Source organism: Blastococcus sp. SYSU D00813 (genome assembly GCF_054050735.1).
In genome coordinates this window covers 57,672-114,939 of record NZ_JBJGZX010000015.1, presented here as the reverse complement: position 1 = coordinate 114,939, position 57,268 = coordinate 57,672, and the positions used below count along the sequence as shown (strand labels likewise).

At 74.7% G+C, this 57,268-nt stretch carries 50 protein-coding genes (1 of these 50 running past the window's edge); 13 read left to right on the top strand and 37 right to left on the bottom strand.

Translation table 11 applies throughout. The annotated features are described in order from the left end of the window. Positions 1–124 precede the first annotated feature (124 nt). The gene (locus ACI8AX_RS12870) at positions 125–2,653 is read right to left on the bottom strand and encodes an ATP-dependent Clp protease ATP-binding subunit (RefSeq protein ID WP_456550216.1); all 2,529 of its coding nucleotides are present in this window, start codon (positions 2,651–2,653) and stop codon (positions 125–127) included. Between the two features lie 92 nt (positions 2,654–2,745). Here ACI8AX_RS12870 and ACI8AX_RS12865 point away from each other — a divergent pair, with 92 nt between their 5' ends. Further along, the gene (locus tag ACI8AX_RS12865; RefSeq protein WP_456550215.1) at positions 2,746–3,702 is read left to right on the top strand and encodes a COX15/CtaA family protein; all 957 of its coding nucleotides are present in this window, start codon (positions 2,746–2,748) and stop codon (positions 3,700–3,702) included. Between the two features lie 248 nt (positions 3,703–3,950). Here ACI8AX_RS12865 and ACI8AX_RS12860 read toward each other — a convergent pair whose 3' ends face one another. Next, complete coding sequence (locus ACI8AX_RS12860; RefSeq protein ID WP_456550214.1) at positions 3,951–4,865, bottom strand: heme o synthase; 915 nt, start codon at positions 4,863–4,865, stop codon at positions 3,951–3,953. Between the two features lie 340 nt (positions 4,866–5,205). Here ACI8AX_RS12860 and tkt point away from each other — a divergent pair, with 340 nt between their 5' ends. The 7 genes from tkt (at position 5,206) to ACI8AX_RS12825 (ending at position 13,345) form a co-directional block, all read left to right on the top strand. Beyond that, entirely contained in the window at positions 5,206–7,425 is a 2,220-nt protein-coding gene (gene tkt / locus ACI8AX_RS12855; protein ID WP_456550213.1) for a transketolase, read from the top strand. Positions 7,426–7,461: 36 nt separating this feature from the next. Then, positions 7,462–8,568, top strand: a complete 1,107-nt coding sequence (tal, locus tag ACI8AX_RS12850; protein WP_456550212.1) for a transaldolase — start codon at positions 7,462–7,464, stop codon at positions 8,566–8,568. Between the two features lie 112 nt (positions 8,569–8,680). Further along, positions 8,681–10,198: a glucose-6-phosphate dehydrogenase gene (gene zwf / locus ACI8AX_RS12845; RefSeq protein WP_456550211.1), complete on the top strand. Its 1,518-nt coding sequence runs from the start codon at positions 8,681–8,683 to the stop codon at positions 10,196–10,198. Positions 10,199–10,232: 34 nt separating this feature from the next. Further along, positions 10,233–11,393 (top strand): glucose-6-phosphate dehydrogenase assembly protein OpcA, encoded by a 1,161-nt coding sequence (locus ACI8AX_RS12840; protein ID WP_456550210.1) that lies wholly within the window; start codon positions 10,233–10,235, stop codon positions 11,391–11,393. Next, positions 11,390–12,229, top strand: coding sequence for a 6-phosphogluconolactonase (gene pgl / locus ACI8AX_RS12835; protein ID WP_456550209.1), 840 nt, complete (start codon positions 11,390–11,392; stop codon positions 12,227–12,229). Before ACI8AX_RS12840 ends, pgl begins: the two co-directional genes overlap by 4 nt. A gap of 44 nt (positions 12,230–12,273) precedes the next feature. After that, positions 12,274–13,122 carry a PIG-L deacetylase family protein gene (locus tag ACI8AX_RS12830; RefSeq protein WP_456550208.1) on the top strand — a complete coding sequence of 283 codons (849 nt, stop codon included), beginning with the start codon at positions 12,274–12,276 and terminating at the stop codon, positions 13,120–13,122. 46 nt (positions 13,123–13,168) lie between these two features. Further along, positions 13,169–13,345, top strand: coding sequence for a hypothetical protein (locus tag ACI8AX_RS12825; protein WP_456550207.1), 177 nt, complete (start codon positions 13,169–13,171; stop codon positions 13,343–13,345). Positions 13,346–13,398: 53 nt separating this feature from the next. Here ACI8AX_RS12825 and ACI8AX_RS12820 read toward each other — a convergent pair whose 3' ends face one another. The 21 genes from ACI8AX_RS12820 to ACI8AX_RS12720 form a co-directional block, all read right to left on the bottom strand. Next, positions 13,399–13,740 (bottom strand): RNA polymerase-binding protein RbpA, encoded by a 342-nt coding sequence (locus ACI8AX_RS12820; RefSeq protein WP_456550206.1) that lies wholly within the window; start codon positions 13,738–13,740, stop codon positions 13,399–13,401. Positions 13,741–13,871: 131 nt separating this feature from the next. Then, entirely contained in the window at positions 13,872–14,105 is a 234-nt protein-coding gene (secG, locus tag ACI8AX_RS12815) for a preprotein translocase subunit SecG (RefSeq protein ID WP_456550205.1), read from the bottom strand. Between the two features lie 64 nt (positions 14,106–14,169). Then, positions 14,170–15,969 (bottom strand): ABC transporter substrate-binding protein, encoded by a 1,800-nt coding sequence (locus ACI8AX_RS12810; protein WP_456550204.1) that lies wholly within the window; start codon positions 15,967–15,969, stop codon positions 14,170–14,172. Positions 15,970–16,000: 31 nt separating this feature from the next. After that, positions 16,001–16,846: a triose-phosphate isomerase gene (tpiA, locus tag ACI8AX_RS12805; protein WP_456550203.1), complete on the bottom strand. Its 846-nt coding sequence runs from the start codon at positions 16,844–16,846 to the stop codon at positions 16,001–16,003. Continuing rightward, entirely contained in the window at positions 16,846–18,051 is a 1,206-nt protein-coding gene (locus ACI8AX_RS12800) for a phosphoglycerate kinase (RefSeq protein WP_456550202.1), read from the bottom strand. Before ACI8AX_RS12800 ends, tpiA begins: the two co-directional genes overlap by 1 nt. A gap of 8 nt (positions 18,052–18,059) precedes the next feature. Next, positions 18,060–19,064: a type I glyceraldehyde-3-phosphate dehydrogenase gene (gene gap, locus ACI8AX_RS12795; RefSeq protein WP_456550201.1), complete on the bottom strand. Its 1,005-nt coding sequence runs from the start codon at positions 19,062–19,064 to the stop codon at positions 18,060–18,062. Between the two features lie 114 nt (positions 19,065–19,178). Next, positions 19,179–20,798 carry a histidine kinase N-terminal 7TM domain-containing diguanylate cyclase gene (locus ACI8AX_RS12790; RefSeq protein WP_456550200.1) on the bottom strand — a complete coding sequence of 540 codons (1,620 nt, stop codon included), beginning with the start codon at positions 20,796–20,798 and terminating at the stop codon, positions 19,179–19,181. Positions 20,799–20,928: 130 nt separating this feature from the next. Then, positions 20,929–21,918: a DNA-binding protein WhiA gene (gene whiA, locus ACI8AX_RS12785; protein WP_425330368.1), complete on the bottom strand. Its 990-nt coding sequence runs from the start codon at positions 21,916–21,918 to the stop codon at positions 20,929–20,931. 215 nt (positions 21,919–22,133) lie between these two features. Then, positions 22,134–23,084: a gluconeogenesis factor YvcK family protein gene (locus ACI8AX_RS12780; protein WP_456550199.1), complete on the bottom strand. Its 951-nt coding sequence runs from the start codon at positions 23,082–23,084 to the stop codon at positions 22,134–22,136. Then, the gene (gene rapZ, locus ACI8AX_RS12775; protein ID WP_456550198.1) at positions 23,084–24,031 is read right to left on the bottom strand and encodes an RNase adapter RapZ; all 948 of its coding nucleotides are present in this window, start codon (positions 24,029–24,031) and stop codon (positions 23,084–23,086) included. Before rapZ ends, ACI8AX_RS12780 begins: the two co-directional genes overlap by 1 nt. Next, positions 24,028–26,094, bottom strand: coding sequence for an excinuclease ABC subunit UvrC (gene uvrC, locus ACI8AX_RS12770; protein ID WP_456550197.1), 2,067 nt, complete (start codon positions 26,092–26,094; stop codon positions 24,028–24,030). Before uvrC ends, rapZ begins: the two co-directional genes overlap by 4 nt. 143 nt (positions 26,095–26,237) lie before the next feature. Then, a complete protein-coding gene (locus tag ACI8AX_RS12765) occupies positions 26,238–26,546 on the bottom strand; it encodes a hypothetical protein (RefSeq protein ID WP_456550196.1) in 309 nt (102 codons plus the stop codon). 94 nt (positions 26,547–26,640) lie between these two features. Next, positions 26,641–27,063, bottom strand: coding sequence for a universal stress protein (locus ACI8AX_RS12760; RefSeq protein WP_456550195.1), 423 nt, complete (start codon positions 27,061–27,063; stop codon positions 26,641–26,643). Continuing rightward, positions 27,060–28,625 (bottom strand): tripartite tricarboxylate transporter permease, encoded by a 1,566-nt coding sequence (locus tag ACI8AX_RS12755; RefSeq protein ID WP_456550194.1) that lies wholly within the window; start codon positions 28,623–28,625, stop codon positions 27,060–27,062. The genes ACI8AX_RS12760 and ACI8AX_RS12755 overlap by 4 nt, the downstream gene beginning before the upstream one ends. Continuing rightward, positions 28,625–29,167, bottom strand: coding sequence for a tripartite tricarboxylate transporter TctB family protein (locus tag ACI8AX_RS12750; protein ID WP_456550193.1), 543 nt, complete (start codon positions 29,165–29,167; stop codon positions 28,625–28,627). Before ACI8AX_RS12750 ends, ACI8AX_RS12755 begins: the two co-directional genes overlap by 1 nt. Beyond that, on the bottom strand, positions 29,164–30,186 hold the full coding sequence (locus tag ACI8AX_RS12745) for a Bug family tripartite tricarboxylate transporter substrate binding protein (RefSeq protein ID WP_456550192.1): 1,023 nt from the start codon (positions 30,184–30,186) through the stop codon (positions 29,164–29,166). The genes ACI8AX_RS12750 and ACI8AX_RS12745 overlap by 4 nt, the downstream gene beginning before the upstream one ends. A gap of 110 nt (positions 30,187–30,296) precedes the next feature. Further along, on the bottom strand, positions 30,297–30,899 hold the full coding sequence (kdpC, locus tag ACI8AX_RS12740) for a potassium-transporting ATPase subunit KdpC (protein WP_456550191.1): 603 nt from the start codon (positions 30,897–30,899) through the stop codon (positions 30,297–30,299). Next, positions 30,899–32,953 carry a potassium-transporting ATPase subunit KdpB gene (kdpB, locus tag ACI8AX_RS12735; protein WP_456550190.1) on the bottom strand — a complete coding sequence of 685 codons (2,055 nt, stop codon included), beginning with the start codon at positions 32,951–32,953 and terminating at the stop codon, positions 30,899–30,901. The genes kdpC and kdpB overlap by 1 nt, the downstream gene beginning before the upstream one ends. Beyond that, complete coding sequence (kdpA, locus tag ACI8AX_RS12730; RefSeq protein WP_456550189.1) at positions 32,950–34,611, bottom strand: potassium-transporting ATPase subunit KdpA; 1,662 nt, start codon at positions 34,609–34,611, stop codon at positions 32,950–32,952. The genes kdpB and kdpA overlap by 4 nt, the downstream gene beginning before the upstream one ends. After that, positions 34,611–34,703, bottom strand: coding sequence for a K(+)-transporting ATPase subunit F (kdpF, locus tag ACI8AX_RS12725; protein ID WP_456550188.1), 93 nt, complete (start codon positions 34,701–34,703; stop codon positions 34,611–34,613). The genes kdpA and kdpF overlap by 1 nt, the downstream gene beginning before the upstream one ends. Further along, positions 34,700–34,834 (bottom strand): hypothetical protein, encoded by a 135-nt coding sequence (locus ACI8AX_RS12720; RefSeq protein ID WP_456550187.1) that lies wholly within the window; start codon positions 34,832–34,834, stop codon positions 34,700–34,702. Before ACI8AX_RS12720 ends, kdpF begins: the two co-directional genes overlap by 4 nt. A 137-nt stretch (positions 34,835–34,971) precedes the next feature. Between ACI8AX_RS12720 and ACI8AX_RS12715 the strand changes: the two genes are divergently transcribed. Genes ACI8AX_RS12715 through ACI8AX_RS12705 form a run of 3 tightly spaced genes read left to right on the top strand, consistent with a single transcriptional unit; the run spans position 34,972 to position 38,769 of the window. Then, positions 34,972–37,491: an ATP-binding protein gene (locus tag ACI8AX_RS12715; RefSeq protein WP_456550186.1), complete on the top strand. Its 2,520-nt coding sequence runs from the start codon at positions 34,972–34,974 to the stop codon at positions 37,489–37,491. Beyond that, positions 37,488–38,162 (top strand): response regulator, encoded by a 675-nt coding sequence (locus tag ACI8AX_RS12710; protein ID WP_456550185.1) that lies wholly within the window; start codon positions 37,488–37,490, stop codon positions 38,160–38,162. The genes ACI8AX_RS12715 and ACI8AX_RS12710 overlap by 4 nt, the downstream gene beginning before the upstream one ends. Before the next feature lie 28 nt (positions 38,163–38,190). Continuing rightward, complete coding sequence (locus ACI8AX_RS12705) at positions 38,191–38,769, top strand: copper resistance CopC family protein (RefSeq protein WP_456550184.1); 579 nt, start codon at positions 38,191–38,193, stop codon at positions 38,767–38,769. 21 nt (positions 38,770–38,790) lie between these two features. Here ACI8AX_RS12705 and uvrA read toward each other — a convergent pair whose 3' ends face one another. Both uvrA and ACI8AX_RS12695 read right to left on the bottom strand, forming a co-directional pair. Continuing rightward, positions 38,791–41,682, bottom strand: a complete 2,892-nt coding sequence (uvrA, locus tag ACI8AX_RS12700) for an excinuclease ABC subunit UvrA (protein ID WP_456550183.1) — start codon at positions 41,680–41,682, stop codon at positions 38,791–38,793. Between the two features lie 74 nt (positions 41,683–41,756). Further along, on the bottom strand, positions 41,757–43,133 hold the full coding sequence (locus tag ACI8AX_RS12695; protein ID WP_456550182.1) for an amidase: 1,377 nt from the start codon (positions 43,131–43,133) through the stop codon (positions 41,757–41,759). A 94-nt stretch (positions 43,134–43,227) separates the two neighbouring features. Between ACI8AX_RS12695 and ACI8AX_RS12690 the strand changes: the two genes are divergently transcribed. Then, entirely contained in the window at positions 43,228–43,893 is a 666-nt protein-coding gene (locus tag ACI8AX_RS12690) for an MBL fold metallo-hydrolase (protein WP_456550181.1), read from the top strand. 15 nt (positions 43,894–43,908) lie between these two features. Here the strand turns inward: ACI8AX_RS12690 and ACI8AX_RS12685 are convergent, their stop codons facing one another. The 12 genes from ACI8AX_RS12685 to uvrB all read right to left on the bottom strand — a co-directional run bounded on the left by ACI8AX_RS12685 (position 43,909) and on the right by uvrB (position 55,212). Further along, positions 43,909–45,489 carry a polyamine aminopropyltransferase gene (locus tag ACI8AX_RS12685; protein ID WP_456550180.1) on the bottom strand — a complete coding sequence of 527 codons (1,581 nt, stop codon included), beginning with the start codon at positions 45,487–45,489 and terminating at the stop codon, positions 43,909–43,911. 4 nt (positions 45,490–45,493) lie between these two features. Continuing rightward, positions 45,494–45,952: a DUF350 domain-containing protein gene (locus ACI8AX_RS12680; protein ID WP_456550179.1), complete on the bottom strand. Its 459-nt coding sequence runs from the start codon at positions 45,950–45,952 to the stop codon at positions 45,494–45,496. Positions 45,953–45,992: 40 nt separating this feature from the next. Beyond that, on the bottom strand, positions 45,993–46,400 hold the full coding sequence (locus ACI8AX_RS12675) for a DUF4247 domain-containing protein (RefSeq protein WP_456550178.1): 408 nt from the start codon (positions 46,398–46,400) through the stop codon (positions 45,993–45,995). Further along, positions 46,397–46,906, bottom strand: coding sequence for a DUF2617 family protein (locus ACI8AX_RS12670; protein WP_456550177.1), 510 nt, complete (start codon positions 46,904–46,906; stop codon positions 46,397–46,399). The genes ACI8AX_RS12675 and ACI8AX_RS12670 overlap by 4 nt, the downstream gene beginning before the upstream one ends. Next, positions 46,903–47,505: a DUF4178 domain-containing protein gene (locus tag ACI8AX_RS12665; RefSeq protein ID WP_456550176.1), complete on the bottom strand. Its 603-nt coding sequence runs from the start codon at positions 47,503–47,505 to the stop codon at positions 46,903–46,905. Before ACI8AX_RS12665 ends, ACI8AX_RS12670 begins: the two co-directional genes overlap by 4 nt. A 103-nt stretch (positions 47,506–47,608) precedes the next feature. Beyond that, positions 47,609–47,896: a hypothetical protein gene (locus ACI8AX_RS12660; protein ID WP_456550175.1), complete on the bottom strand. Its 288-nt coding sequence runs from the start codon at positions 47,894–47,896 to the stop codon at positions 47,609–47,611. A 9-nt stretch (positions 47,897–47,905) separates the two neighbouring features. Next, on the bottom strand, positions 47,906–49,645 hold the full coding sequence (locus ACI8AX_RS12655; RefSeq protein ID WP_456550174.1) for a S9 family peptidase: 1,740 nt from the start codon (positions 49,643–49,645) through the stop codon (positions 47,906–47,908). Positions 49,646–49,706: 61 nt separating this feature from the next. Then, complete coding sequence (locus ACI8AX_RS12650) at positions 49,707–50,804, bottom strand: TerC family protein (RefSeq protein WP_456550173.1); 1,098 nt, start codon at positions 50,802–50,804, stop codon at positions 49,707–49,709. Between the two features lie 11 nt (positions 50,805–50,815). After that, positions 50,816–51,370 (bottom strand): hypothetical protein, encoded by a 555-nt coding sequence (locus ACI8AX_RS12645; RefSeq protein ID WP_456550172.1) that lies wholly within the window; start codon positions 51,368–51,370, stop codon positions 50,816–50,818. Continuing rightward, the gene (locus ACI8AX_RS12640) at positions 51,367–52,488 is read right to left on the bottom strand and encodes a TerC family protein (RefSeq protein WP_456550171.1); all 1,122 of its coding nucleotides are present in this window, start codon (positions 52,486–52,488) and stop codon (positions 51,367–51,369) included. The genes ACI8AX_RS12645 and ACI8AX_RS12640 overlap by 4 nt, the downstream gene beginning before the upstream one ends. Positions 52,489–52,730: 242 nt before the next feature. After that, positions 52,731–53,078, bottom strand: coding sequence for an MmcQ/YjbR family DNA-binding protein (locus ACI8AX_RS12635; protein ID WP_456550170.1), 348 nt, complete (start codon positions 53,076–53,078; stop codon positions 52,731–52,733). 13 nt (positions 53,079–53,091) lie between these two features. Further along, positions 53,092–55,212 (bottom strand): excinuclease ABC subunit UvrB, encoded by a 2,121-nt coding sequence (uvrB, locus tag ACI8AX_RS12630; RefSeq protein ID WP_456550169.1) that lies wholly within the window; start codon positions 55,210–55,212, stop codon positions 53,092–53,094. Between the two features lie 468 nt (positions 55,213–55,680). On the opposite strand from uvrB, the gene glgX reads away from it, so the two are divergent. Beyond that, on the top strand, positions 55,681–57,268 hold the 5' portion of the coding sequence (gene glgX / locus ACI8AX_RS12625; protein WP_456550168.1) for a glycogen debranching protein GlgX. The gene runs 518 nt beyond the window's last position; 1,588 of the gene's 2,106 nt are visible here — the first part of the coding sequence; its start codon is at positions 55,681–55,683; the stop codon falls past the right edge of the window.

The window sequence follows — 57,268 nt, the reverse complement described above, 5'->3', positions numbered from 1 at the left end:
GTGTGTAGTAACAACCTACGGGGAAGCACCCCCCCCGCCCGCCCCCCCCCCCCCCCCCCCCCCCCCCCCCCCCCCCCCCCCCCCCCCCCCCCCCCCCCCCCCCCCCCCCGCCGGGGTGCCGTCGTCAGGCCCGGCCGGCCTCGACCGGCTCCTCGGCCGACTCCTCGGCCGGGGAGAACTCCAGGTGCCCCTCCCCCACCGAGACGCGCACCCGCTGACCGCGCCGGACCCGCCCGTCGAGCAGCAGGCGGGACATCGGGTTGTCGACCTCGCGCTGGATGACGCGCCGCAGCGGCCGGGCGCCGAACTCGGGCTGGTGCCCGCGCTCGGCCAGCCAGTCGACGGCCTCCGGGTCGAACTCCAGCGTGATGTCCTGGGCGGCCATCCGGCGACGGGTCTCCTCCAGCAGCAGGTCGGTGATCCGGCGCAGCTGCTCGGTCTCCAGCTGCTGGAAGACGACGATCTCGTCGATCCGGTTGAGGAACTCGGGCCGGAACGACTCGCGCAGCCGGCGCATGAGCCGTTCGCGCAGCCCGGCGTCGGCGGCCGCGGCGTCCCCGGTGCCGAAGCCGAGCGGGGTGTTGCGGCCCTGGATCAGCTCGGAGCCCAGGTTGCTCGTCATGATCAGCACGGTGTTCTTGAAGTCGACGGTCCGGCCCTGGGAGTCGGTCAGCCGCCCGTCGTCCAGGACCTGGAGCAGGGTGTTGAAGACGTCGGGGTGGGCCTTCTCGACCTCGTCGAGCAGCACCACCGAGTAGGGCCGGCGCCGCACGGCCTCGGTGAGCTGGCCGGCGTCCTCGTAGCCGACGTACCCGGGCGGCGAGCCGACCAGCCGGCTGACCGTGTGCCGCTCCTGGAACTCGCTCATGTCCAGCCGGATCATCCGGTCGGAGTCGCCGAACAGCGCCTCGGCCAGCGCCCGGGCCAGCTCGGTCTTGCCGACGCCGGTGGGGCCGAGGAACAGGAAGCTGCCGATCGGGCGGTCGGGGTCGGCCAGCCCCACGCGCGAGCGGCGGACCGCCTCGGCGACGACCGCCACGGCCTCGTCCTGGCCGACCACCCGCTGGTGCAGGTGCTCCTCCAGGCCGAGCAGCCGCTGCATCTCCTCCTGGGTCAGCTGGCTGACCGGGATGCCGGTGGAGCGGGAGACCACCTCGGCGATGTCCTCGACCTCCACGCAGGGCACCCCGGCGTCGCCGCCGGCGCGGGCCTGCTCCAGCCGCTGCCGGGCCGCGGCGAGCTCGTCGCGCAGCTCGGAGGCGCGCTCGTACTGCTCCGCGGCGACCGCCTGGTCCTTCTCCCGCTCCAGGCGGGCGACCTCCTGCTCCAGGCCCTGCAGGTCGGTCGGCGGGGTCTTCACCCGGCGGCGCACGCGGGCGCCGGCCTGGTCGATGAGGTCGATCGCCTTGTCCGGCAGGTGCCGGTCGGGGACGTACCGGTCGGCCAGCTCGACGGCCGCCACCAGCGCCTCGTCGGTGAACCGCACCTGGTGGTGGGCCTCGTAGCGGTCGCGCAGCCCGCGGAGGATCTCCACGGCGTCCTCCACCGACGGCTCGGGCACGAGGATCGGCTGGAAGCGCCGCTCGAGGGCGGCGTCCTTCTCGATGTTGCGGCGGTACTCCTCGAGGGTCGTGGCGCCGATGACGTGCAGCTCGCCGCGGGCCAGCGCCGGCTTGAGCATGTTGCCCGCGCCGCCCGACCCCTCCGAGGCCCCGGCGCCGACGACGGTGTGCAGCTCGTCGATGAAGACGACGACCTCGTCGGAGTGCTCGCGGATCTCGTCGATGATCTTCTTCAGCCGCTCCTCGAAGTCGCCGCGGTAGCGGGTGCCGGCGACCAGCCCGGTCAGGTCGAGCTCGACCACGCGGCGGCCGCGCAGGGTGTCGGGGACGTCGTCGGCGGCGACCTGCGCGGCGATGCCCTCGACGATCGCGGTCTTGCCGACGCCGGCCTCGCCGATGAGCACGGGGTTGTTCTTCCGCCGGCGGGAGAGCACCTCGAGCGTCTGCTCGATCTCGTCGTCCCGGCCGATGACCGGGTCGAGCCGCCCGTCGCGCGCCATCTCGGTGAGGTCGCGGCCGAACTCGTCGAGCGTCGGGGTGCCCGACGGCGGGCGGCCGCCGCCCTGGCCCGGGGCGCCGCTCCCGCCGCCGCCCCCGCCGGTGGCGGCCTGCTGGAGCGCCTCGGGCGTGATGCCGCGGGCGCGCAGCGCCTGCCCGCCCGGGGACTCCGGGTTGACCGCCATGGCGAACAGCAGGTGCTCCGGGCCGATGTAGGTGGACCCGAGCGCGCGGGACACCTGGTGGGCGTCGAGCAGCGTGCGCTTGGCGGCCGGGGTCAGGGCGGGCGGCTCGGCGCGCGGCTCCCCGCGGGGCGGCTCGCCGTCCAGCTGGCGGCGCAGCTCGTCGGGGTCGGCGCCCGCCCGGGACAGCAGGGTGCGAGTCGGCTCGTCCCCGGTCATCGCCCAGAGCAGGTGCTGGGTGTCGAGGTCGGCGTGCCCGGTCTCCGCGGCGTGCCGGGCGGCCGCGGTGAGCAGCTGCCTGCCGTGCTGGGTGAGCAGCTGGAGGAGGTCGATCCGCCGCGGGCCACCGCCGCCCAGGTACCGGGCGAGGAACTCGTCGAAGGGGCCACCGGAGAAGTACGCGCTCGTCATGCCACTCGATCCGTGAGGGAGGTCTCGCCGCCGTCGCTGGGCGGTCCGTCGTCCTGCCCTACCCCGGCCCGGCGACCGCCTAGCATCGGGTCGTGCCGGTCCTGCCCGCCTCGTTCTCGTCCCGCACGGTCTCCCGGGTGGCCCTGGCCAACGCGGTCGCCAACGGGCTGATCGTCGTCACCGGCGGGGCGGTGCGCCTGACCGGCTCGGGGCTCGGCTGCCCGACGTGGCCGCGCTGCACCGACGAGAGCTTCGTGGCGACCTCCGAGCTCGCCGGGCACGGGGCGATCGAGTTCGGCAACCGGCTGCTGACGTTCGTGCTGGCCGCCGTCGCCGTCGCGACCGTGGTGGTGGTGTGGCGCTCCCCGCGGCGCGACCTGCGCCGGCTCGCCGTCCTCGGCTTCCTGGGCATCCCGGTGCAGGCCGCGCTGGGCGGGATCACGGTGCTGACCGGCCTCAACCCGTGGACGGTGGCGGCGCACTTCCTGCTGTCGGCCGTCCTCGTCGCGTTCATGACGGTGCTGTACCTGCGCAGCCGGGAGCCCGGGGTGGGCCAGCTGCTGGTCCGCCGCCCGTTCGCGCTGCTGGTCAACGGCATCGCCGCGGCCACCGCCGCCGTCCTGGTGCTCGGCACCGTCGTGACCGGCAGCGGGCCGCACAGCGGCGACCTGACCGAGGACGCCGACGGGGACCTCCGGGTCGGCCGGATGGGCTTCGACCCCGAGCTGGTCAGCCAGCTGCACGCCGACGTCGTCTTCCTGCTCGTCGGGCTGACCGTCGCCCTGCTGGTCGCCCTGTACGCGACCGACACCGCCGGGCGCACCCGCCGGGCCGCCCGGGACCTGCTCGTGGTGCAGGTGCTGCAGGGCGTCGTCGGCTACGTGCAGTACTTCCTGCACCTGCCCGCGGCGCTGGTGCTGCTGCACATGCTGGGCGCCGTGCTGGTCACCGCCTACACCGCCCGCCTGGTCTGGTCGGTCCGCGGCCCGGCCTCCGAGCACCCCCTCGAGGCGCAGCAGGAGCCGACCCCCGCGAGCACCGTGCACTGACGACCCGCTCGAGCGATCGAGTGGTCAGCCCCCGCACAGTGCCCGTGCAGAGAAACGTCGAGAGCCGGGACCCTCCCCCGGAGCCGGGTACGGCACGTCGAGCCGAGGGTCCGGGTGAGCCGGGCACGGCGGGCAGCTGGGGTGGACCGATCGCGGGGGCCCGGAGGGTCCCCCGATCGGGACACGGGCAGCGGCTCAACGGCCGTCGGGGACGGCCGTTGGCCGCGGTGCGGTCCGGAGGACCGCAATCAGAAGAGCACGTCGATCGCGATGGCGATCGAGATCAGCGTCATCTGCGTGATGGACACCGAGAACAGCCGCATCGGCCGGTCCGGGACGCCGGCGCGGATCCGACCGAGCCACTGGTGGGACTCGATCACGTACCAGGCGCCGAGCAGCCCGCCGCCGATCGCGAAGGCCCAGCCCAGCACCGGGGTGATCGACCCCATGAGCAGGGTCGCGCCCAGCGTGGCCCACGCCCAGGCCACGGACTGCCGGCCGACGCTCTCCGGACCGGCCACGACCGACAGCATCGGCACGCCGGCGCGGGCGTAGTCGTCGCGGAACCGGCTGGCCAGCGCCCAGAAGTGCGGCATCTGCCAGCAGAAGACGATGGCGAAGAACACGACGGCCGGCCACGCCAGCGAGCCGGTCACCGCGGCCCAGCCGATGAGCACCGGCGCGGCCCCCGGGAAGGCGCCGAAGACGGTGTTGTGCCGGGTCCGGCGCTTGAGGACCATCGTGTAGACGATCGAGTAGGCCAGGATCGCGACCGCGGCGAGCGCGGTGGCCAGCGGCGTCGTCTCGAACCACAGGATGGCCAACGACGCGGCGGCCAGGACCAGGCCGAAGACGAGCGCGGCCCGCGGGGTGACCGCCCCGGAGGGGATGGGCCGGGTGCGGGTGCGCGACATCAGCCGGTCGATGTCGCGGTCGTACCAGCAGTTGAAGGTGTTCGCGGCGCCGGCGGCGAGCATGCCGCCGACCATGGTGGCGGCGACGAGCCGCCAGGAGGGCCAGCCGTCGGCGGCGAGCATCATCGCCGGCAGCGTGGTGACCAGCAGCAGCTCGACGAGCTTGGGCTTGGTCAGCGCGACGTAGGCGCCCACCACCGAGGTGACGCTGCGGGTGGAGACCGCCGGGCGCTCGGAGACCGCGGTCACCGGAGGGCCTCCCGAGGGCACGGGGTGCGGGGCTCCACCGGCGACGGAGACAGCACGGGGTCCCTTCCGGCCGGGTGTCGAACGCACCAACTGTAGCCCGCTGCCACCCCCGCGACGGGCGCGGATGACTAGGGTCGTGCAGGTTGGTGCTGCGGGTGCAGCGGGTAGGGCGGGGTCGCGACGACGAGGTCGGCGACGGCGCGGTCGTCGGTCCGGCGTCGGGGCCGGGGGCCACCGGGTCCCCGAGTCCGCCGGTCGCCGCACCGCACACCGTCCGCCGCCCGGGCTCGGTCCCCGACCCGGAGCGACCGACCCGGCCGACCGAGGGAGCAGCGCCACGATGACAGGCGAGACCAAGAGCACAGCGGCCGAGGCCCCGGCCGAGGCCGCGACCGACAGCCCCACCGGGGACCCGCGCCAGCCGCGGCCGACCCTCCCCGAGGACTTCGGCGACCTGGACCGCCGGGCGATCGACACCGCCCGCGTCCTGGCCATGGACGCCGTCCAGAAGGTGGGCAACGGCCACCCCGGCACGGCGATGAGCATGGCGCCGACGGCCTACCTGCTGTTCCACAAGTGGCTGCGCCACGACCCGTCCGACCCGAACTGGGTGGCGCGCGACCGCTTCGTCCTGTCGATGGGCCACTCCAGCCTGACGCTGTACGTGCAGCTGTTCCTCTCCGGCTACGGCCTGGAGGTCGAGGACCTGCAGGCGCTGCGGACCTGGGGCTCCAAGACCCCTGGGCACCCCGAGGTCAACCACACCCCCGGCGTCGAGACGACCACCGGCCCGCTGGGGCAGGGCGTCGGCAACGCGGTCGGCATGGCGATGGCCGCCCGCCGCGAGCGCGGCCTGCTCGACCCCGACGCCCCCGAGGGCGAGAGCCTGTTCGACCACACCATCTGGGCCTTCTGCTCCGACGGCGACCTCGAGGAGGGCGTCAGCGCCGAGGCGTCGTCGCTGGCCGGCACGCAGCAGCTGGGCAACCTGGTCCTCGTCTACGACGACAACAGGATCTCCATCGAGGACGACACGACCGTCGCCTTCACCGAGGACGTCGGCAAGCGCTACGAGGCCTACGGCTGGCACGTGCAGCACGTCGACGACGGCGAGGACCTGGCGGCGGTCGACGCCGCGTTCGCCGCCGCGAAGGCCGAGACCTCCCGGCCGTCGATCATCGTGCTGCGGACGATCATCGCCTGGCCCGCGCCGAACAAGCAGAACACCGGCGCCGCGCACGGCTCCGCCCTCGGGGACGACGAGGTCCGCGCCACCAAGGAGGTGCTCGGCTTCGACCCCGAGCGCACCTTCCAGGTCGACGACGAGGTCCTCGCCCACGCCCGCTCCGTGGTGGACGCCGGCAAGCAGGCGCACGCCGAGTGGCAGGAGCGCTTCGACGCCTGGGAGCAGGCGAACCCCGAGCGCGCCGAGCTGCTGGCCCGCATGCGCGAGCGCCGGCTGCCCGAGGGCTTCGGCGCCGACCTGCCGACCTACCCGGCCGACGAGAAGGGCGTGGCCACCCGCAAGGCCAGCGGCAAGGCCCTGGCCGCGCTGTACCCGGAGCTGCCCGAGCTGTGGGGCGGCTCGGCCGACCTGGCCGAGAGCAACAACACCGCCGTCGAGGGCGAGCCGTCGTTCCTGCCGGCCAACCGCCAGACGAAGATGTGGTCCGGCGGCCCCTACGGGCGCACCCTGCACTTCGGCGTCCGCGAGCACGCCATGGGCGCGATCATGAACGGCATCGCGCTGCACGGTGGCACGCGCGTCTACGGCGGCACCTTCCTCACCTTCTCCGACTACATGCGCGGCGCGGTGCGGCTGGCGGCGCTCATGCAGCTGCCGGTGGTCTACGTGTGGACCCACGACTCCATCGGCCTGGGCGAGGACGGCCCGACCCACCAGCCCATCGAGCACTTCGCGGCGCTGCGGGCGATCCCGGGCCTGGACGTCGTCCGCCCGGCGGACGCCAACGAGGTCTCGGTCGCGTGGCGCACGATCCTCGAGAACAACGACCGGCCCGCGGGCCTGCTGCTGTCCCGGCAGAACCTGCCGGTGTTCGACCGGGAGCAGTTCGGGTCCGCCGAGGGCACCGCGCGCGGCGCCTACGTGCTGGCCGACGCGTCGAACGGGAACCCCGAGGTCATCCTGCTCGGCACGGGGTCCGAGGTGCAGATCGCGGTCGCCGCGCGCGAGCGGCTCGAGGCCGACGGCGTCCCGACCCGCGTGGTGTCGGTGCCCTGCGTCGAGTGGTTCGCCGACCAGGACCAGGCCTACAAGGACGAGGTCCTGCCGCCCACCGTGCGCGCCCGCGTCAGCGTCGAGGCCGGGGTGCCGATGGGCTGGCGCGAGTTCGTCGGCGACGCCGGCCGGATCGTCGGGCTGACCCACTACGGGGCCAGCGCCGCGTACGCGGTCCTCTACGAGGAGTTCGGCCTCACGCACGAGGCGGTCGTCGCGGCCGCGCGCGAGAGCATCGAGGCCGCCGCCTCGGGGAACGCCGTCCCCGCCGGGCCGGTTGCAGCGACCGGCGGGCTCCCCCACCCCACCGGCGACCGCTGAGCGGCCGCCCCACCGACACACTGGAAGGCATCCGCCATGGCACAGAACGAGAACCTCGCCGAGCTCTCCTCGGCCGGGGTCGCCGTGTGGCTCGACGACCTGTCCCGCGACCGGATCCGCAGCGGCAACCTGCAGTCGCTGGTCGACGAGCACAGCGTCGTCGGCGTCACGACCAACCCGACGATCTTCGCCGCGGCGATCAGCGGGTCGGAGTCCTACGACGACCAGCTGCACGCGCTGGCGGTGCGGCAGGTGAGCGTCGAGGAGGCGCTGCGCACGATCACCGCCGCCGACGTCCGCGACGCCTGCGACCTGCTCGCCCCGGTGGCGCAGCGGCAGCCCGGCGACGGCCGGGTCTCGCTGGAGGTCGCGCCGGGCCTCGCGCACGACATCGACGCCACCGCGGCCGAGGCCGCGCACCTGTGGTGGCTGGTCGACCGCCCGAACCTCTACATCAAGATCCCCGCGACGGTGGAGGGCCTCCCGGCCATCCGCACGTCGATCTCCCGGGGCATCAGCGTCAACGTCACCCTCATCTTCAGCCCCGAGCGCTACCGCGACGTCATGGACGCCTACCTCGGCGGCCTGGAGGACCGGCTGGCCGAGGACCCCGACGCCGACCTGTCGGGCATCGCGTCGGTCGCCTCGTTCTTCGTCTCCCGCGTGGACACCGAGATCGACAAGCGGCTCGAGAAGGCCGGCGCCGACGCCTCCCTGAAGAGCCGGGCCGGCGTCGCCAACGCGCAGCTGGCCTACCAGGCCTACGAGGAGGTCTTCTCCTCCGACCGCTGGAAGGCGCTGGAGGCCAAGGGGGCGCGCCCGCAGCGGCCGCTGTGGGCCTCCACCGGGGTCAAGAACCCCGAGCTGCCCGACACCCTCTACGTCAGCGAGCTGATCGCCCCCGGCACCGTCAACACGATGCCGGAGAAGACGCTCAAGGCCTACGCCGACCACGGCACGCCCGGCACCCCGGTGCAGAAGGCCTACGAGGACGCCGCCGCGGTCATGCAGTCCGTCCGGGACGCCGGCGTCGACCTCGACGACGTCTTCCGGGTGCTCGAGGACGAGGGCGTGAAGAAGTTCGTCGACTCCTGGGACGAGCTCACCGCCTCGGTGAAGAGCGAGCTCGAGGACAAGAAGTGAGCCCGTCCCCCCGGGACGAGGAGTAGCAGCACCAGCACCACAGCAGCCGCCCCGGCCGCCGTCCGGTCTCCCGCAGCACCGGACGGCGGCCCTGCGACCCGAGGACGGACCGATGATCGTCAACCCGCTGCGTGACCCCCGGGACCGGCGGCTGCCCCGGGTCCCCGACCCGTGCGCCCTGGTGGTCTTCGGCATCACCGGCGACCTGGCCCGCAAGAAGCTGCTGCCGGCCGTCTACGACCTGGCCAACCGCGGCCTGCTGCCGACGAACTTCGCGCTGCTGGGCTTCGCCCGCCGCGACTGGGGCGACCAGGACTTCGCCGAGCTGGCCCGCGACGCCGCGCGCAAGGCCGCCCGCACGCCGTGGCGGGAGGAGGTGTGGGAGCGGCTGGCCGGCAGCGTCCGGTTCGTGCAGGGCTCGTTCGACGACGACAACGCCTTCGACGAGCTGGCCAACGCCCTCAACGACCTCGAGAGCAGCCACGGCATCGGCGGCAACGCCGCGTTCTACCTCTCCATCCCCCCGGCGATGTTCCCGGTGGTGCTCAAGCAGATGCAGCGCACCGGGATGGCCGAGAGCACGCCCGACCGCTGGCGGCGGGTCGTGGTGGAGAAGCCCTTCGGCACCGACCTGGAGTCCAGCCGCGAGCTCAACGAGCTGGTCGACTCGGTCTTCAGCGCCGACGACGTCTTCCGCATCGACCACTACCTGGGCAAGGAGACCGTCCAGAACCTGATGGCGCTGCGGTTCGCCAACACCCTGTTCGAGCCGATCTGGAACGGCCACCACGTCGACTCGGTGCAGATCACCATGGCCGAGGACGTCGGCATCGGCGGGCGGGCGGGCTTCTACGAGAAGACCGGCGCGGCCCGCGACGTGCTGCAGAACCACCTGCTGCAGCTGCTGGCGCTGACGGCGATGGAGGAGCCGGTCGAGTTCTCCGCCGAGGAGATCCGCACCGAGAAGCTCAAGGTGCTGCGGGCGATCTCCCTGCCCGAGGACATGCGGACCGCCGCCATCCGCGGCCAGTACGAGCAGGGCTGGCTGGCCGGGCAGCGGGCGCAGAGCTACCGGGAGGAGGAGGGCGTCGACCCGGGGTCGACGACCGAGACCTACGCCGCGGTGCGGCTGGGGGTGGAGACCCGCCGGTGGGCCGGCGTGCCGTTCTACCTGCGCACCGGCAAGCGACTCCCCCGCCGGGTCACCGAGATCGCGCTGGTGTTCAAGCGCGCCCCGCACCTGCCCTTCGCCGACACCGACACCGAGGAGCTGGGCAACAACCAGCTCGTCGTCCGCGTGCAGCCCGACGAAGGGGTCACCCTCAAGTTCGGGTCGAAGGTGCCGGGCAGCGTGATGGAGGTCCGCGACGTCTCGATGGACTTCCTCTACGGCGAGCAGTTCACCGAGGCCAGCCCCGAGGCCTACGAGCGCCTGCTCCTCGACGTCCTGCTCGGCGACGCGACGCTGTTCCCGCGCAACGCCGAGGTCGAGGCGTCGTGGGCGGTGATCGACCCGCTCGAGGAGTTCTGGGAGGGCACCACGCCGCACCCCTACCGCGCCGGGGAGTGGGGGCCGCGCGCCGCCGACGAGATGCTGGCCGCCGAGGGCCGCCGGTGGCGTCGTCCGTGACCCCGCCCCACCCCACCCGAGACAGGGAGACCCGATGACGACCCTCTGGGACACCACCGGCTCCGCCGTCGTCAAGGAGCTGGCCGCGCAGCGGCGGACCGGCGGGGCGGTGCTCTCCGGCGTCGCCCTGACCCTGGTCGTCGTCGCTGACGAGGACCGCGTCGCCGAGGCCGAGGAGGCGGCCACCGCGGCCGCCGAGCAGCACCCCTGCCGCATCCTCGTGGTGGTCCGCCGCCAGATCGAGGCGCCGGTGCCGCGGCTGGACGCCGAGGTGCTCATCGGCGGGCGGCTCGGCCCCGGCGAGGCCGTGGTGATGCGCATGTACGGCAGGCTGGCCCTGCACGCCGAGTCGGTCGTCCTGCCGTTGCTCGCCGCGGACGCCCCGGTCGTCGCCTGGTGGCACGCCCCCGCGCCCGAGCGGATGCAGACCGACGCGCTCGCGGTCATCGCCGACCGCCGGATCACCGACAGCTCCCTCGCCGAGGACCACCTGGCGGCGCTGCGCACCCGGGCCAGCGACTACGCGCCCGGTGACACCGACCTCGCCTGGACCCGCGCCACCCCGTGGCGGGCGGCGCTCACGTCGACGCTAGACGCGGTCTCCGGCCGGCGCGGCGACGCCGTACGGGTGCTGGGCGGCCGCGTCGAGGGCGACCCGGGCAACGCCTCGGCCCGGCTGCTCGCCGGCTGGCTGTCCTCGCGCAGCGGCAGCACGCTCGAGGTCGTCGAGGGCGGGCGCCGGCCGGGCCCCAGCGGCGTCGACTCGGTCGTGCTCCAGCTCGACCAGGAGGAGGAGGTCGCCGTCCGCTCCGACCGGCGCGGCGGCGCCGTGCTGACCCAGCCCTACCGGCCCGACGCCACGGTGGCCCTCCCGGACCGGCCGCTGGGCGACCTGCTGGGCGAGGAACTGCGCCGCCTCGACCCCGACGAGCCCTACGCCGAGGCCCTGGAGGCCGCCACCGGCATCACCGGCCTGTCGGCCCGGTCGCCGGTGCGCGAGCACGTGTGGTTCGACCCGGCCCGGCCCGACGACACCGTCGAGCGGAACGGCAACGGCAACGGCAGCGGGAGCGGGGACGGCGCGGGTGCCGGTGCGCCGACCGTGCCCGGCGACTCCGAGGGCACCGACGAGGTGGCGCTCGACGGCGAGCGCAACGCCGAGGAGCCCTCCGACCCGTCGGCGCCCGTGGCATGAGCCTGTCCCCCGGCGACCGGATCGCCGCCGAGCTGGGCCAGGACGCCGACCGGCCCGTGCCCGACGTCGTCGTCCAGCCCGACGCCGACACGCTGGCCCGCGCCGTGGCCGCGGCCCTCGTCGCCCGGCTGGCCGCGGCGCAGGCCGTGCACGGCACCGCCTCCGTCGTCCTCACCGGCGGCGGCATCGGCACCGCGGTGCTGCGGCACGTCGCCGAGCTGGCGGCCGAGCCGGTCCGCGAGCGGGTCGACTGGACCGCCGTCGACGTGTGGTGGGGCGACGAGCGCTTCGTGCCCGCAGGCGACGCCGAGCGCAACGAGGGCGGCGCCCGGCAGGCGCTGCTCGACCCGGTCGGGGTGCCCGCCGAGCGGGTGCACGCCATGCCGGCCGCCGACGCCGGCTTCGACACCCCCGAGGCGGCGGCCGAGTGGTACGCCGGTGAGCTGGCCGCCGCCGCGGGCGAGGGCGGGTCGCTGCCGCGCTTCGACGTGCTGCTGCTCGGCATGGGCCCGGAGGGGCACGTCGCGTCGATCTTCCCCGACTCCCCCGCCGTCCGGGACGAGCGGCCGGTGGTCGCCGTGCGCGACTGCCCCAAGCCACCGCCGACGCGGGTGAGCCTCGGCTTCCCGGCGATCGCCTCCGCGGAAGAGGTCTGGCTGCTCGTGTCCGGCGAGGGCAAGGCCGAGGCGGTGGCCCGCGCGCTGGGCGGCGCCCCGCGCGAGGAGGTCCCGGCCGCCGGGGTGCACGGGCGGCGGGCGACCCGCTGGCTGCTCGACGCGGCGGCCGCGAGCCGGCTGCCCGGGGCGGAGGACGGCGCGGCCGACCAGCGCGTCTAGTCCGCTGCAAGACCGCGGCAAGGCCTCGGCCCGAGGCTCGCCGCATGACCGCTCAGGGCACTCCGACCGGCTCCCGTACCCGCGACCTGCTGCGCGACGTCCGCCCGGGCGACCGCTGGCTGGCCGCCGTCGCGCACCCGGACGACGAGGCGTTCGGCTGCGGCTCGGTCCTCGCCCGGGCCGCGCTGCTCGGCGCCGACGTGACGATCGCGTGCGCCACCCGCGGCGAGGCCGGCGAGGTCCGGCCCGGCGGCGACCCCTCCGGCGACCTGGGCGCCGTCCGCGAGGCCGAGCTGCGGGCCGCCGCCGAGCGGCTGGGCGCCGCCCGCGTCGAACTCCTGGGCTGGCGCGACTCCGGCTTCGACGGCGACCCGGAGCCGGGCACGCTGTGCGCCGCGGACGTCGACGAGGTGGCCGCCGTCCTGGGCCGCCTGGTCCGCGAGCTGGTCCCCGACGTCGTGGTCGTGCTCGACGGCAGCGACGGGCACCGCGACCACCTGCACGTCCGCGCGGCGGTCCGGACGGCGCTGCGGGCGCTGCCGGAGCCGCGCCCGCTGCTGTTCGAGCACTGCCTGCCGAACGCGCTCATGCGCCGGTGGCTCACCGAGGTGCGGGCACTGCGCCCGGACACCGTCTACCTCCAGCTCGACCCGGCGACCCTCGGCCGGCCGGACGCCGAGGTCACCGACGTGCTCGACGGGACCGCCGTGCTGGACCGGCGTACCGCGGCGATCGCCGAGCACCGGTCGCAGACCTCACCGTTCGACGGGCTCAGCGCCGACCTGCAGCGGGCCTTCCTGGCGACCGACCACCTGGCCCGCGTCGACCTGGACCGCGTCGACCTGGACCGCGCCGACCTGGACCGCGCCGACCTGGACCGAGCCCTCGACTGAGCCGCGCCCGCCCCGCCCGCTCCACCCCACACCCCGGAGGAACGCCATGACCGCCGTCCTGCCCGCCGACCGCCCCACCGCGGCCCCGGCGCCGCTGGAGTCCGTCGTCCCCGCCGCGCCGGCGAGCCGGCCCGTCCCGACGGAGCCGGCCGGCCGCTGGCCGCGGTACTGGGACCACGAGGCCGCCGCCTGGCGGCCGTGCCCGGTCCTCGACGGCTGCTGACCCGGTCACCGGTCCCGGCGGGTGCCCGCGACCGCGGGGCACCGGCCGGCGGCTCAGGCGCCGCGGCGGGCCCGGAGCTTGGCGAGGGCCTCCTCGAGGAGGGCGTCGCCGTCGGCGTCGGTGCGGCGCTCGCGCACGTAGGCCAGGTGGGTCTTGTACGGCTCGGTCCGCGGGGCCGGCGGCGGGGCCGCCTGGTCCTGGCCGGCCGGCAGGCCGCAGCGCGGGCAGTCCCAGAGCTCGGGGACCTCGGCGTCGGAGGCGAAGGCCACCCGCGTCTCGTGGGCCTGGGCGCACCAGAAGGCCACGCGCCGGCGGGGCGCCGCCTCACCGCGCTCGGCCTCACCCATCGGTCCCGCACCGACCCGCGTGCCCCGGATCGCGTTCCCACCAGCCACGAGTGCCCCCTGCTGGACTCCAGCCCGACTCGGCGCGGTCGCGCCGCCGACGGGAGTCTAGGGCCTGGGCAGGGGGTTCCAGGTCACGTTTTCGCGCCGTATCCGGCCCGGTACGCGGGGTGGGGCGGGCGTCAGGCCTTGACCAGGATGCCCAGCGCCACGACGCAGACGGCCCAGATGAGGCCGGTGAACACGGTCAGCCGGTTGAGGTTCTTCTCCACCACCGACGAGCCGGACAGCGACGCGGAGGCCGCACCGCCGAACATCGAGGACAGGCCGCCGCCCTTCCCGCGGTGCAGGAGGATCAGCACCACGAGGAGCACGCTGGTGAGGACCAGCAGCACGTTGAGGACGAGCTCGACCATGGGACCAGGGTAACCGAGCCGGCCGGCTCCCCCGGGGAGCCACCCGGCGGGCCGCGACGCCGGCTCAGCGGACGCCGGCGGTAACCAGGTCGTAGCCGCTGAAGGGCTCCATGACGACGGCGTTGCGCAGCCGCTGCCCGGCGAGCAGCTGCACGCGGGTCTCGGCCAGCGGCACGTAGGCGCCCGTCGCGGTGGCCGCGGCGGCGACCTCCCCCCAGGCCGGGCGGGCCGCGTCGGCGTCGGGGCCGACCGCGACGGCGGCGTCCACCAGCCCGTTGACGCCCTCGTCGACGAGGCGGGCGTAGTTGGTGTTGCCCACCCGGCTCACCTGCCGGCCGTCGACCAGCGGCACCAGGAACGCCCCGGGCGTGGGCACCACCGCGTTCCAGGTGGCCAGCACCATGCCGAAGCCCTGGGCCCGCACGTTGTCGGGGTCGCCGACGTCGGTCGCGTAGAAGCTCGCCGCCGGGAGGGGCCGGACCTCGACCTCGATCCCCACCTCGGCGAGCTGGCGGGCCAGCTCCTCGGCCACGGCGACGCTCGCCGAGGCGTCGGCCACGGCCAGCACGGTCGAGAAGCCGTCGGGCAGGCCGCACGCCGCGAGGGCCTCGCGCGCTGCGGCCGGGTCGGCGCCGGGGTGGGTCTCCTCCGGGCCGCCGCCGAGACCGGCCGGCCACAGCCGGGAGGTGGCCAGGGCGTCGTCCTCCCCGCCGAGGACCTCCCGGACGGCGCCGCGGTCGATCGCGGCGCCGACGGCCGCCCGGCAGTCCGCGTCGTCCATCGGGGCGACGTCGGTGGGCAGGGCCAGCAGCCGCACCGCGCCGGTGGTCACCTCGTCCACCCGGTCGGCCAGCGGCACGTCGCCCGCGGTGCCGTCGGCGAGCCGCGCCTGGGTGGGCATGGTGACGCCGGTGGCGGAGACGTCGACGTCGGCGGAGCCGGCGAGCAGCGCCTGGTCGCGCTCGAGCCCGCTCAGCCCGGTGCGGACGACGACCTGGTCGGGCAGGGCGGTGCGCACGTCATCGGTGGCGGGGTCCCACTCCGGGTTGCGGTCGAGGACGATGCCGGCCTGCGGGTCCACGGAGGTGATCGCGTACGGGCCGGAGCTCACCGGGTCGGCGCCGTAGGCGTCGAGGGTGTCGGAGGCGATCGGCACCGGGCTGCTCGAGGGCAGCGCGAGGACGACGTTGAAGTCGGGGGCCGCCGTCCGCAGCCGGAAGGTGATGGTGCGGTCGTCGGGGGTCTCGATCGAGGCCAGCCCGAGCTTGTCCGGGGTCTCGTCCTGGTAGGGCCCCGGATACGGGTTGGCCGGGTCGTCGAGCAGGTCCACGACGGTGGTGGGCCCACCGACGATCACGTCGGAGGCGAACGACCGCTCGATGCCGTACTTGACGTCGCGGGAGGTGATCGGCTGCCCGGTCTCGAACCGGACGCCCTCGCGGAGGGTGAAGGTCCAGGTCAGGCCGTTGTCCGGGGTGGTCCCGAGGTCGGTGGCCAGGTCCGGCACCAGCGCGTCGGTCTGACCGGGCACCGACGAGTACGTGACCAGCGTCCGGGTGTAGAGCCGCATGAGGTTCCACACGCCGGGCGAGTAGGAGCGCTGCGGGTCGAGGCTGTCGATCTCGCCGGCCACGACGCGCAGGGTGCCGCCCTCGGCGTCCGACGGGGACCGGACGCCGTCGACGGCGGCGTCGGCGCCGTCCCCGAGGACCGGCACCGACGCGCCGGCGTCCCGGCCGCCGCCGCAGCTGACCACCACGGCGACGACCAGGACGGCGACGACGGCGAGGCCGAGGACCCGGCCGCGGGTGCCGCGCAGCCACGACGGGCGCCGCTGCGCCACCCGCTCCAGCGTGCTGACCACGTCCCCCGCTCCCCGCCACCGCGGGCAGCGGTCAGCTGCCGTCGGCGGCGATCCGACAGATCTGCGCGAACTCGTCGGCGTCCAGGCTGGCGCCTCCGACGAGCGCACCGTCGACGTCCGGCCCGGCCAGGATCCCGGCCGTGTTGGCGGCCTTCACCGACCCTCCGTAGAGGATACGGACGGTGGAGGCCGTCTCCGGGCCGAAACGCTCGGCGAGCCGGGATCGGAGTGCGCCGCACACCTCCTGCGCGTCCTCCGGGGTGGCCACCTCGCCGGTGCCGATGGCCCACACCGGCTCGTAGGCGAGCACGATCCCGCCGCCGGACCCGGCACCCCCGCCGGGGCCCGCCTGCTGCACCTGCTCGGCGGTCAGCCCCTCCAGCGCGGCGTCGAGCTGGCCGGTGCAGTGCCCGACGTGCGTGCCGGCGCGGCGGACCTCCAGCCCCTCCCCCACGCACAGGATCGGCACCAGGCCGTGCCGCTGCGCCGCCTGCACCTTGCCGGCGACGACCGCGTCGTCCTCGCCGTGCAGCACGCGCCGCTCGGAGTGCCCGACGACGACGTACGTGCAGGCCAGGGCGGCGAGCATCGCGCCGCTGACCTCACCGGTGTAGGCGCCGGAGTCGTGCAGCGACAGGTCCTGGGCGCCGTAGCCGACCTCCAGCTTGTCGCCGGCGACCAGCGTCTGGACGCTGCGCAGCGCGGTGAACGGCGGCAGCACGACGACCTCGGCGGCCCGCAGCTGGGGCTCCTTGAGGGAGAAGACGAGCTTCTGCACCAGGCCGATGGCCTCCAGGTGCGTCATGTGCATCTTCCAGTTGCCGGCGATGAGGGGACGGCGCCCCTCGCGCGGCGCCGGGGCCGGGGTGCGCGCCATCAGGCGGCCCCGTCCCCGGCCAGCACCGCGAGGCCCGGCAGCTCCCGGCCCTCGAGGTACTCCAGCGACGCGCCGCCGCCGGTGCTGATGTGCCCGTAGGCCGACTCGTCCAGCCCGAGCACGCGCACCGCCGCGGCCGAGTCGCCGCCGCCGACGACCGACAGGCCCGCCACGGCCGCGACCGCCTCGGCGACGCCGCGGGTGCCGGCCTGGAACGGCGCCAGCTCGAACACGCCCATCGGGCCGTTCCAGAAGACCGTGCGGGCGTCGCCGAGCTCGCGGCCGAACGCCTCGACGGTCCGCGGTCCGACGTCCAGGCCCATCCGGTCGTCGGGGATGGCGTGGACGTCGACCACGGAGGTCTCCGCGTCGGCGCTGAAGGCGGAGGCGGCGACGACGTCGACCGGCAGCACGATGCGGTCGCCGGCCTCGGCCAGCAGCCGCCGGCAGGTGTCGACCTGGTCGGCCTCGAGCAGCGAGCTGCCCACGCCGTGGCCCTGCGCGGCGAGGAAGGTGAAGCACATCCCGCCGCCGACCAGCAGCCGGTCGACCTTGGGCAGCAGCGCCTCGATGACCGCCAGCTTGTCGCTGACCTTGGAGCCGCCGAGCACGACCACGTAGGGCCGGTCCGGGTCGGTGGTGAGCCGGGTCAGGACGTCGAGCTCGGTGGCCACCAGCCGCCCGGCCACGTGCGGCAGCCGCAGCGCGACGTCGTAGACCGACGCGTGCCTGCGGTGCACCGCGCCGAACGCGTCGTCGACGTAGACGTCGGCCAGGGCGGCCAGCCGGTCGGCCAGCTCCCCGCGCTCGGCGTCGTCCTTCGACGTCTCGGCCGCCTCGAAGCGGACGTTCTCCAGCAGGAGGACGTCGCCGTCGGCGAGGGCGGCGGCCTTCGCGCGGGCGTCGTCCCCGGCCACGTCGGCGGCCAGCGGCACCTCGGCGCCGAGCAGCTCACCGAGCCGCGCGGCCACCGGGGCGAGGGAGAACTGCGGGTCCGCGGCGCCCTTGGGCCGGCCGAGGTGGGCGGCCACGACGACGCGCGCGCCGCCGTCCCGCAGCGCCTGCAGGGTCGGCAGGCTGGCGCGGATCCGCCCGTCGTCGGTGATCGCCCGGGTCTGCTTGTCCAGCGGGACGTTCAGGTCGGCGCGCACGAGCACGCGCCGACCCGAGACGCCCTCGGCCAGGAGGTCGTCGAGGGAGCGCATCGTCCGCGTCAGAGCGAGGCGCCGACGAGCTCGACCGAGTCCACGAGCCGGTTCGAGTAGCCCCACTCGTTGTCGTACCAGCCGAGCACCTTCGCCATCGGGCCGAAGACCTTGGTCAGCCCGGCGTCGTAGATGCAGGACGAGGGGTCGGTGACGATGTCGCTGGAGACGATCGGCGCGTTCGTGTACTTGAGGAAGCCCTTGAGCGGGCCGTCGGCGGCCTCGCGGTAGGCGGCGTCGATCTCGTCGGCCGAGGCCTCGCGGGTCAGCTGGACGGTCAGGTCGGTCGCCGAGCCGGTGGGCACCGGGACGCGGACGGCGTACCCGTCGAGCTTGCCCTGCAGCTCCGGCAGGACGAGGCCGATGGCCTTCGCGGCACCGGTCGAGGTCGGGACCATGTTGAGCGCGGCGGCGCGGGCGCGGCGCAGGTCCTTGTGCGGGCCGTCCTGCAGGTTCTGGTCGGCGGTGTAGGCGTGGATGGTGGTCATCAGGCCGCGCTCGATGCCGAACGCGTCGTTGAGCACCTTGGCCAGCGGGGCCAGGCAGTTGGTGGTGCAGGACGCGTTGCTGATGATCGTCTGGCTGCCGTCGTACTTCTCGTGGTTGACGCCCATGACGATGGTCAGGTCGTCACCGGTGGCCGGCGCCGAGATGATGACCTTCTTCGCGCCGCCGGCGTCGACGTGCTTGCGCGCGTCGTCGGCCTTGGTGAAGAAGCCGGTGGACTCGACGACGACGTCGACGCCGAGGTCGCCCCACGGCAGGGCGGCGGGGTCGCGCTCGGAGAGCACCTTGATGGTGGCCCCGCCGGCCTTGATGCCGTCGTCGGTGGCCTCGACGTCCTCGGGCAGGACGCCCAGGATGCTGTCGTACTTGAGCAGGTGGGCGAGCGTCGCCGGGCTGGTGAGGTCGTTCACCGCCACGATCTCGACGTCCTTGCCGCTGGCGGCCGCGGCCCGCCAGAAGTTGCGGCCGATGCGCCCGAACCCGTTGATGCCGACCCGTACCGTCACTGCTGGACCTCCCGAGATCCGTCGACTGCGGCGGCGGACCGTGCGGGGCGCACGACCGCGCGTCGGCGAGAACCCTAGCGGCCGGGCCCGGGTGCGGCGTCCGCGGTGCCCGGCTCAGCCCACGGGCAGGGCGTCGAGCAGCGGCGCCACGACGACGCGGTCCCGCCCGGCGGCCTTCGCGGCGTAGAGGGCCGCGTCGGCCGCGGCCAGCAGCGCGGCCGGGTCGGCGCCGTCGGCCGGCGCCTCGGCGACGCCCACGCTGACCGTCACGGCGCACGGGCCGGCAGGGCCCTCTTGGGTCAGCGCGGCGCAGCGGCGGCGGACGAGCTCGGCCCGCTCGGCCGCCTCCCGGCGCCCCGCGCCCGGCAGGACCAGGACGAACTCCTCACCGCCGAGGCGCGCGACCGTGTCGTCGGCGCGCGCGGCCGCGGCGAGCACCCGGGCGACCGACTGCAGCACCCGGTCGCCCGTGGCGTGGCCGTGCCGGTCGTTGACCGCCTTGAAGTGGTCGACGTCGACGACGAGCACGCTGACCGGCAGCTGCGCCGATGCCCCGGCCAGGCTGGACGGGAGGACCCGGTCCAGGTGCCGGCGGTTGTGCAGCCCGGTCAGCGGGTCGCGCACGGCCTCCTCGGCGAGCACGGCGCGCAGCCGCTCGACCTCCGCCACCTGCTCGGCCAGCTGCCGGTTCAGCTGCTCGACGGCCAGCCGGCGGTCCTGCTCCTCGGTCACGTCCCGCACCACGACGATCCGGCCCAGCGGGCGGCCGCGCGGGTCGCTGACCGCGGAGTCGCGCACGTCGAGCCAGACGCCCGGCGCCAGCTCGGCGAGCCGGCGCCCGTCCGCGGACGCCGTCCGGCCGAGCACCTCGACGGCGTGCGGCCCGGCGACCTCGTGCAGGTCCCGGCCGACGACGTCGGTGTCCATGCCGGGGCGCAGCCGCTCCAGCATCCGGACCGCCGCCGGGTTGACGTCGATGACCCGGCCCTCGGGGTCCATGACGAGGACGGCGTCGGGGACGGTGTCGACGACCTGGTCCCGGGCGACGGGGACGACCCGCAGCAGCCCGAGCCGGAACAGCGCCCAGCAGCTGAGCAGGCCGGTGACCAGGAAGAACAGCGGCGTGAAGTCGACGCCGTGCCCGTCGTTCTGCGCCGTGACCGCCAGGACGTTGCCCACGGTGGACAGCGCGCCGGTGCAGAGCAGGACGCCGATCTGCCGGCGGAAGACGCCCGCCGCGGTGCGCCACCGGCGGACCAGGTGCAGGTAGGCGGCCCCGAGCAGCAGGTAGGAGTACGCGGTGTGGGCCAGGAACACGGGCCCGAAGAGCACCTCGGTCACCGCCCCGGACCCCGGGCGGGAGATCACCAGCGCGTGGGTGGCCGGGAGCGCGGCGGTCAGCGCGACCAGCAGGGGCTCGACGGCGAAGAGGGCGGTCAGCCGGCGGCTCAACCGCCAGGAGGGGTCGGCGACGGTCCGCGCCAGCACGTGGTAGCCGACCACGACCACCCCGACGGCGGCGATCAGGACCGGCGGGTAGGCCACGCGGACCGGTTCGGCGTCGATCCCGTAGACGAGGGCGTCGGCCGTCGACCAGAGCGCGACGCCGGCCATCGTGACCGTCAGCGCGGTCGCGGCCGGGGTGCGGGAGCGGCGCTGCCAGGCCAGCACCGCGGTGACCACGGCGACCACCGCCGCGCAGGCGAACGCCGGCCACCACGGCTGCAGCGACATCCTGGTCCTCCCGGCCGGCGGGCCCGGGCGGCCCGCTCCCGACCGAGATCGGCGCGGACGCCCGCCGGCTGGACCCGCCTCCCCCGCACGGGGGAGGCGGGCCGGCGCTACGCGCCCGGCACCTCGCCGCTCACTGGGCGAGCATGTCGTCGGTCACCACGGACTCGGTGTCGGGGATGCCGAGGTCCTTGGCCCGCTTGTCGGCCATCGCGAGCAGCCGGCGGATCCGGCCGGCGACGGCGTCCTTGGTCATCGGCGGGTCGGCCCGCTGCCCGAGCTCCTCCAGCGAGGCCTGGCCGTGCTCGAGGCGCAGCCGGCCGGCCACGAGCAGGTGCTCCGGGGCGTCCTGGCCGAGGATCTCCAGCGCCCGCTCGACGCGCGCGCTGGCCGCCACCGCCGCCCGCGCCGACCGGCGCAGGTTGGCGTCGTCGAAGTTGGCCAGCCGGTTGGCGGTGGCCCGGACCTCGCGGCGCATCCGCCGCTCCTCCCACTGGAGGACGGCGTCGTGGGCGCCCATGCGGGTGAGCAGCGCGCTGATCGCGTCGCCGTCGCGCACCACCACGCGGTCGGCACCGCGGACCTCGCGGGCCTTGGCGGCGATCCCGAGCCGGCGGGCGGCGCCGACGAGGGCCATGGCGGCCTCGGGTCCGGGGCAGGTCACCTCGAGCGAGGACGACCGGCCGGGCTCGGTCAGCGACCCGTGGGCGAGGAAGGCGCCGCGCCAGGCCGCCTCGGCGTCGCCGATGCCCCCCGAGACGACCGACGGCGGCAGGCCGCGCACCGGGCGCCCGCGCTGGTCGACCAGGCCCGTCTGCCGGGCCAGCCCCTCCCCGTGCTTGGCGATGCGCACCAGGTAGCGGACGCCGCGGCGGATGTTGCCGCCGGCCAGCACGCTCACCCCGCTGGTGTAGCCGTAGACCTCGCTGATGTCGCGGCGCAGGCGGCGGGCCACCGACCCCGTGTCCAGCTCCGCCTCGATCACGACCCGGCCGCCCACGATGTGCAGACCTCCGGAGAAGCGCAGCAGGGCCGTGACCTCCGCCTTGCGCTCGGAGGTCCGCGAGCACTCCACGCGGGAGAGCTCGTCCTTCACCATCGCCGTCATCGCCACGTCGTCCACCCCCGACCGGTCACCGCTCGACCGTCCGTTCCCCCAGGGGTCATCCCCACCTCGTCCTCCCCCAGCAGTGCGGGGGACGCCGTGCCCGTCCCCCGGGTCGCTGCCTCCTCAGGCGCCATGTACGGCGTCCCCTCCCCCTCGTCCGTCCGTCCGCGCACGGAGCGGTCCGTCCCAGAACCCGATCCTCTCGGAACCCCGGCCGTGCCCGCCATGCGTCATGCCTCCGCGACCACGCCGGCGAGCGCCGCCGCGAGGCGCTCGGGGTCGTGCCGCGGCGCGCCCCCGGGCTCGGCCACCGGGGCCAGCACGAGGTCGGCGCCGCACTCGCGCACCGCTGACAGGAGACCACAGCGGTCAACCACCGAGTCGACATCGGCGATCACGGTGTGCAGCGCCACTCCGCCCAGATGCGCCTGCAGGACCCGCAGGTGCTCCTCCGGGGAGAACCCGTCCGTCTCCCCCGGCTGCGGCTCGAGGTTGAGGACGACGACCACCCGGGCCGGGCTCTCGGCCAGCGCCCGCCGCAGCCGCGGCACCAGCAGGTGCGGGAGCACCGAGGTGTACCAGGACCCCGGCCCCAGCGAGACGACGTCGGCCGAGGCGATCGCCTCCAGCACGTCGGGGTGCACCGGCGGGTCGGCCGGCGAGACGAGGATGTCGCGCACCCGGCCGGGCGTGGAGGCGATGGCGACCTGACCGCGGATCGTCCGGGTGCGGGCGGGGTCGTCGGGGTCGACGGTCTCGACGCGCGCGACGAGGTCCAGCGGGACGTCGGCCATCGGCAGCACCCGCCCGCAGGCCCCCAGCAGCTCGCACAGGCTGTCCAGCGCCCGCACGGTGTCGCCGCCGTGCAGCTCCGCCAGGCCGGTCAGGACGAGGTTGCCGACCGGGTGCCCGGCGAGCACGCCGGTGCCGCCGAGCCGGTGCTGCAGCAGCGCCGTCATCTCGTTGCGGCGCCCGTCGTCACCGGCGAGCGCGGCCAGCGCCATCCGCAGGTCCCCGGGCGGCAGGACGGGCATCTCGCGGCGGATCCGGCCCGAGGAGCCGCCGTCGTCGGCCACCGTCACCACGGCCGTCAGCTCCGGCGTGATCCGCCGCCAGGCGCCGAGGGCCGCGGCCAGCCCGTGCCCGCCACCGAAGGCGACGACGCGGGGAGCGGCCCCCACTACTCCCGCCCCAGGTCGCGGTGCTGCGCCACGGCCTGCACGCCGTCGGCGGCCAGCCGGCGGGCGAACTCCTCGGCGATGGCGACGCTGCGGTGCTTGCCGCCGGTGCAGCCGACGGCGAGGGTCAGGTAGCGCTTGCCCTCGCGGCGGTAGCCGGGGATGAGCAGCCGCAGCACGTCGAGGTAGCGGTCGATGAACGGCTCGGCGTCCTCCTGGCCGAGCACGTAGTCGCGCACGTCGGCGTCCTGGCCGGTGTGCGACCGCAGCGCCGGCACCCAGTGCGGGTTGGGAAGGAACCGGGCGTCGACGACGAGGTCGGCGTCCAGCGGCAGCCCGTACTTGAACCCGAAGCTGAGCACGGTCGCCGTCAGCGGCGGCGCCTGCCCCTCCCGCGCGAACGCGTTCTCCAGGGTGGCGCGCAGCTGGTGGACGTTGAGGTCGCTCGTGTCGACCCACAGGTCGGCGTCGCCGGCGATGCCGGTGAGCAGCGCCCGCTCGGCGGCGATGCCGTCGATCAGCCGGCCGCTGCCCTGCAGGGGGTGCTCCCGGCGGTTGGACTCGTACCGGCGGACGAGCACCTCGTCGCGGGCGTGCACGTACAGCACCCGGGGCCGGTGGCCGGCGGTGGCCAGCGACCGGATCGACTCCTGCAGGTCGCTGGAGAACGCCCGGCTGCGCACGTCGACGATCGCGGCGAAGCGCCGCAGGTCGCCGCGGGCCCCGAGCTCGACCATCGGCTGCAGCAGCGCCGGCGGCAGGTTGTCGACGACGTAGAAGCCGAGGTCCTCCAGGACGCGGCCGGCGGTGTTCTTGCCGGCGCCGGACAGGCCGGTGACGACCACGACGTCGAGCGGCGCGGTCTCGGTGCTCGTGGGGTCGGCCGGGGGCGCGACGTCCCGCTGCGGCCCGGCCTGTTGGCTGCTGCCCCCCTCGGGCGGGTACGTCACGAGGCGACCTCGCCCACGGCCACGACGCGGCCCACCTCGGCGGTGCCGCCCGCGCCCGGCTGCGGGGTGCCGCGCTCGGCGGGACCCTCCGGCGCGAGCGTGGACTCGACCGGCTCGGCCGCCTCCGCCGCCTCGGCCGCGTCGACCGCCTCCCCGGGCTCGGCCACGGCGGCCATGACCGCCTCCGCCGTCCGCCGGCCGATGCCGGGCACCTCCACGAGCTCCTCCAGGGTCGCGGCGCGCAGCCGCTTGAGTGATCCGAAGCGCTTCATCAGCGCCTTGCGCCGGGTGTCGCCCAGGCCGGGGACGTCGTCCAACAGGGAGACCAGCATGCTGGCCGAGCGCTTCTGCCGGTGGTAGGTGATCGCGAAGCGGTGGGCCTCGTCACGCACCCGCTGCAGCAGGTACAGCGCCTCGGAGGTGCGCGGCAGGATCACCGGGTCGGACTCCCCCGGCAGCCACACCTCCTCCATCCGCTTTGCCAGCCCGCAGACGGCGACGTCGACCACGCCCAGCTCGTCGAGGGACCGGGCCGCCGCTGCCACCTGCGGGGCGCCGCCGTCGACCACGAGCAGGTTCGGCGGGTAGGCGAAGCGGCGCGGCCGGCCCTCCTCCGCGGCGACCCCCTGCTCGTCCCGCCGGTCGGCCTCCTCCTTGAGGTGCCGGGCGAAGCGGCGCCGCACGACCTCGGCCATCGCCGCGGTGTCGTCGGTTCCGTGTGTGACGGAGAAGCGCCGGTAGTCCGACTTCTTCGCCAGGCCGTCCTCGAACACCACCATCGAGGCCACCACGTTGGTGCCCTGCACGTGCGAGACGTCGATGCACTCGATCCGCAGCGGTGCCTCGGGCAGCTCGAGCGCCTCCTGCAGCTCCGACAGCGCCAGCGAGCGCGCGGTGAGGTCGCTGGAGCGCTTCACCCGGTGCCGGGCGAAGGCCTCCTTGGCGTTGCGCTCGACGGTCTCCAGCAGCGAACGCTTGTCCCCGCGCTGGGGCACCCGCAGGCTCACCCGGCTGCCGCGCAGCTCGCTGAGCAGGTCCTCGTAGACGTCGGCGTCGGCCGGCAGCTCGGGGACGAGGACCTCCTTGGGCACGGCCTCCCCCGGCTCGGACGCCCCGGTCTGCTCGTCGACGCCGCCGTAGACCTGCAGCAGGAACTGCTCCACCAGCTCGCCGGTGCCGATCTCCTCGACCTTGTCGATGATCCAGCCGCGCTGGCCGCGCACCCGTCCGCCGCGGACGTGGAAGACCTGGACGGCGGCCTCGAGGTCGTCCTGCGCGAAGGCGACCACGTCGGCGTCGGTGCCGTCGCCGAGGACGACGGCCTGCTTCTCCATCGCCCGGTTCAAGGCGCCCAGGTCGTCGCGCAGCCGGGCGGCCTTCTCGTACTCCATCGCCTCGGCCGCCTCGGCCATCTCGCGCTCGAGGCGCTTGACCATGAGGTCGGTGCGGCCGGCCATGAAGTCGCAGAAGTCGTCGACGATCCGCCGGTGCTCCTCGGCGCTCACCCGGCCCACGCAGGGGGCGGCGCACTTGCCGATGTAGCCCAGCAGGCACGGCCGGCCGATCTGGCCGGCGCGCTTGAAGACGCCGGTGGAGCAGGTGCGGGCGGGGAAGACGCGGGTCAGCGTGTCGAGGGTCTCGCGGATGGCCCAGGCGTGGGCGTAGGGACCGAAGTACCGGACACCCTTCCGCTTGGGGCCGCGCATGACCTGCAGCCGCGGGTACTCCTCGTTCAGCGTCACGGCCAGCGACGGGTAGCTCTTGTCGTCGCGGTAGCGGACGTTGAAGCGGGGGTCGAACTCCTTGATCCAGTTGTACTCGAGCTGCAGCGCCTCGACCTCGGTGCCGACCACGGTCCACTCCACGCTGGCCGCGGTGGTGACCATCTGGCGGGTGCGCGGGTGCAGGCCGGCGACGTCGGCGAAGTAGCTGTTCAGGCGCTGGCGGAGGCTCTTGGCCTTGCCCACGTAGATGACCCGGCCGTTCGGGTCGCGGAACTTGTAGACCCCCGGGGACTCGGGGATGCTGCCGACCGCTGGGCGGTACGAGGACGGGTCGGGCATGCCTCCCACACTAGGTCGCGGGGACGACACGCCGGAGCCGTGAGGGACCCGTCCGCCCCGCGTGTCACAGCAGTTGCCGGATGAGGGCGCGCACGACGGGAGCGGGACCCGTGGGCCCCGCTCCCGTGTCGGAGGTCAGGCGGTCAGCCGACCGGCTGGGACCGCCGCACCGCGACCGCGGTGGGCACACGCGCGGCGACGGCCGAGGCCCCGCGGGCGGCGAGGCGGACGCCGCGGCGGGTGAGCGCCACGGCCGCGAGCAGGCCCACCGGGACGGCGACGAAGTCGAACGCGTCTGCGACGACGTCCTTCGTGACGACGAGGATCGACAGGCCGAGGACGGCGACGAGCACCATCGCGGAGAGGAGCCCGGAGCCCGGCCGGCCCTTGCCCTGCCACGGCTGCCCGCAGTGGCTCATGTCCGGGTCGCAGTCGGGCGTGAGTGCGCTCATCGCGGCCTCCTCGTTTCCGGCACAGGGGTGTCCCGGTGACGTCAGTCACAGGGACTGTACGCCGCGCGTGATGTCTCTCACAAGTCGTCCGGCGTCACCCGCGGGTGTCGTCCGGGGCTCCCTTGACGGCCAGCACCGGGCAGTCCACCTGCAGCAGCACCCGCTGCGCCGCGCTGCCGGTGAGCAGCTTCCCGACCGCGCTGCGTCTCCGCAGCCCGATGACCACGAGCTCGGCGCCCGTCTCGGCCGCGGTCGCGGTCAGCTCCTCGGCGACGTCCCGGCCGATCGGCTGCCGCAGCTCGGCCGGCATGCCGCTGACGGTCAGCTCGTCCTGCAGGCGGCGCAGCGCGTCGCCCTGCACGTAATCCTCGTCGACGAGCGCGTCGCCCAGCGTGCTGTTGACGACGACGAGCCGGGCGCCCCGCCGCCGGGCCTCGTCGATCCCGTGCGCCAGCGCCGCCTGCCCCCGCGGCGTGGGCACGTACCCGACGACCACCACCCGCTCCGCGCCGGTCACCGGTCCTGCCCGCCGTCGTGCCGTGCCGCCGCGGGCTCCCGGTGCCGCAACCCCGAGCCCTCCTGCAGCTCCTCCGGGGTGGCCCGGCGGCCGCGGACCACCCGCAGCACGATCGGGACGACCAGCGCCAGCAGCGCCAGGACCAGCACCACCCGGCTGAACCACGTGTCGACCAGGACGCCGAGGTCCCCGCTGCTGATCGCCAGCGCACGGCGGAGGTTGGTCTCCGCGACCGGCCCGAGGATCAGCCCGATGACGGCCGGGGCGACCGGCCAGCCGTAGCGGCGCATGACGAATCCGAGCAGGCCGAGTACCAGCAGGAGCACCAGGTCCAGCGGGTCGGCGTTCACCGCGTAGGAGCCGAGCGAGGCGAACATCAGGATGCCCGCGTACAGGTAGGGCCGCGGGATGCGCAGCAGCTTCACCCACACGCCGGCCAGCGGCAGGTTGAGCACCAGCAGCATGAGGTTGCCGATCAGCAGGGAGGCGATCAGCGTCCACACCAGGCTCGACTCGGTGGTGAGCAGCGTCGGCCCGGGCTGGATGCCGTAGCCCTGGAAGGCCGCGAGGATGATCGCCGCCGTCGCCGAGGTGGGCAGACCGAGGGTCAGCAGCGGCACGAGGACTCCGGCGGCCGCGGCGTTGTTGGCCGCCTCCGGGCCGGCGACGCCCTCGATCGCGCCCTTGCCGAACTCCTCGGGGTGCTTGCTGAGCTTCCGCTCGGTCGCGTATGACAGGAACGTCGGGATCTCGGCGCCGCCGGCGGGCAGGGCACCCAGCGGGAACCCGTACGCCGTCCCCCGCAGCCAGGGGCCCACCGAGCGGCGCAGGTCCGACCGGGTCAGGTAGCGCCCGGAGGCCTGCATGACCTGGACGGGCCCGCGGCGCAGCCGGGAGGCGACGTAGAGCGCCTCGCCCACGGCGAACAGGGCGACGGCCACGACCACGACGTCGATGCCGTCGGCCAGCTGGGGGACGCCGAGGGTGAACCGCTCCTGCCCGGTGAGGACGTCGGTGCCGACCAGCCCGAGGTAGAGACCGACGCCCAGCGAGGCCAGCCCGCGCAGCGGCGAGGAGCCCAGGACGGTGGCCACCGCGACGAAGGCCAGCACGGCGAGGGCGAAGTAGTCGGCCGGCGTGATGCCGATGGCGAGGTCGACGACGGTCGGGGCGACCAGCGCGAGCAGCAGCGTGGCGATGGTGCCGGCGACGAACGAGCCGATGGCCGCGGTGGCCAGCGCGGCCGCCCCGCGTCCCGCCTTGGCCATCTTGTTGCCCTCGAGCGCGGTCATGATCGAGCTCGACTCGCCCGGGGTGTTCAGCAGGATCGACGTCGTCGACCCGCCGTACATGCCGCCGTAGTAGATGCCGGCGAACATGATGAAGGCGCTGGTCGGCTCGAGGGCGTAGGTGACCGGCAGCAGCAGCGCGACGGTCATCGCCGGGCCGATGCCGGGCAGGACGCCGACCGCGGTCCCCAGGACGACGCCGATGAGGGCGAAGACCAGGTTGACCGGGGTCAGCGCGTCGGCGAGGCCGCCGAGGAGGTCGGAGAGCGCCATCAGAGCCAGTCGGTGGCCAGCTCGAGGAGCGTCCCGCCCGGCAGCGCCACGTTCAGCGCCTTGACGAAGACGATCCACACGACGACCGAGGAGATCCCTCCGGCCAGCAGCGGCCGCACGACGCCGCGGGCGCCGAGGGCCCAGGCGACGGCGGCGAACATCAGCGTGACCGCGAGCGGCCAGCCGATGACGTTGATCAGCAGTGCGTGGGCGAGGAACGCGACCACCACCACCGCCACGGCGCGCCAGTCGGTGCCGGCGGTCGGGTCGACGTCCTCGCTCTCGTCGGCCGGGCCGCGGTCGCCCCGCAGCACGCGGAAGCCGAGCGCCAGCGCCGTCGCGATGACCACCCCACCGATCAGGTAGGGGAAGAACCGCGGTCCGATGGTGTTCGCCGAGCCCGGGACGGCGATGTTGGCCGCGTCGAGGACCAGGTAGAGCCCCAGCGCCAGGAGCAGCGCGGTGAGCGCGAGCTCGCCGTTGCTGCGGCCCTGGGGCGGGGCGCCCCCGGTCCCGGTGTCCGGGCCGGCCGCTGTGCTCACCGGACGAGGCCGATCTGCTGCAGCACCCCGCGCACCCGCTCCTCCTCCGCGGCGAGGAACTCGCCGTAGTCGTCGCCGGTCAGCAACTGGTCGTCCCAGCCGTTGTTCTCCAGTGCGTCGGCCCACTCGTCGGTGTCGTGGGCGTCGACGACGAGCTGGATCAGGTCCTCCCGGGCCTGGTCGCTCATGCCGGGCCGGGCCATGAGACCGCGCCAGTTCGAGACCTCGACCTCGAACCCCGACTCGACGAGCGTGGGGACCTCGGGCACCTGGTCCGAGCGCTCGGGCGTCGAGACGGCCAGCCCGACGAGGTCGCCGGACTGCACCTGGGGGCCGTAGTCCGCGGTGCCGGAGATGCCGGCCGCGACCTGGTTCCCCAGCAGGGCGGCGAGGGACTCACCGCCACCGGAGTAGGCGATGTAGTTGATCTCGGCGGGGTCGATGCCGGCGGCCTGGGCGAGCAGGCCGGCCAGGATCTGGTCGGTGCCGCCGGCCGAGCCTCCGGCGATGGGGGTGCCCCGGGGGTCGGCGGCCCAGGCCTCGACGAAGCCGCCGATGTCGTCGTAGGGGGCGTCGGCCGGCGCGACGATGAGCTCGGGCTCGCCGATCAACCGCGCGATCGGCGTGACGTCGGTGAGGCGGGTGCTCGAGTCGTTGGTGTCGACGGCGCCCACCATGACCAGGCCCATCATCATGAGCAGGGCGTCGTCGTCCTCGCGGGCGAGCTGGCCCAGGCCGATCGTGCCGCCGGCGCCCTCGACGTTGAAGACCTGGACGTTGCGGGCGATGCCGCTGGTCTGGATGACGCGCTGCAGCACGCGGGCCGTCGTGTCCCAGCCGCCGCCGGGGCTGGCCGGCGCCATCACCCGCAGCCGGGAGAGATCACCGGGCCGGACCACCGTGCCGGCGCAGGAAGCCAGCGCGCCCAGCGCCGGCACTGCGAGGGCGCCGGCGAGGAAGGACCTGCGGCTCAGCGCCACGAGCACCTCCAGCGGGTTCGGGAGTGGTGCCGAGGTCACCGTAGGCCCGGCGGCTGCCGCGCGCGCGTCGTCACCGGCCCTCCGGCAGCGGGTCGGGGACCACGGACCACGGACCACGCCGCCCGCCGGCCCCGGTGCGCCGACGTGCGTCACAGGCCGAGCTCCCGGTCCAGCGCCAGGTTGAGCTCGAGCACCCGGACGTGCGGTGCGCCGATGAAGCCGAGGTCCCGGCCGGAGGTGGCGTCGTCGACGAGGTCGCGGACGGCGGCCGGGTCGGCCCCGCGGGCCTCGGCGACGCGTTCGACCTGGATCTCGGCGTACTCCGGGGAGATGTCGGGGTCCAGGCCCGAGGCCGACGCGGTGACCGCGTCCGCCGGCACGTCCGCCCGAGCCACCCCGTTGAACGCCGCCACCTCCGCCCGGCGCTGCTCGACGAGCTCCACCAGCTCCGGCGCGTTCGGCCCGAGGTTCGAGCCCCCGGACGCCGCCCCGTCGTGGTCCGACGCCGACGGGCGGGACTGGAAGTACTGCGGCAGCGGCGCGCCGTCGGCGTCGGTGAAGGCCTGGCCGACCAGCGCGGCGCCCACCACCTCGCCGTCCACCTGGACGAGCGAGCCGTCGGCCCGGCCGGGCACGAGGAGCTGGGCGAGACCGGTGACCGCGAGCGGGTAGCCCAGGCCGAGGACGACGGTGGCGACGAGCAGGAGGCGGACGGCGGCCACCAGCTGGCGGCCCGAGCGCAGGGCAGGCATCACGCGATCCCGGGGACGAGGGAGACGAGCAGGTCGATGAGCTTGATCCCGGCGAAGGGGGCGAGCACGCCACCGAGGCCGTAGACCAGGAGGTTGCGGCGCAACATCGCCGACGCCGAGGCCGGCCGGTAGCGCACGCCGCGCAGGGCCAGCGGCACCAGCGCGACGATGACCAGCGCGTTGAAGACGACCGCGGACAGGATCGCCGACTCGGGCGAGGCCAGCCGCATGACGTCCAGCGCCGCGAGCCCGGGGACCGAGCCGGCGAACATGGCCGGCAGGATCGCGAAGTACTTCGCCAGGTCGTTGGCGAGGGAGAAGGTGGTCAGCGCGCCGCGGGTGATGAGCAGCTGCTTGCCGATCTCGACGACCTCGATGAGCTTCGTCGGGTCGGAGTCGAGGTCCACCATGTTGCCGGCCTCCTTGGCCGCCGACGTCCCGGTGTTCATCGCCACCCCGACGTCGGCCTGCGCGAGCGCGGGGGCGTCGTTGGTGCCGTCGCCGGTCATGGCCACCAGCCGGCCGCCCTCCTGCTCGCGGCGGATCAGCGCCAGCTTGTCCTCGGGGGTCGCCTCGGCCAGGACGTCGTCGATGCCGGCCTCGGCGGCGATGGCGCGGGCGGTGCGCTCGTTGTCGCCGGTGACCATCACGGTGCGGATGCCCATCCGGCGCAGCTCGGCGAAGCGCCCGGCCATGCCCGCTTTGACGACGTCCTTGAGGTGGACGACGCCGAGCACCCGGGCGCCGGCCGGACCGTCCTCGGCGAGCACCAGCGGCGTCCCGCCCGAGGCGGAGACGCCGTCGACGACCTCGCCGACCTCGGCCGGCACCGTGCCGCCGAGCGACCGGACCCAGCCGGTGACCGCGCCGGCGGCGCCCTTGCGCAGCTGCCGGCCGTCGGGCAGGTCGACGCCGCTCATCCGGGTCTGCGCGGTGAACGGCACGAACCGGGCGCCGGGCAGGTCGTCGCGCGCACGCAGGCCGTACCGCTCCTTGGCGAGCACGACGACGCTGCGGCCCTCGGGCGTCTCGTCGGCCAGCGACGCGAGCTGGGCGGCGTCGGCCACCTCGGCCTCGGTCACCCCCGCGGCCGGCACGAACTCCGCCGCCTGCCGGTTGCCGAGCGTGATGGTGCCGGTCTTGTCGAGCAGGAGGGTGTTCACGTCGCCGGCGGCCTCGACCGCACGGCCGCTCGTCGCCAGCACGTTGCGCTGCACCAGCCGGTCCATCCCGGCGATGCCGATCGCCGAGAGCAGCGCGCCGATCGTGGTCGGGATGAGGCAGACGACCAGCGCGACGAGGACGGTCACCGACTGACCGGCGCCGGAGTACAGGGCCAGCGGCTGCAGGGTGACCACGACCAGCAGGAACACGATGGTGAGCGAGGCCAGCAGGATGTTGAGCGCGACCTCGTTCGGCGTGCGCTGCCGCTGCGCGCCCTCGACCAGGGCGATCATCCGGTCGACGAACGTCTCCCCCGGCCGGCTGGTGATCTGCACGACGATCCGGTCCGACAGCACCGTCGTGCCGCCCGTGACCGCCGACCGGTCGCCGCCGGACTCGCGGATGACCGGCGCGGACTCCCCGGTGATGGCCGACTCGTCGACGCTGGCGATGCCCTCGACGACGTCGCCGTCCCCCGGCACCACCTGACCCGCGGCCACCACGACGCGGTCCCCGGGGCGCAGGTCGGCAGCGGGGACCTCGGTGCCGTCGACGCGGACGGCGACGGTCGTCGTCCGGGCCCGGCGCAGCGTCGCCGCCTGGGCCCGGCCGCGGCCCTCCGCCACCGCTTCGGCGCCGTTGGCGAACAGCACGGTCAGCCACAGCCACGCCGCCACGAGCCAGCCGAACACCGACGGGTCGGCGACCGCCAGCACGGTGGTGGAGACCGAGCCGACCCAGACGACGAACACGACCGGCTGGCGCACCAGCCCGCGGGGGTCCAGCTTGCGCACGGCGCCGGCCAGCGCCGGTCCCCACGGCACGGTCGTCCCCCGCGGCGTGCGCGACCCCGGGGTCTGCACGGGCCTGCGGTCCAGTGCGGCGGTCATGACAGTCCTTCCGCGATGGGCCCGAGCGAGAGCGCGGGCAGGTAGGTGAGGCCGACGACGACGAGGACGACGGCGCCGAGCAGGCCCGCGAACAGCGGGCGGTGGGTGGGCAGCGTCCCGGCGGTGACCGGCGCCCGCCCCTGGGCGGCGAGCCGCCCGGCCATGGCGAGGACGAACACGATCGGCAGGAACCGGCCCAGCGCCATCGCGAGGCCGAGCGCGACGTCGTAGAAGGTCGTGTCCGCCGACAGCCCGGCGAAGGCCGAGCCGTTGTTGTTGCCGGCCGAGGTGAAGGCGTACAGGACCTCCGAGAGGCCGTGCGGGCCCTCGTTCAGCAGCGACCCGCGGCCGGTGTCGGTCGCGAGCGCCACCGCGGTCCCGGTGAGCACCACCGCGGGCGTGACCAGCACGTACAGCGAGGCCAGCGTCATCTCGCGCCGGCCCAGCTTCTTGCCCAGGTACTCCGGCGTCCGCCCGACCATCAGGCCGGCGACGAAGACCGTGACGACCGCGAGGACGAGCAGCCCGTAGAGGCCGGAGCCCACGCCGCCGGGCGCGACCTCGCCCAGCATCATGTTCGCCATCGTCAGCAGCCCGCCGGCCGGCGTGTAGCTGTCGTGCATGGAGTTGACCGCGCCGGTCGAGGTGAGCGTGGTGGCGGCGCCGAACAGCGCCGACAGCGGCCCGCCGAAGCGGACCTCCTGCCCCTCCGCGGCGGCGCCGGCCAGCTGCAGCGCCGCGCCGCCGGCCCGGGCCTGCGCCCAGGTGGTCAGCGCCAGCGACGTGGCGGCGAGCCCGGCCATCACGCCGGCGATCGCCAGCCCCTGCCGCCGGTCACCGACCATGCGGCCGAAGGTGCGGGGCAGCGAGAAGGGGATGACCAGCATCAGGAAGACCTGGAACAGCGAGACCCAGGCGCTCGGGCCCTCGAAGGGGTGCGCGGAGTTGGCGTTGAAGAAGCCACCGCCGTTGGTGCCCAGCTGCTTGATCGCCTCCTGCGAGGCGACCGGCCCGCCGGGCACGTGCTGCGTCCCGCCGGCCAGGGTGGCCGCGTCGGTGCCCGACGACAGGTTCTGGACGACGCCGCCGAGCACGAGCACCAGGGCGGCGACGGTCGCCAGCGGGAGGAGCAGCCGGGTGACCGCGCGGGTGACGTCGACCCAGACGTTGCCCAGCTGCTCGGTGCGGGTGCGGGCGAAGCCGCGGACGAGTGCCACGGCGACCGCGAGGCCCACCGCCGCCGACACGAAGTTCTGCACCGCCAGGCCGGCCATCTGGACGAGGTGCCCCATGGTCGACTCGCCGGCGTAGCCCTGCCAGTTCGTGTTGGTCACGAAGCTGACCGCGGTGTTCCAGGCCGAGGAGGGCTCCACGGCGGACATCCCGTTGCTCCCCGGCAGGTGACCCTGGACCCGCTGCAGCAGGTAGACCAGCAGCACCCCGGCCAGCGAGAACGCCAGGACCCCGCGCAGGTACACCGGCCAGCGCTGCTCGGCACCCGCGTCGACGCCGACCAGCCGGTACACCGCCCGCTCGACCCGCCGGTGCCGGGCGTCGGTGAACACCCGGGCCATCCGGTCCCCGAGCGGCCGGTGCACCGCGACCAGCGCCGCCACGAGCAGCCCGGCCTGCAGCCACCCGGCGGCCGTGCTGCTCATCAGAACCGCTCCGGGAACAGCAGCGCGGCGAGCAGGTAGAGCACCAGCCCGACCGCGACGGCGAGCCCGACCCACTGGGCGACGTCGCTCACAGCCGCCCCACCCCCCGCGCGACGAGCGCCAGCAGTCCGAAGACGGCCGGCGTCAGCAGCACGAACACCACGTCACCCACGACGTCGCACCCTCGATCCGTCCCGGCGGCCGGCTCTGACGCCGACCGCACCGGGGCGGGACGCTAGGAGCGCCGGCAGGCCGGGTGGGCGGTCTTGACGGGTCCCTGACGCGGCCGGGTCACCCCTTGACGCGATCCTGACGCCGGCCGCCGCCGCACCGGCCCCGGGCGGGGCGATCATGGTCGCCATGACCCCGGTTGGGAGCGGTGCCCGCGGCACGCTGCGCGTCTACCTGGGCGCCGCACCCGGCGTGGGCAAGACCTTCGCCGCGCTCGGGGAGGCCCACCGCCGGGCCTCCCGCGGCGCGGACGTCGTCGTCGGCCTGGTCGAGACGCACGGCCGGCCGCGCACCGCCGAGCAGCTCGCCGGGCTGGAGGTGCTGCCGCGGCGCCGCGTCGCCCACCGCGGGGTCGTCCTCGAGGAGCTGGACGTCGACGCGGTGCTGGCCCGCCGGCCGGACTGGGTCGTCGTCGACGAGCTGGCGCACACCAACGCCCCGGGCTCGCGGCACGCCAAGCGCTGGGAGGACGTCGAGGAGCTGCTCGACGCCGGCCTCGACGTGATCAGCACCGTCAACGTGCAGCACCTGGAGAGCCTGACCGACGTCGTCGAGTCGATCACCGGCATCGCGCAGCAGGAGACCGTGCCGGACGACGTGGTGCGCCGCGCCGACCAGGTCGAGCTGGTGGACATGTCCCCCGAGGCGCTGCGCCGGCGGATGGCGCACGGCAACGTCTACCCCGCCGAACGGGTCGACGCCGCGCTGGCCAACTACTTCCGCGTCGGCAACCTGACCGCGCTGCGGGAGCTCGCGCTGCTGTGGCTGGCCGACCGGGTGGACGAGGGGCTGCGCCGGTACAAGGCCGAGCACGACATCGACTCCGTGTGGGAGGCCCGCGAGCGGGTCGTCGTCGCGCTGACCGGCGGGCCGGAGGGCGAGACGCTGATCCGCCGCGCCGCGCGGGTGGCGCGACGGGCGGGCAACGGCGTGCTGCTCGCCGTGCACGTCGTCTCCCCCGACGGGCTGACCGGCGCCTCGCCCGAGGCGCTGCGCGCCCAGCGCGAGCTGACCGAGAGCCTGGGCGGCACCTACCACCAGGTCGTCGCGGACGACGTCGCCGCGGCGCTGCTGGAGTTCGCCCGCGGCGCCGACGCCACCCAGCTCGTGGTCGGCACCAGCCGGCGCTCCCGGTGGGCGCGCGCCGTGCGCCGCGGGATCGGCGGTCAGGTCGTGGCCGACGCCGGGGAGATCGACGTCCACATCGTCACCCACGCGGCGGCCGGGTCCCGCGGCTGGCGGCTGCCGCCGCTGCGCGGCGCGCTGACCGCCCGGCGCCGCTGGTGGGGACTGGCCCTGGCGCTGGCCGGCGTGCCCGCGGTGACGGCGCTGTGCCTGACCGCCGGAGCCTCCCTGCCGGTCGCGCTGCTCGCCTTCCTGCTCGTGGTGCTGGCGGTGGCGCTGGTCGGCGGGCTGTGGCCGGCGCTCGCCGCCGCCGTGCTCGGCGGCCTGGCCGAGAACTGGTTCTTCGTCCCGCCGACCGGCGGCTTCACCGTCACCCGGCTCGACGACGTCGTGGCGCTCCTCGGTGGGCTCGTCGTCGCGGTCACCGTGGCGTCGGTCGTCGACCGCTCCGCCCGCCGGGCGACCGCGGCGGCGCGCTCGCGCGCGGAGACGGCGGTGCTCGCGTCGCTGTCCCGGTCGGTGCTCGCCGGCGACCGGACGCTGCCCGGCCTCCTGGAGCAGGTCCGCGAGGCCTTCGGCCTGCAGTCGGTGACCCTGGTGGAGCGCGAGGACGGCGCCGAGACGGTCGTGGGCACCTGCGGCGAGCGGACCGGGCCGGCCGTGGACGAGGTGGCACTCACCGGGACGCTGCTGCTGCGCTGGTGTGGCCGCGGGCTGGCGGCCGGCGAGCGGCGGGTGCTGGTGGCGTTCGCCGAGCAGGCGGCGGTGGCGCTGCAGCAGGGCCGGCTGGCCGCGCAGGCCGCCGAGGCCGACCGGCTCGCGGCCGGGAACAGCATGCGGACGGCGCTGCTGGCCGCCGTCAGCCACGACCTGCGCACCCCGCTGGCCGGGATCAAGGCCGCGTCGTCGGCGCTGCGCACCGGCGGCCTGCAGCTCACCGCTGCCGACCGCGAGGAGCTCGTGGCCACGGTGGACGAGTCCGCCGACCGGCTCACCGCGCTCGTCGACGACCTGCTGGACATGAGCAGGCTGCAGGCCGGCGCGGTGAGCCCGGTCCTGGCGCCGACCGACCTCCCCGACGTCGTCCACCGGGCCCTGGACGAGCTGGACGCGACCGGCCGGGCGCGGGTCGGCTGCGCATGGCCCGAGGACCTGCCGCCGGCCCTGGCCGACCCCGCCCTGGCCGAGCGCGTCGTCGCCAACCTCGTCGGCAACGCCGTGCGGCACGCCCCCACCGGACCGGTGACCGTGCGCGCCGGCGCGATCGGCGACCGGGTCGAGCTGCGGGTCGCCGACCGCGGGCCCGGGGTGCCCGAGGCCGACCGGGAGCGGGTGTTCGCGCCGTTCCAGCGGCTGGGCGACGCCCCCGCCGGGCAGGGGGTCGGCCTGGGCCTGGCGGTGGCCCGCGGGCTCGCCGAGGCGATGGGCGGCGCGCTGACCGCCGAGGACACCCCGGGCGGTGGCCTGACGATGGTGCTCGCCCTGCGCCCGGCGCCCGTGCCGGCCGTCGTCCCCGCGCGGTGAGCCGGGTCCTGGTCGTCGACGACGACCCGCAGCTGCTCCGTGCCCTGCGGATCACCCTGCGCGCGGCCGGGTACGAGGTGGTGACCGCCGCCGACGGGCGGACGGCGCTGTCCGAGGCGGCCGCCGGGCACCCCGACGTCGTCGTCCTGGACCTCGGCCTGCCGGACCTCGACGGCACCGAGGTGCTGGCCGGGCTGCGGCCCTGGTTCGGCGGCCCGGTGCTCGTGCTGTCCGCCCGCACCGACAGCACCGACAAGGTCGAGGCGCTGGACGCCGGCGCCGACGACTACGTCACGAAGCCCTTCGACATGGGCGAGCTGCTGGCCCGGCTGCGCGCCCTGCTGCGGCGCAACGCCACCGGACCCGGGGAGCCGGTGGTCACGACCGCTCACTTCACCGTCGACCTGGCCGCCAAGCAGGTCACCGTCGACGGCGGAGCGGTGCGGCTGACCCCGACGGAGTGGGCGCTGCTGGCCGAGCTCGTCCGCACGCCGGGCCGGCTGGTCGGCCAGCGGCACCTGCTGCAGGCCGTGTGGGGACCGGCCTACGAGAAGGAGACCCACTACCTGCGGGTCTACCTGAACCAGCTGCGCCGCAAGCTCGAGCCGGACCCGGCCCATCCTCGGTACCTGCGCACCGAGCCCGGCATGGGGTACCGCTTCACCCCGTGACCGGTCGCGCCGGTGCAGGATGTCGGCCGTGTCCGCCCGGCTGCTCGTCGTCCTGCTCACCGTCGCCACCGCGCTGCTGGTGGCGCCGGCCCCGGCGTCCGCGCACACGGAGCTGGAGAGCACCGACCCCGCCGCCGACAGCACCGTCACGGCGGCGCCGGCCGCGGTGACCCTGACCTTCGCCGGGACGGTGCTGGGCGCCGACGTCACGGTGACCGGGCCGGACGGGCCGGCGAGCACCGGCCCGGCGACCGTGGAGGGCGCGGTGGTGCGCGTGCCGGTCTCCCTGACGGCGGCCGGCCGCTACGAGGTCACCTGGTACGTCACCGGCTCCGACGGCCACCCGCTGCAGGGCACGTTCGGCTTCGAGCACGCCCCGCCGGCCGCGCCGGAGCCGACGGCGGCCCCGACGACCGCCCCGTCGACGGCGGCGTCCCCGGCTCCGGAGACCTCGCCGACCGTCGACCCCACGGCCGACGACGTCATCGAGCGGGCGTCCGAGGACGACGACACCGGCACCGCCGGCTGGGTGCTGCCGGTGCTGGCCGCCGCCGCGGTCGCCGTCGGAGCGGCCCTCGTGCTGCTGCTCCGCCGGCGCCGCGGCTGACCTCCTGGCCGCCGCGACCGGTCAGCTGGCCTTGCGGCGGGCCCGCTTCTTCGGCGCGGCGGCCGCCTCGATCGCCCCGGCGTCGAGCAGCGGCACCAGGTACCGGCCGGTGTGGCTCTCCGGCACCGAGGCGACGAGCTCCGGCGGCCCCTCGGCCACGACCGTGCCGCCGCGGAAGCCGCCCTCCGGGCCCATGTCGACCAGCCAGTCGCAGCTCTTGATCACGTCGAGGTTGTGCTCGATGACGATCACCGAGTTGCCCTTGTCGACCAGGCCCTGCAGCACCAGCAGCAGCTTGCGGATGTCCTCGAAGTGCAGACCCGTGGTGGGCTCGTCGAGCACGTAGATGCTGCGGCCGTTGCTGCGCTTCTGCAGCTCGCTGGCGAGCTTGACCCGCTGCGCCTCGCCGCCGGAGAGGGTGGTGGCCGGCTGGCCGAGCCGCACGTAGCCCAGCCCGACGTCGGTGAGGGTGCGCAGGTACCGGGCGATCGACGGGATGGCCGCGAAGAACTCCGCCGCCTCCTCGATGGGCATGTCGAGGACCTCGGCGACCGTCCGGCCCTTGTAGTGCACCTCGAGGGTCTCCCGGTTGAACCGGGCGCCCTTGCACACCTCGCACGGCACGTAGACGTCCGGCAGGAAGTTCATCTCGATCTTCAGCGTGCCGTCGCCGGAGCAGGCCTCGCAGCGGCCGCCCTTGACGTTGAAGGAGAAGCGGCCGGGCTGGTACCCGCGCATCTTCGCCTCGGTGGTCTGGGCGAACAGCTTGCGCACCTGGTCCCACACCCCGGTGTAGGTGGCGGGGTTGGACCGCGGCGTGCGGCCGATCGGCGACTGGTCGACGTGCACGACCTTGTCCAGGTGCTCCAGGCCGGTGACCGTGCGGTGCCGGCCGGGCACCTGCCGGGCGCGGTTCAGCTCGTTGGCCAGGACCGTGTAGAGGATGTCGTTCACCAGGCTGGACTTGCCCGACCCGGAGACGCCGGTGACCCCGACGAGCATCCCGAGCGGGAAGGTCACGTCGACGCCCTTGAGGTTGTTCTCGCGGGCGCCCTTGACCACCAGCTCCCGCCCGGGGGTGGGCTTGCGCCGCACCTCCGGCACGGTGATCTCCTTGCGGCCGGACAGGTACTGGCCGGTGAGCGACCGCTCGCTGGCCAGCAGGTCGGCGACGGTGCCGCTCACCACGACCTCGCCGCCGTGCTCGCCGGCACCCGGGCCGATGTCGACCACCCAGTCGGCGACCTTGATGGTGTCCTCGTCGTGCTCGACGACGATGAGCGTGTTGCCCATGTCGCGCAGCCGGACGAGGGTCTCGATCAGCCGGGTGTTGTCGCGCTGGTGCAGCCCGATCGAGGGCTCGTCGAGCACGTACAGCACCCCGACCAGGCCCGACCCGATCTGCGTGGCCAGCCGGATCCGCTGCGCCTCGCCGCCGGCGAGGGTGGCCGCGGGCCGGTCGAGCGAGAGGTAGTCCAGGCCGACGTCCACCAGGAACGACAGCCGCGCCTGGATCTCCCTGAGCACGCGGTCGGCGATGGCCCGCTCGCGCTCGCCCAGCTCCAGCGCGTTCAGCCACTCCGAGGCCTCGCCGATCGACAGGCCGGTGACCTCGGCGATCGAGCGGCCGTTGAGCTTGACGGCGAGGATCTCCGGCTTGAGCCGGGTGCCGTGGCACACGGGACAGGGCACGTCGCGCATGTAGCCCTCGTACTTGTCCCGCATGTAGTCGCTGTCGGTGTCCTCGTGCCGGCGCTCGAGGAACGGCAGCACGCCTTCGAACGCGGCGTAGTAGCTGCGCTCGCGGCCGTAGCGGTTCTTGTAGCGGACGTGCACCTGGTCGGGCGAGCCGTGCAGGACCGCCTTCTGCACCTTGGCCGGCAGCCGCTCCCACGGGTCGTCCATGGAGAAGCCCAGCTGCTGAGAGAGGCCGGTGAGCAGGCGGGTGAAGTACTCGTTGCTCATCGACCCGGCCCACGGCGCGATGGCGCCCTGCGCCAGGCTCTTCGTCGGGTCGGGCACGACGAGGTCGGGGTCGACCTCCTTGCGGGTGCCGATGCCGGTGCACTCCGGGCAGGCGCCGAACGGCGAGTTGAACGAGAAGCTGCGCGGCTCCAGCGCCTCGAACGACAGCCCGTCGTCCACGCACGCGAGGTGCTCGGAGAAGGTGCGCTCGCGCTGCGGGTCGCCCTCGGGGACGTCGACGAAGTCGAGGACGACGAGGCCGCCGGCCAGGCCGAGCGCCGTCTCCACCGAGTCGGTCAGCCGCCGCTTCGCGCTCTCCTTGACGGTGAGCCGGTCGACGATGACCTCGATCGAGTGCTTCTCCTGCTTCTTGAGCTTCGGCGGCTCGGTCAGCGGGTGCACCACGCCGTCGACCCGGACCCGGGAGAAGCCCTGGGTCTGCAGGGAGCTGAACAGGTCGACGTACTCGCCCTTGCGCGCGCGCACGACGGGGGCGAGCACCTGGAAGCGGGTGCCCTCCTCCATGGCGAGCACCTGGTCGACGATCTGCTGCGGCGTCTGCCGGGAGATCGGCTTGCCGCAGTTCGGGCAGTGCGGCTGGCCCGCGCGGGCGTAGAGCAACCGCAGGTAGTCGTAGACCTCGGTGATCGTGCCGACGGTCGACCGCGGGTTGCGGTTGGTCGACTTCTGGTCGATCGAGACCGCGGGCGACAGGCCCTCGATGAAGTCGACGTCGGGCTTGTCCATCTGCCCGAGGAACTGCCGGGCGTAGGCCGACAGCGACTCGACGTAGCGCCGCTGCCCCTCGGCGAAGATCGTGTCGAAGGCGAGGCTCGACTTGCCCGACCCGGACAGGCCGGTGAAGACGATCAGCGCGTCGCGCGGCAGGTCGAGGTCGACGTCCTTGAGGTTGTGCTCGCGGGCGCCGCGGACGACGAGGCGGTCCATGGGTGTCCTGTCGGTCGGTGTGCGTGCGTGGTCGGTCGGCCGGCGTGCCGGTCGGGAGCTCTGCGCGGCGCTGCTCAGACGGCTGCCGCGGCCGGCGACGAGAGGGGGTCGAAGACCGGCGCGTGACGGCGCCAGGGCCGCCGGCGTTCCAGCTCTCCGGCCAGCCAGAGTAGTCGCCCTTCGGCCCCCGGGGGGCCGACCAGCTGGACCGCCAGGGGCCACCCCTCGGGGCGTGTGCCGGTGGGCACGACGGCCGCCGGGACCCCAGCCAGGTTCCACGGCGAGGCGAACGGCGCCCACCGGGCGTTGGCGGTCACGTTGGCCAGGAAGCCCCGCTCGTGCCACGGCCGGGCCGACAGCGGCGGACCGCTGACCACCGGGGTCAGCAGCACGTCGACGTCCTCGAAGAACCGCTCGGTCCGGGCCCGGAACCGCTCGGCCGGGCCGGGCCGGACCAGGCCCAGCCGGCGCACCCAGCGGCCCAGCCGGGCGTGGGTGCGGCTGCGCGGCTCCAGCGCTGCCCGGTCCATGCCGAGGGCCGCCGCGTCGTCCTCCGCGCCGGCGAACCACCGGGCGAGCGCCGCGGCCGCCGCGTCGGGCGGGATCACCGGGTCGCGCCGGACCACGGTGTGGCCCGCCTCCTGCAGCAGCCGCGCCGTCTCCTCGACCGCCTGCCGGGTGGTCCGGTCGGCGCGCACGCCCGGGACCGGGGAGCGCAGGCTCACCGCGATCCGCAGCGGGCGCCCCGGCTCGGGCGGCGGGGCCGGCTCCTCCCCCGCCAGCACGGCGAGCGCGAGGGCCTGGTCGGCCACGGTGGTGGTGAGCGCGCCGTTCACCGCCATCCCCGACCAGTCGTCGGCCCCGATCCCGCCCGGGCACACGCCGCGGCCGGGCTTGACGGTGACCAGGCCGCACGCGGCCGCGGGCAGCCGCAGCGAGCCCATGCCGTCGTTGCCGTGGGCGATCGGGACGGCGCCGGAGGCCACCGCGGCCGCGCTGCCCCCGGAGCTGCCGGCCGGCGAGCGTGCCGTGTCCCACGGGTTGCGGGTCACCGAGCCCGCCGAGTCGGTCGAGGCGTAGAGGCACAGCTCCGGGACGCGGGTGATCCCGACGACGACCGCGCCGGCCGCGCGCAGGCGGGCCACGACCGGGTGGTCCGCCGTGGCCGGCACACGCGGGCAGGCGGCCGACCCGTCGGTGGCCACCTCGCCGGCGACGGCCACGTTGTCCTTGACCGCCACCGGCACCCCGGCCAGCGGCAGGGAGGCCCGCCGCGGGGCGGCGTCGACCGCCGCGGCCTCGGCCAGCGCGGCCTCGCGGCGCACCACGCGGAACGCCCCGACCCGCGGCTCGACCTCGTCGAGGTGGGCCAGGTGGGCGCGCACGACCTCGACCGCGGAGACCTCGCCGGAGCGGACGCGCGCGGCGAGCTCGGTGGCGGGGAGGCCCACCAGCCGACGGTCCTGAGAGCCGGGCAGACCTCCGCTAGCGTCCATGCCCAGGACCGTAGCCGCGGTCGCCGACACTTTCCGGAGGGAGCCTTCGATGAGCGGTCCGTACACCGGGGACGTGCAGGTGGGCGGCCCCGCCGGCGTCCGGGAGCTGCCGGGGCTGGTGGTGGCGAAGCTCGCGGTCGGCGAGATGGACAACAACGCCTACCTGCTGCGCGACACCGCCAGCGGCGAGGCGCTGCTCATCGACGCGGCCACCGACGCCGAGGCGCTGCTGCGGCTGGTCGGGGACGCCGACCTGCGCACCGTCGTCACCTCGCACGGGCACTGGGACCACCACCGGGCCCTGCCCGAGGTGGTCGAGGCCACCGGCGCGACGACCGTCGCCCACCCCGCCGACGCCGGCGACCTCCCCGTGCCGGTCGAGCGGCTGGTCGAGCACGGCGACACGCTCCGCGTCGGCGAGCACACCCTCGAGGTGATCCACCTGCGCGGCCACACGCCGGGCAGCATCGCGCTGCTGTGGCGCGGCCCCGACGACGCCGGCCCGCACCTGTTCACCGGCGACTGCCTGTTCCCCGGCGGGGTCGGCAACACGCAGAAGGACCCGGCGCGCTTCACCAGCCTGCTGACCGACGTCGAGGAGCGGCTGTTCGCGCCGCTGCCCGACGAGACCTGGGTCTACCCGGGCCACGGCAAGGACACGACGCTCGGCGCCGAGCGCCCGCACCTCGCGGAGTGGCGCGCCCGGGGCTGGTGACCCGCAGCGGCGGGCTCAGTCCACGTAGCCGCCGCGCATGTCCTCCACGATCCGCGGGTGGTCCAGGGTGCTGGGCGCGAGGTCCTGCGGACGGCGGTCCCGCGGGAACACCGCGGCGGCGGCGAGGGTCGCGTCGTCGAGGAACCGCAGGTCGGGCGCGTCCGCCGCCAGCTCGAGCGGGGGCGCGACCGTCCCCGGCTGGGCCAGGGCGAAGCCCCAGTCGCCGAAGCTCGGCACGTGCACGTGGTACGGGGTCACGGCCATCCCGGGGCTGGCCAGGGTCGACACCGTGCGCCAGAACGCCGTCGGCGTCGAGTACGGGCTGCCGGCCTGGACGACCACCATCCCGCCGGGGGCCAGCGCCGCGGCCACCAGCCCGTAGAACTCGGTGGAGTACAGCCGGCCCAGCGCCGGGGTGTCGGGGTCGGGCATGTCGACGACGACGGCGTCGAACCCCTCGGCGTCCGGCCCGCGCAGCCAGCGGAACGCGTCGTCGACCACCACCTCGACCCGCGGGTCGCGCAACGCCGCGTCGTTGAGCGACGCCAGGCGCGTGGTGGCCAGCTCGATGACGGCGGGGTCGAGCTCGACCTGGACGACCTCCGCGACGGAGGGGTGCCGCAGGACCTCGCGCGCGGCCAGCCCGTCGCCGCCGCCCAGGACGAGCACCCGCTCGGGGTCGCGGGCCAGGACCGGGTGCACGAGCGCCTCGGTGTACCGGTACTCGTCGCGGCTGGAGAACTGCAGGTCGCCGTCCAGGTACAGGCGCAGGTCACCGTCGCGCTCCGTGAGCACGACCTCCTGGTAGTCCGAGCGCGTGGCCGACACGATCGGGTCGTCGTACAGCCGCTGGCGCGCCGTCACCTCGATGTCCTCGGCCCGCAGCAGCAGCACCCCGAGCAGGGCCGCGGCGGCGAGCAGGGCGGCGGTCGCCGCCCGGCGCGCGCGCCGGCTGAGGTGGTGGCGCAGGACGAACGCGGCCACGACCGCCGCGGCGGCGAGGTTGACCATCCCGGTGAGCGCGGCGCCGCGCACCTGCCCGGCCCACGGCAGCAGCAGGAACGGCCAGGCCAGCCCGCCGACGAGCGCGCCGGCGTAGTCGGCGGCGTTGAGGTCGGCGAGGACCCGCCCGCTGCCCCGGGCGTCCACCTCGCGGCCGGCCTGCAGCAGCGTCATGAGCAGGGGCACCTCGGCGCCGACCAGGATGCCGAGCACCGCGGTGGCCGCGACGAGCACCGAGCCGCTGGTGCCGTAGTACGAGAAGGTGACGTAGAGGGTCACCGCGCTCAGGCCGCCGGCGATGCCGAGCAGGATCTCGACGGCCACGAAGGTGACCGCCGCGCGCCCGAGCAGCGGCTTGACCAGCAGCGCGCCCACGCCGAGCGCGGCGACGAAGCCGGCGACGATGAGCGAGGTCTGGGTGATGCCGCCGCCGGCCAGGCTGACCGACAGGGTCAGCAGGACCAGCTCGTAGACCAGCCCGCACGCCGCGCAGACCGCGACGGCGGCCAGCAGCAGCGGCCGCGCCCGGCGGCCTCCCGGGATCCCGACGACCGGCGCGGCCGCCCCGGGAGTGCTCGGCGTGGTGGTGCTCATCCGGTCACGACAGGGCGGCTGCGTTGACCGCCCCGATCGCGACCAGGCTGATGCCCACCGCCCAGGCCGCGCCGCTCATCCGCGGCTCGTCGACCAGCGCGCGCAGGTGGCCGGGGACGAAGGCGTCCAGCAGCCGCAGCGCGAGCCCCTGCAGCGCGACCCCGACCACGCCGTAGACCGCCGAGTCGACCAGGCCCTGCCCCAGCTCGTCGCTGCTGGTCATGATCGCCGTCACCACGATGACCGCCAGCGCGAGGTGGTTGGCGCCCAGCAGGATCGCCGCGTTCGGCTTGCGGTCGGTGTAGACCTGCCGCCGCAGGTTGCCGGGGGTCAGCAGGTCGAGGACCAGGAACCCCAGGGCCAGGATGCCGGCCCCGATGGCGAAGTACAGCAGGGTGGCGAGGACGCCGTCCCCCAGCGCACTCCCGTCGACGGACCCGAAGTCCAGGGCCTGCGGTGTCATCTGCACGTCTTCCTCTCGCGGTGGGGGTCGGCGGTCGGCGTCACTTGCCGTCCCCGGGGCCGCCGTCGCCGGAGGAGGCGGGCGAACCGGGACGGAAGCCGGAGCCGAGGTAGGCGTAGTGGCCGCTGCGGTAACGGCGGTCGAGGTCCTCGACGAGGATGCTGCTGCCGCCACCGGCGGCGGCGCTGACGACGACGATGTCGTCGTCGTAGCGCAGGTACTCCGAGCCGCCGTCGGCCTGGCGGGCCGCCGGCCGCACCGCGTCGGCGATCGCCGCGGTCGTGGTGCCGACCGGGTCGTTCGACGTGTAGGTCGCGGTGTCGCCCTGGCTGCTCTGCCGCCTGTAGGTGTCGGCCAGGTGGTCGCGGACGTCGTCGTCGCTGCCGCTGCAGCCCGACGCCAGGACGGCGACGGTCACCAGCGCTGCTGCGGTCCTGCCTGCCCTCACGGCTGCCACCTGCTCTCCGTCGTCACGATCACGCCCTCCTGGTCGCCGGGGTACAGGTGCCACGTCCGCCACGACCAGCCGCCGTCCGGCAGCGCGTGCGCGGTCAGCGCGGTCACCGCGGAGTCGGCCCCGGGGAACGAGCCGCAGATCCAGCCGTCCCGCGTGGCGGCCTGCGACCGCAGGTGGGCGGCGGTGGCCTCGAGGTCGGCGCGCGGCACGGACGTCGTCGTCGAGGCGATCTCGTACTCCCCCACCCGCGCCCGGTCGGGCAGCCGGCGGCCGCCCGCGGCGACGGCGTCGCACGAGACCTGCTCGGTCAGCAGGCGGCCGGGCACCCGGGCGGCGACGACGTGGGACGCGCCCAGCACCCCGAGGGTGATCTGGCCGCCGCGGCCGTCGTCGACGGTGAGCTCGGCCAGCGCGGGCGGGCAGGGGGCGTCCAGCAGGAGGCCGAGCGCCTCCGCCGTGACGTCGCGCGGCGTCACGTCGAGGAGGTGGAGACTCACGCGTCGGGCGTCCGGTGGTAGACGATCAGCTCGCCCCGGCTGACCGCGCGGCCGGTCGAGACCTCCCACGACTGGGTCGCCGCCCACCGCTCGAACGCGATGAGGCCGGTGCCGTCGGCGGTGGCGTAGTCCGCGTAGTCGACGGTGCCGGACGGCGGCGTCCCCGTCGTCCCCTCGGCGGTGTAGTTCGCGCGGCCGCGCTCGATCTGGCGGTGCACCCGGTCGTCCAGGACCACGTCGCCGTCGGGGGTCAGCCCGGTGCCCTCGCGGCGCATCCACAGCGTCATCTCGAGGTCGCCCTCGTCGTCCTCGACGCTGAGCCAGCGGCGGCCGGTGGACCCGTCGAGCAGGTGCTCGGCCCAGGTCGCGCCGCCCTCCTCGAGGCGGATGGTGCCGCGCACGACGTGGTCGATGCCGGCGTAGGTGATCACGTCACCGACGCCGATGGCGTGCGGGTCGTAGAGATCCGGCTCGTTCGCGAGCGGGTCGACGCGACGGCGCGGGGCGGACCGGCGGCTCAGGTTGCGCTGCCGCAGCACCAGGATGACCACGGCCACGACGACGGCGATCCCGAGCAGCACCAGCAGTGCCTCGGTCAAGGGTCGGCTCCTCGAGGGGTCGGTGGGACGAGCCGACCGTATCGTGCCTGCTCAGTCCGCCGGGACCCCTCTGCGCGCGGCGCGCCGCACCTCGCCGCCCGGGCTACTCCTCCTCGTCGTCGAACAGCGACACGAGCTCGTCGGCGGTGCAGGCCACGTGCAGCGGCACGACCGACACCAGCCACTCGGGGCGCCGCTGGTCGACGTCGACGGCGAGGTCCCAGGCGGCCCGGGCGGTGAGCGGGCCGAAGCAGGCGTCGTCGCCGTCCTCCTCCAGCGCGACCTCCACCAGCCAGGTGTCGGAGAGGTCCGCGGCGAGCTCGGCGAAGTCGGGCTCGGTGCCGTCCTCGGGCTCGGGCAGGTCGGCCGCGACGGGGTAGATGAGCGCCATGCCGGAACGCTAGTGGTCCCCGTCCCCCGCCGCTCGGTCCCCGGCGGGCCCCAGCCACCGCCGCCACCAGCGGACCAGGTGCTCCAGGCGCGCGACGCGGCTGCCCGGCCGGCCCGCGCGGGCCAGGTCGCGGCCCTCCCCGGGGAAGACCAGCAGCTCCACGGGCACGCTCCGGGCGGCCTCCAGGAGGGCCACGGCCTGCCGGGCGGGGCCGAGGAGGTCCCGCTCCCCGTGCAGGAACAGGGCCGGTGTCCCCCCGCCCTCGTCGGGGCCGTCCGCCGCCGTGGGCGGGCCGCCCTCGACGACGACGGCGGCGAAGCGCCCGGTGCGCGCCGGGAGCGCGGCGACCGGTGGACCGCCGGCGATCCCCGCCCGGTCGCCGTCCAGCCGCAGCGCCGGGTCGGCGAGCGCGGCGTCCAGGACGGCGAGCGCGGCCTCGGGGTCCCCTCCCGCGGCCTGGACGACGGCGCAGCCGGCCGAGACCGCGACCTGCACGTCGTCCTGCAGCGACCAGCCCGACCGCTCCGCGTGCGCGTGCAGGACCACCGGGTGCGGTCCCGCCCCGGGCGGCACGGTCACCCATCCCCGCGCCGGGACGCCCTCACCGCGCGCCTCCACGGCGACGGCCCGGTGCACGCGGCCGGTGGCGGCGAGCGCGCTCCCGAAGGCGGTGAGCAGCCGCCGGCGCCCGGGGGTGATCGCGATCAGCTCCCCCGCCGAGCCGTCGTGCCCGACGGTCGCGACGACGACGCCGCCGCCCGCTCCCACCCCGGTCACCGTGAACGGCCCGTCGACCAGCACCTCCGGCGGCCCGCCCGCGGTGCTGGTGGACGGGGGCACCCGCAGCAACTCCACCGCGCCGCCCCGCCGGACCGGCACCACGACCCCCCGGCCGGTGGTCACCGCACCGGGCAGGACGTCGCCCTCGGCCGGCGCGAGCAGCGGCTCCGGTGTCCCGCCCGCGGCCGGGACCCGGCACAGGGCGGGCCTCCCGCCGTCCCGCGCCGCCGTCAGCACCAGGCCGTCGGCGGACCAGACCGGACGGCTGGACCGGCCGCCGCCGTCGGTGACGCGGCGCAGCCCCGACCCGTCGGGGCGGACGGCGAAGACGTCGGTGCGCAGGTCGCGGTCGGCCGTGGCGTGGCGGGCGGAGACGAAGGCGAGCTCGGCGCCGTCCGGGCTCCAGCAGACGTCGGCGCAGTCGGCGGTCCCGCGGGTGACGACGACCGGGTCGGGGACGGCGAGGTCGTCGTCGGCGAGGTCGTCGGGCAGGTCGAGGACGTGCACCTGGCGCGGCCGGTCCCCGGGTGAGCCGCTGCCGAGGGACCGCAGCGACGCCACGAGCCGGGGCGCGCCCGGGTCCTCCGGTCCGCCGGTCCTGGCCGTCCACGCCAGCCGGCGGGAGTCGGGGGACCACACGGGCGCGCCGGCCCCGAGCGGGGCGCCGGTGAGCCGGCGGGCCGCACCTCCCGCGGTGGGCAGGACGTGGACCTGCGGCGGCTCGTCGCCGGCCGTGGCCAGGTAGGCCAGCCACCGGCCGTCGGGCGAGAAGGCGGGATCGGTGTCCCGCCCGCCCGAGGTGAGCGGCCGGGCGGGTGCCGACGCGTCGGTGGGGACCGCCCACAGCTGGCTGCGGTACCGGTCGGCGTCCAGGTCGAGCCGGGTGACGGCGACGACGGCGATCCGCCCGTCCGGCGCGACGGCCGGCGTGCCCGGCGTGCGCAGCTGGGCGAGGTCGTCGGGGCGCATCGCCGCCGACGCTAGCCGAGCCGCCGCGATGCCCCCGCCCGCCGCTCCCCGGGTGCGGCGGTCAGGGCCGGCGCCGCCCCTCGTCGCCGTCCGCGGCCGCCTCGGCCAGCCGGCTCTCGGCCTCGGCCGACGCGGCCGGGCCGACGGCGGTGGTGCTGTCGGCGGCCTCGGCCGTCTGCTCCGGCGCGACGAACTGCCCGCGGGTCTTGATGAGGCTGGCGACCGTGGCGATGAGGATGACGCCGAGGATGATCGTCAGCGACAGCCAGATGGGGATGGTGGGCACCGCGTCGATGTGCTCGCCGCCGTTGATGAACGGCAGCGTGTTCTCGTGCAGGGCCTCCATCACCAGCTTGACGCCGATGAACGCGAGGATCACCGCGAGGCCCAGCGACAGGTAGACCAGCCGCTGCAGCAGGCCGCCGAGCAGGAAGTACAGCTGCCGCAGCCCCATCAGGGCGAACACGTTCGCGGTGAAGACGATGAACGGCTCGCGGGTGAGGCCGAAGATCGCCGGGATGCTGTCGAGGGCGAACACCAGGTCGGTGGTGCCGAGCGCCAGGAAGACGATGATCATCGGCGTCCACATCTTCTTGCCCGCCTCGGTGACCCGGAGCTTGGCGCCCTGGAACTCCGACGTGATGGGCAGCACCCGGCGCATCGACCGGATGAAGGCGTTCTCCTCGTAGTCCTCGTCCTCGCCGCGGTGCCGGACGAGGTTGATCGCCGTGTACACGAGGAACGCGCCGAAGATGTAGAAGACCCAGGTGAACCGGGTGATCAAGGCCGCGCCGAGCAGGATGAAGATGCCGCGCAGGACCAGCGCGATGATGATCCCGACCATCAGCACCTCCTGCTGGAGGTGCCGGGGCACGCGGAACCGCGCCATGATGATCACGAAGACGAAGAGGTTGTCGACCGAGAGCGAGTACTCGGTCAGCCAGCCCGCGTAGAACTCCGTGGCGAACTGCGCGTCCGTGATCGCCCAGAAGATCGCGCCGAAGATGACCGCCAGCGACACGTAGAAGCTGACCCACAGGCCCGATTCCTTGAAGGAGGGCTCGTGGGGGCGGCGGACGACGTAGAGCAGGTCGGCGAGCAGCAGGACGGAGAGCCCCACGAAGGTCGCGACCTCGAACCAGACGGGGAGCTCGTGCACGTCTGCGAACTCTACGGCCCGAGGCGGGCGGCGACCTGCCGGGAGTCGATTTCGCGACAGCCCGCGTCGCCGGCCGCGGCGGCGTCGTCCAGCGCGCCCGCGAGAGCCCGGACGGCGGCCCGCAGGACGGCGGTGTCCCGCGGGCCGAGCGCCCCGACGACGGCGTCGAGCAGCCGGATCCGCAGGCCCTCGGCCTGCTGCAGGACGACCCGTCCGGTCTCGGTGACCTCCAGCGCGGTCGCACCCGCCGCGCCGGACGGCGCGTCCGGGTGCGCGCTGCGCCGGAGCAGGCCCCGGCGCAGCAGCGCCTCGGTCGTGACGTCACCCGCGTCGTCCACCTGGCCGCTGCGCCGGGCGACGGCCCGGGGATGCTGGGCCCCCTCGTCGACGGCCACCAGCGCCGCCAGCTCCCCGCGACGCAGGCCGGTGGCCTGTTCCACCCGGGCGACGACCCGAGCGGCGCCGCGGGCGACGTCGGCGAGCTCGTCGGCGAGCTGCAGGACCGTGACCAGCCGGTCGCCGGGGGCCTCGAGCGGGGACGGGCGGGTCGGCGACGGCGCGGTCACCGGGAGCCCGGCCCGCCCTCGCCCGCGGGGACGGCGTCGGCGGCCCGGTCATCGCCCGCAGCCGTCGTGGGACCGTCCTCGACGGCCGCCGCGGCCGTGTCGGCGGCGACGGGGGCCGGCGCGGCGCCCGTGCGCGCGGCCTGGGCGCGGGTGCGGCGGTCCTTGGCGAGGCTGGCGACGGTGGTGACCAGCAGGGTGACGAGGATGACCGTCAGCGACAGCCAGGTCGGGACCTCGGGGATCACGGTCACGTGCTCACCGCCGTTGACGAACGGCAGCTCGTTGGTGTGCAGGGCGTGGATGACCAGCTTGGCGCCGATGAAGCCGAGGATGACGGCGAGGCCGTAGGCCAGGTAGACCAGCCGGTCGAGCAGGCCGTCGATGAGGAAGAACAGCTGCCGCAGGCCCAGCAGCGAGAACGCGTTGGCGGTGAAGACGAGGAACGTCTCCTGGGTGAGGCCGAAGATCGCCGGGATGGAGTCGACGGCGAACAGGATGTCGGCGCTGCCGATGGCGATCAGCGCGATCATCAGCGGGGTGATGAAGCGCTTGCCGTCGACCTTCGTCACCAGCCGGTCGGAGTGGTACTCCTCCGTGGTCGGGACCACCCGGCGGACCAGCCGCAGGATGCTGTTCTCCTCGTAGTGGTCCTCGTTGCTGTGCCCGCCGCTCCTGGCCTGCGCGTAGGCGGTGTAGATGAGGATGGCGCCGAAGAGGTAGAAGACCCAGCTGAAGTTCTCGATGGCGGCGGCGCCGACGAGGATGAAGACGGTCCGCAGCACCAGGGCGAACGCGATGCCGAAGAGCAGCACCTTCTGCTGCAGCTCCCTCGGCACCCCGAAACTCGCCATGATCAGGACGAACACGAAGAGGTTGTCGACCGAGAGGCTCTTCTCGGTGATGTAGCCGGCGAAGTACTCACCGCCGTACTGGGCGCCGGAGAACCAGAACACGCCGAGCCCGAACAGGACGGCGATGCCGACGTAGACGGCCGACCAGATGGCGGCCTCGCGCAGCGAGGGCGCGTGCGGGGTGCGCACGTGGCCGATGAAGTCGAAGGCCAGCATCGCCACGATCGCGGCGATGGTCAGGGCCCACACCCAGGTGGGGACGTCCATGCGGGAACTCCTCCGGAGACTGGCGTTGCGTCAGGTCCGGAGGTCTCTCCCGCCGCGAGCCCAGGGCCTCGCGACCGGCAGCGCCGGAGGCCGGGGCCTCGTACTGACGACACTGCCGCTGGGGATACTCCCCTCCACGGTGAGGCCGTCAGGGCGCGCGACAGCGGGCCGTCGCGTCTGGCGGTCTCGCAGGAGACAACGGGCCGCGCGTCACCGAGTTCCCGGGGCGGCGGTGACGATGGTCACGCCTGCGCCGGACGCCGGCCCTTCGGCAGGGCGGCGACGACCGCGTCGTAGGACGCGTCGACCAGCTCGCGGACCTCGTCGTCGGGCACCGGTCCGGTGAAGTCCACGGCGTTCCACCCGTACCGGCCGATGTAGGAGCTCACGGTGACCGCCCCGGGGTACCGGTCCCGCCACTCGGCGGCCTCGGCGGCGTCCCGCCCGCACTTGACGCCGACCGTGCCCGGGCCGAGGAAGGCGAAAGCCTTGCCGCCGACCTTGGCGACCAGGTCGACGTCGCCCCACGGGTGGGTCTCCTCGGCCCCGGGCTTGGCCAGGCAGTACGCGGCGAGCTCCTCCCGCTGCACGGCCGGCCTCCGGTCAGGCGTGGGCGGCGTCGAGCTGGCGGAGCTCCTTCTTCAGCTCGGCCAGTTCGTCGCGCAGCCGGGCGGCGACCTCGAACTGCAGCTCCCGCGCGGCGGCGAGCATCTGGTCGTTCATCTGCGTGATGAGGTCGGCCAGCTCGTTGCGCGGCAGCCCCTGCACGTCGATGGCGCCGGCCTTGCCGGCCTTGGCCTTCGACGACAGCCCGGGCACCGGCGACTTCCCGCGGGACTGCTGCCGGCCCGAGCCGCCGAGCAGCTCGGCGGCCGTGCCGTCCTCGGCCTCGCGGTAGATGCCGTCGAGGATGTCGACGATCTTCTTGCGCAGCGGCTGCGGGTCGATGCCGTGCTCGGTGTTGTAGGCGATCTGCTTCTCGCGCCGGCGGTTGGTCTCCTCGATGGCCTGCGCCATGGACGGGGTGATCTTGTCGGCGTACATGTGCACCTGCCCGGACACGTTGCGCGCCGCGCGGCCGATGGTCTGGATCAGCGAGGTGCCCGACCGGAGGAACCCCTCCTTGTCGGCGTCGAGGATCGCCACCAGCGAGACCTCGGGCAGGTCGAGGCCCTCGCGCAGCAGGTTGATGCCGACCAGGACGTCGTACTCCCCCTGCCGCAGCTCGCGCAGCAGCTCGACCCGGCGCAGCGTGTCGACCTCGGAGTGCAGGTACCGGACCTTGATGCCCATCTCGAGCAGGTAGTCGGTGAGGTCCTCGGCCATCTTCTTGGTCAGCGTGGTGACGAGGGTGCGCTCGTCCTTCTCGACCCGGACCCGGATCTCGTGCACGAGGTCGTCGATCTGGCCCTTGGTCGGCTTGACGACGACCTCGGGGTCGACCAGGCCGGTGGGGCGGATGACCTGCTCGACGAACTCGCCGCCGGTGCGGCCCAGCTCGTACGGGCCCGGGGTCGCCGACAGGTAGACCACCTGCCCGATCCGGTCGGTGAACTCCTCCCACTTCAGCGGGCGGTTGTCCATCGCCGAGGGCAGCCGGAAGCCGTGCTCCACCAGCGTGCGCTTGCGGCTCATGTCGCCCTCGTACATGCCGCCGATCTGCGGCACGGTGACGTGCGACTCGTCGATGACGAGCAGGAAGTCGTCGGGGAAGTAGTCGAGGAGGCAGGAACCGGCCGAGCCGGGGGCGCGCCCGTCGATGTGCCGCGAGTAGTTCTCGATGCCGGAGCAGAAGCCGACCTGGCGCATCATCTCGATGTCGTAGGTGGTGCGCATGCGCAGCCGCTGCGCCTCGAGCAGCTTGCCCTGCCGCTCCAGCTCGGCCAGCCGCTGCTCGAGCTCGGCCTCGATCGAGGCGATCGCCCGCTCCATCCGCTCCGGGCCGGCGGCGTAGTGGGTGGCGGGGAAGACGAACAGCTCGTCGACCTCCCGCACCACCTCGCCGGTCAGCGGGTGCAGGTAGTACAGCCGCTCGACCTCGTCGCCGAACATCTCGATCCGGACGGCGAGCTCCTCGTAGACCGGGAACACCTCGATGGTGTCGCCCCGGACGCGGAACGTGCCGCGGGTGAAGGAGAGGTCGTTGCGGGTGTACTGCTCGGTGACCAGGGTGCGCAGCAGCTCGTCGCGGTCGCGCTCCTCCCCCACCTTGATCTTCAGCGCCCGCTCGACGTACTCCTCCGGCGTGCCCAGGCCGTAGATGCAGGAGACGGTGGCCACCACGATCACGTCGCGCCGGGTGAACAGGCTGTTGGTGGCCGAGTGACGCAGCCGCTCGACCTCCTCGTTGATCGAGGAGTCCTTCTCGATGTAGGTGTCCGTCTGCGGGACGTAGGCCTCGGGCTGGTAGTAGTCGTAGTAGCTGACGAAGTACTCGACGGCGTTGTCGGGGAACAGCTCGCGGAACTCGTTGGCCAGCTGTGCGGCGAGGGTCTTGTTGGGCGCCATCACCAGAGTGGGGCGCTGGACCTGCTCGACCAGCCAGGCGGTGGTCGCCGACTTGCCGGTGCCGGTCGCGCCGAGCAGGACGACGTGCTCCTCGCCGCCGTTCACCCGCTCGGCGAGCGCCTTGATCGCGGCCGGCTGGTCGCCCGAGGGCTCGAACTCGCTGACGACGCGGAACCGCCCCCGCGTGGGCCGCTTCAGGTCGGTCTTCGCTCGCACGCGTCGACGGTACGACGGGGATGCGACAGAACGGCGGGTGTGACAGGACGGCGTCCGAGCGACGTCCGTGCCGGGTGGGACCCCTCGGTTGACCGATCGGGTCCGGGGTGCTCGTCAGCGGCGTCGCGGCCCGATAGTGTCCCGCGCGCAGGAGCGGTCCCGGCCGGGGACCAGCGCCACCCGGGACGCCGGGCGAGGTCGGACCCCGGCGGGACCGCCCCTTCTGCGCACGACGCCCCCCGCGGTCCGGCCGCGGGGGGCGTCGTCGTCTCCCCCGACGTCCGCCCGACGATCCCCCGACGATGACGCTCGGTGACGTGTCCGTTCCGACACCTCGGTCAGGTGTGCCGGGCCCCGCGCGGGGGCACCCGGGTGCCCGGAGCAGCACGCACCGACCTCCCGCCGACGGCCGCGGCGGGAGGCCACCGGCCCCCGGAGACGACGGGGGCACATCGCAGGAGGACCCGCATGACCCAGGTCTGGCCCGGTAGCGCCTACCCGTTGGGCGCCACGTACGACGGCACCGGCACCAACTTCGCCATCTTCAGCGAGGTCGCCGAGAAGATCGAGCTGTGCCTGTTCGACGAGGCGGGCAACGAGGAGCGCATCCGTCTCCCCGAGATGGACGGGTACGTGTGGCACGCCTTCCTGCCCGGCATCCAGCCCGGGCAGCGCTACGGCTTCCGCGTGTACGGCCCGTACGACCCCGAGAACGGCCACCGCTGCAACCCGAACAAGCTGCTGCTGGACCCCTACGCGAAGGCGATCGACGGCTCGATCGACTGGGACGAGGCGTGCTTCGGCTACCGCTTCGGCAGCGGCGAGCGCAACGACGACGACTCCGCCCCGCACATGCCGAAGTCCGTCGTCGTCAACCCGTACTTCGACTGGGGCGTGGACCGCCCGCCGCGGATCCCCTACAACAAGACGGTCATCTACGAGGCCCACGTGAAGGGCCTGACGATGACCCACCCGCGGGTCCCCGAGGAGCTGCGCGGCACGTACGCCGGCATCGCCCACCCGGCGGTGATCGAGCACCTGCAGGACCTGGGCGTCACCGCCATCGAGCTCATGCCGGTGCACCAGTTCGTGCAGGACGACACCCTGCTGCAGAAGGGCCTGCGCAACTACTGGGGCTACAACACGATCGGCTTCTTCGCGCCGCACAACGAGTACGCCCAGAACAGCGACGGCCAGCAGGTGCAGGAGTTCAAGGGCATGGTCCGGGCCCTGCACGAGGCCGGCATCGAGGTCATCCTCGACGTCGTCTACAACCACACCGCCGAGGGCAACCACAACGGCCCGACGCTGTCGTTCAAGGGCATCGACAACCGGACCTACTACCGGCTGGTCGAGGGCGACGAGCAGTACTACATGGACACGACAGGCACCGGGAACTCGCTCAACGTCCGCGTCCCGCAGTCGCTGCAGCTGATCATGGACTCGCTGCGCTACTGGGTGACCGAGATGCACGTCGACGGGTTCCGCTTCGACCTGGCCTCGACCCTCGCCCGGCAGTTCCACGAGGTCGACCGGCTGTCGGCGTTCTTCGACCTGGTGCACCAGGACCCGGTCGTCAGCCAGGTCAAGCTGATCGCCGAGCCGTGGGACGTGGGCGACGGCGGCTACCAGGTCGGCAACTTCCCGGCCCTGTGGACCGAGTGGAACGGCAAGTACCGCGACACCGTGCGCGACTTCTGGCGCGGCGAGGACGCGACGATCGGCGAGTTCGCCAGCCGCATCTCCGGCTCGGCCGACCTCTACAAGCACTCCGGGCGCCGGCCGGTGGCGAGCATCAACTTCGTCACCGCGCACGACGGCTTCACCATGCGCGACCTCGTCTCCTACAACGAGAAGCACAACGAGGCCAACGGCGAGGGCAACAACGACGGCGAGAGCCACAACCGCAGCTGGAACTGCGGCGTGGAGGGCCCGACCGACGACCCCGAGGTGCTCGCCCTGCGCGCCCGCCAGCAGCGCAACTTCCTGCTGACGCTGATGCTGAGCCAGGGCGTGCCGATGCTGCTGCACGGCGACGAGCTGGGCCGCACGCAGA

What these genes read in the sequence shown, in the direction of transcription:
- ACI8AX_RS12655 (WP_456550174.1), bottom strand. Translation starts at nt 49,645, where the DNA reads ATGCGCCCCGACGACCTCGCCCAGCTGCGCACGCCGGGCACGCCGGCC.
- tpiA (WP_456550203.1), bottom strand. Translation starts at nt 16,846, where the DNA reads ATGGCGCGCACCCCGGCCCCGGCGCCGCGCGAGGGGCGCCGTCCCCTC.
- ACI8AX_RS12830 (WP_456550208.1), top strand. Translation starts at nt 12,274, where the DNA reads ATGACCGCTCAGGGCACTCCGACCGGCTCCCGTACCCGCGACCTGCTG.
- ACI8AX_RS12640 (WP_456550171.1), bottom strand. Translation starts at nt 52,488, where the DNA reads ATGGACGTCCCCACCTGGGTGTGGGCCCTGACCATCGCCGCGATCGTG.
- ACI8AX_RS12690 (WP_456550181.1), top strand. Translation starts at nt 43,228, where the DNA reads ATGAGCGGTCCGTACACCGGGGACGTGCAGGTGGGCGGCCCCGCCGGC.
- ACI8AX_RS12765 (WP_456550196.1), bottom strand. Translation starts at nt 26,546, where the DNA reads ATGAGCGCACTCACGCCCGACTGCGACCCGGACATGAGCCACTGCGGG.
- secG (WP_456550205.1), bottom strand. Translation starts at nt 14,105, where the DNA reads ATGGTCGAGCTCGTCCTCAACGTGCTGCTGGTCCTCACCAGCGTGCTC.
- ACI8AX_RS12680 (WP_456550179.1), bottom strand. Translation starts at nt 45,952, where the DNA reads ATGACACCGCAGGCCCTGGACTTCGGGTCCGTCGACGGGAGTGCGCTG.
- ACI8AX_RS12825 (WP_456550207.1), top strand. Translation starts at nt 13,169, where the DNA reads ATGACCGCCGTCCTGCCCGCCGACCGCCCCACCGCGGCCCCGGCGCCG.
- ACI8AX_RS12840 (WP_456550210.1), top strand. Translation starts at nt 10,233, where the DNA reads ATGACGACCCTCTGGGACACCACCGGCTCCGCCGTCGTCAAGGAGCTG.
- kdpB (WP_456550190.1), bottom strand. Translation starts at nt 32,953, where the DNA reads ATGACCGCCGCACTGGACCGCAGGCCCGTGCAGACCCCGGGGTCGCGC.
- ACI8AX_RS12800 (WP_456550202.1), bottom strand. Translation starts at nt 18,051, where the DNA reads ATGCGCTCCCTCGACGACCTCCTGGCCGAGGGCGTCTCGGGTCGGCGC.
- uvrA (WP_456550183.1), bottom strand. Translation starts at nt 41,682, where the DNA reads ATGGACCGCCTCGTCGTCCGCGGCGCCCGCGAGCACAACCTCAAGGAC.
- ACI8AX_RS12685 (WP_456550180.1), bottom strand. Translation starts at nt 45,489, where the DNA reads ATGAGCACCACCACGCCGAGCACTCCCGGGGCGGCCGCGCCGGTCGTC.
- ACI8AX_RS12870 (WP_456550216.1), bottom strand. Translation starts at nt 2,653, where the DNA reads ATGACGAGCGCGTACTTCTCCGGTGGCCCCTTCGACGAGTTCCTCGCC.
- kdpA (WP_456550189.1), bottom strand. Translation starts at nt 34,611, where the DNA reads ATGAGCAGCACGGCCGCCGGGTGGCTGCAGGCCGGGCTGCTCGTGGCG.
- uvrC (WP_456550197.1), bottom strand. Translation starts at nt 26,094, where the DNA reads ATGCCCGACCCGTCCTCGTACCGCCCAGCGGTCGGCAGCATCCCCGAG.
- kdpC (WP_456550191.1), bottom strand. Translation starts at nt 30,899, where the DNA reads ATGCCTGCCCTGCGCTCGGGCCGCCAGCTGGTGGCCGCCGTCCGCCTC.
- ACI8AX_RS12660 (WP_456550175.1), bottom strand. Translation starts at nt 47,896, where the DNA reads ATGGCGCTCATCTACCCCGTCGCGGCCGACCTGCCCGAGCCCGAGGAC.
- zwf (WP_456550211.1), top strand. Translation starts at nt 8,681, where the DNA reads ATGATCGTCAACCCGCTGCGTGACCCCCGGGACCGGCGGCTGCCCCGG.
- ACI8AX_RS12790 (WP_456550200.1), bottom strand. Translation starts at nt 20,798, where the DNA reads ATGTCGCTGCAGCCGTGGTGGCCGGCGTTCGCCTGCGCGGCGGTGGTC.
- ACI8AX_RS12715 (WP_456550186.1), top strand. Translation starts at nt 34,972, where the DNA reads ATGACCCCGGTTGGGAGCGGTGCCCGCGGCACGCTGCGCGTCTACCTG.
- ACI8AX_RS12755 (WP_456550194.1), bottom strand. Translation starts at nt 28,625, where the DNA reads ATGGCGCTCTCCGACCTCCTCGGCGGCCTCGCCGACGCGCTGACCCCG.
- tkt (WP_456550213.1), top strand. Translation starts at nt 5,206, where the DNA reads ATGACAGGCGAGACCAAGAGCACAGCGGCCGAGGCCCCGGCCGAGGCC.
- pgl (WP_456550209.1), top strand. Translation starts at nt 11,390, where the DNA reads ATGAGCCTGTCCCCCGGCGACCGGATCGCCGCCGAGCTGGGCCAGGAC.
- tal (WP_456550212.1), top strand. Translation starts at nt 7,462, where the DNA reads ATGGCACAGAACGAGAACCTCGCCGAGCTCTCCTCGGCCGGGGTCGCC.